Origin of the sequence: Flavobacterium algoritolerans, from assembly GCF_030010385.1 — a bacterium.
Classification (GTDB): domain Bacteria; phylum Bacteroidota; class Bacteroidia; order Flavobacteriales; family Flavobacteriaceae; genus Flavobacterium; species Flavobacterium algoritolerans.
Window position 1 is genome coordinate 230,687 of the sequence record NZ_JASCRZ010000001.1, and the last position, 57,671, is coordinate 288,357.

The 57,671-nt window shown below is 34.4% G+C and carries 45 protein-coding genes and 4 tRNA genes (1 of these 49 cut by a window edge); 9 read left to right on the forward strand and 40 right to left on the reverse strand.

Annotated features, from left to right (window positions below; genetic code table 11):
- From rpoC to QLS65_RS01035, 18 genes are all read right to left on the reverse strand, one after another.
- On the reverse strand, positions 1-2,820 hold the 5' portion of the coding sequence (gene rpoC, locus QLS65_RS00950) for a DNA-directed RNA polymerase subunit beta' (RefSeq protein ID WP_282710496.1). It extends 1,494 nt beyond the left edge of the window; 2,820 of the gene's 4,314 nt are visible here — the first part of the coding sequence; it begins with the start codon at positions 2,818-2,820; its stop codon lies beyond the left edge, outside the window.
- Between the two features lie 305 nt (positions 2,821-3,125).
- Positions 3,126-6,938, reverse strand: a complete 3,813-nt coding sequence (rpoB, locus tag QLS65_RS00955; RefSeq protein ID WP_282710498.1) for a DNA-directed RNA polymerase subunit beta — start codon at positions 6,936-6,938, stop codon at positions 3,126-3,128.
- A 275-nt stretch (positions 6,939-7,213) separates the two neighbouring features.
- Positions 7,214-7,582: a 50S ribosomal protein L7/L12 gene (rplL, locus tag QLS65_RS00960; protein ID WP_114754963.1), complete on the reverse strand. Its 369-nt coding sequence runs from the start codon at positions 7,580-7,582 to the stop codon at positions 7,214-7,216.
- Positions 7,583-7,672: 90 nt separating this feature from the next.
- On the reverse strand, positions 7,673-8,185 hold the full coding sequence (gene rplJ, locus QLS65_RS00965; RefSeq protein WP_282714655.1) for a 50S ribosomal protein L10: 513 nt from the start codon (positions 8,183-8,185) through the stop codon (positions 7,673-7,675).
- 22 nt (positions 8,186-8,207) lie between these two features.
- Positions 8,208-8,897: a 50S ribosomal protein L1 gene (rplA, locus tag QLS65_RS00970; RefSeq protein ID WP_072944426.1), complete on the reverse strand. Its 690-nt coding sequence runs from the start codon at positions 8,895-8,897 to the stop codon at positions 8,208-8,210.
- 13 nt (positions 8,898-8,910) lie between these two features.
- Positions 8,911-9,348 carry a 50S ribosomal protein L11 gene (gene rplK / locus QLS65_RS00975; protein ID WP_035639405.1) on the reverse strand — a complete coding sequence of 146 codons (438 nt, stop codon included), beginning with the start codon at positions 9,346-9,348 and terminating at the stop codon, positions 8,911-8,913.
- Between the two features lie 68 nt (positions 9,349-9,416).
- Positions 9,417-9,968, reverse strand: a complete 552-nt coding sequence (gene nusG / locus QLS65_RS00980) for a transcription termination/antitermination protein NusG (RefSeq protein ID WP_126455879.1) — start codon at positions 9,966-9,968, stop codon at positions 9,417-9,419.
- 10 nt (positions 9,969-9,978) lie between these two features.
- Complete coding sequence (secE, locus tag QLS65_RS00985) at positions 9,979-10,176, reverse strand: preprotein translocase subunit SecE (RefSeq protein WP_039109059.1); 198 nt, start codon at positions 10,174-10,176, stop codon at positions 9,979-9,981.
- A 17-nt stretch (positions 10,177-10,193) separates the two neighbouring features.
- Positions 10,194-10,264 (reverse strand) — tRNA-Trp (locus tag QLS65_RS00990).
- A gap of 59 nt (positions 10,265-10,323) precedes the next feature.
- Positions 10,324-11,511: an elongation factor Tu gene (gene tuf / locus QLS65_RS00995; RefSeq protein ID WP_099714543.1), complete on the reverse strand. Its 1,188-nt coding sequence runs from the start codon at positions 11,509-11,511 to the stop codon at positions 10,324-10,326.
- A gap of 54 nt (positions 11,512-11,565) precedes the next feature.
- Positions 11,566-11,637, reverse strand: a tRNA-Thr gene (locus QLS65_RS01000).
- A gap of 79 nt (positions 11,638-11,716) precedes the next feature.
- Positions 11,717-11,797 (reverse strand) — tRNA-Tyr (locus tag QLS65_RS01005).
- Between the two features lie 33 nt (positions 11,798-11,830).
- Positions 11,831-11,904: transfer RNA gene (locus tag QLS65_RS01010), tRNA-Thr, on the reverse strand.
- Between the two features lie 90 nt (positions 11,905-11,994).
- Positions 11,995-12,297, reverse strand: coding sequence for a ribosome hibernation-promoting factor, HPF/YfiA family (gene hpf, locus QLS65_RS01015; protein ID WP_099716279.1), 303 nt, complete (start codon positions 12,295-12,297; stop codon positions 11,995-11,997).
- 35 nt (positions 12,298-12,332) lie between these two features.
- Positions 12,333-13,229, reverse strand: coding sequence for a tyrosine-type recombinase/integrase (locus tag QLS65_RS01020; RefSeq protein ID WP_282714662.1), 897 nt, complete (start codon positions 13,227-13,229; stop codon positions 12,333-12,335).
- A 70-nt stretch (positions 13,230-13,299) separates the two neighbouring features.
- Complete coding sequence (rpsU, locus tag QLS65_RS01025; RefSeq protein ID WP_035670421.1) at positions 13,300-13,494, reverse strand: 30S ribosomal protein S21; 195 nt, start codon at positions 13,492-13,494, stop codon at positions 13,300-13,302.
- Positions 13,495-13,769: 275 nt separating this feature from the next.
- Positions 13,770-14,939 (reverse strand): acyl-CoA dehydrogenase family protein, encoded by a 1,170-nt coding sequence (locus QLS65_RS01030; RefSeq protein ID WP_282714664.1) that lies wholly within the window; start codon positions 14,937-14,939, stop codon positions 13,770-13,772.
- 165 nt (positions 14,940-15,104) lie between these two features.
- Positions 15,105-15,992: a ComEA family DNA-binding protein gene (locus tag QLS65_RS01035; protein WP_282714666.1), complete on the reverse strand. Its 888-nt coding sequence runs from the start codon at positions 15,990-15,992 to the stop codon at positions 15,105-15,107.
- Positions 15,993-16,274: 282 nt separating this feature from the next.
- Between QLS65_RS01035 and QLS65_RS01040 the strand changes: the two genes are divergently transcribed.
- Entirely contained in the window at positions 16,275-17,726 is a 1,452-nt protein-coding gene (locus tag QLS65_RS01040) for an amino acid permease (protein ID WP_282714667.1), read from the forward strand.
- 74 nt (positions 17,727-17,800) lie between these two features.
- Here the strand turns inward: QLS65_RS01040 and QLS65_RS01045 are convergent, their stop codons facing one another.
- The 9 genes from QLS65_RS01045 to QLS65_RS01085 form a co-directional block, all read right to left on the reverse strand.
- Positions 17,801-18,028 (reverse strand): PspC domain-containing protein, encoded by a 228-nt coding sequence (locus tag QLS65_RS01045; RefSeq protein ID WP_282710518.1) that lies wholly within the window; start codon positions 18,026-18,028, stop codon positions 17,801-17,803.
- Positions 18,029-18,094: 66 nt separating this feature from the next.
- Positions 18,095-19,366 carry a DUF2851 family protein gene (locus tag QLS65_RS01050; protein ID WP_282714669.1) on the reverse strand — a complete coding sequence of 424 codons (1,272 nt, stop codon included), beginning with the start codon at positions 19,364-19,366 and terminating at the stop codon, positions 18,095-18,097.
- Between the two features lie 78 nt (positions 19,367-19,444).
- Positions 19,445-19,927, reverse strand: a complete 483-nt coding sequence (locus QLS65_RS01055; RefSeq protein WP_282714671.1) for a 3'-5' exonuclease — start codon at positions 19,925-19,927, stop codon at positions 19,445-19,447.
- A gap of 99 nt (positions 19,928-20,026) precedes the next feature.
- Positions 20,027-21,388 (reverse strand): pyridoxal-phosphate dependent enzyme, encoded by a 1,362-nt coding sequence (locus tag QLS65_RS01060; protein WP_282710522.1) that lies wholly within the window; start codon positions 21,386-21,388, stop codon positions 20,027-20,029.
- 207 nt (positions 21,389-21,595) lie between these two features.
- A complete protein-coding gene (locus tag QLS65_RS01065; RefSeq protein WP_282714672.1) occupies positions 21,596-23,554 on the reverse strand; it encodes a putative porin in 1,959 nt (652 codons plus the stop codon).
- A gap of 362 nt (positions 23,555-23,916) precedes the next feature.
- Entirely contained in the window at positions 23,917-25,461 is a 1,545-nt protein-coding gene (locus tag QLS65_RS01070; RefSeq protein WP_282714674.1) for a RagB/SusD family nutrient uptake outer membrane protein, read from the reverse strand.
- Positions 25,462-25,472: 11 nt separating this feature from the next.
- Positions 25,473-28,517: a SusC/RagA family TonB-linked outer membrane protein gene (locus tag QLS65_RS01075; RefSeq protein WP_282714676.1), complete on the reverse strand. Its 3,045-nt coding sequence runs from the start codon at positions 28,515-28,517 to the stop codon at positions 25,473-25,475.
- Positions 28,518-29,812: 1,295 nt separating this feature from the next.
- The gene (locus QLS65_RS01080; protein ID WP_282714678.1) at positions 29,813-31,441 is read right to left on the reverse strand and encodes a RagB/SusD family nutrient uptake outer membrane protein; all 1,629 of its coding nucleotides are present in this window, start codon (positions 31,439-31,441) and stop codon (positions 29,813-29,815) included.
- Positions 31,442-31,458: 17 nt separating this feature from the next.
- Positions 31,459-34,521: a SusC/RagA family TonB-linked outer membrane protein gene (locus QLS65_RS01085; protein ID WP_282710546.1), complete on the reverse strand. Its 3,063-nt coding sequence runs from the start codon at positions 34,519-34,521 to the stop codon at positions 31,459-31,461.
- Positions 34,522-34,719: 198 nt separating this feature from the next.
- Here QLS65_RS01085 and QLS65_RS01090 point away from each other — a divergent pair, with 198 nt between their 5' ends.
- Entirely contained in the window at positions 34,720-35,379 is a 660-nt protein-coding gene (locus QLS65_RS01090) for a ribonuclease HII (protein WP_282714680.1), read from the forward strand.
- Positions 35,380-35,386: 7 nt separating this feature from the next.
- Here the strand turns inward: QLS65_RS01090 and lipB are convergent, their stop codons facing one another.
- Positions 35,387-36,106: a lipoyl(octanoyl) transferase LipB gene (gene lipB / locus QLS65_RS01095; RefSeq protein ID WP_282710550.1), complete on the reverse strand. Its 720-nt coding sequence runs from the start codon at positions 36,104-36,106 to the stop codon at positions 35,387-35,389.
- A 107-nt stretch (positions 36,107-36,213) separates the two neighbouring features.
- Positions 36,214-36,939 (reverse strand): hypothetical protein, encoded by a 726-nt coding sequence (locus QLS65_RS01100; RefSeq protein ID WP_282710552.1) that lies wholly within the window; start codon positions 36,937-36,939, stop codon positions 36,214-36,216.
- 292 nt (positions 36,940-37,231) lie between these two features.
- Between QLS65_RS01100 and lysS the strand changes: the two genes are divergently transcribed.
- The gene (gene lysS, locus QLS65_RS01105) at positions 37,232-38,941 is read left to right on the forward strand and encodes a lysine--tRNA ligase (RefSeq protein ID WP_282710553.1); all 1,710 of its coding nucleotides are present in this window, start codon (positions 37,232-37,234) and stop codon (positions 38,939-38,941) included.
- A 158-nt stretch (positions 38,942-39,099) separates the two neighbouring features.
- On the opposite strand, the gene QLS65_RS01110 is transcribed toward lysS, so the two are convergent.
- The 6 genes from QLS65_RS01110 to QLS65_RS01135 form a co-directional block, all read right to left on the reverse strand.
- Positions 39,100-40,626, reverse strand: a complete 1,527-nt coding sequence (locus QLS65_RS01110; protein ID WP_282710555.1) for a DUF4394 domain-containing protein — start codon at positions 40,624-40,626, stop codon at positions 39,100-39,102.
- A gap of 206 nt (positions 40,627-40,832) precedes the next feature.
- On the reverse strand, positions 40,833-41,792 hold the full coding sequence (locus QLS65_RS01115; RefSeq protein ID WP_282710557.1) for a transporter family protein: 960 nt from the start codon (positions 41,790-41,792) through the stop codon (positions 40,833-40,835).
- Positions 41,793-41,952: 160 nt separating this feature from the next.
- Positions 41,953-42,993, reverse strand: a complete 1,041-nt coding sequence (locus QLS65_RS01120; protein ID WP_282714683.1) for a cytochrome-c peroxidase — start codon at positions 42,991-42,993, stop codon at positions 41,953-41,955.
- Between the two features lie 59 nt (positions 42,994-43,052).
- On the reverse strand, positions 43,053-43,835 hold the full coding sequence (locus QLS65_RS01125) for an MbnP family protein (RefSeq protein WP_282714685.1): 783 nt from the start codon (positions 43,833-43,835) through the stop codon (positions 43,053-43,055).
- A gap of 136 nt (positions 43,836-43,971) precedes the next feature.
- Positions 43,972-44,346, reverse strand: coding sequence for a hypothetical protein (locus QLS65_RS01130; RefSeq protein ID WP_282714687.1), 375 nt, complete (start codon positions 44,344-44,346; stop codon positions 43,972-43,974).
- 96 nt (positions 44,347-44,442) lie between these two features.
- Positions 44,443-46,257, reverse strand: coding sequence for a hypothetical protein (locus QLS65_RS01135; RefSeq protein ID WP_282714689.1), 1,815 nt, complete (start codon positions 46,255-46,257; stop codon positions 44,443-44,445).
- A gap of 231 nt (positions 46,258-46,488) precedes the next feature.
- Between QLS65_RS01135 and QLS65_RS01140 the strand changes: the two genes are divergently transcribed.
- The gene (locus QLS65_RS01140) at positions 46,489-46,950 is read left to right on the forward strand and encodes a hypothetical protein (protein ID WP_282710566.1); all 462 of its coding nucleotides are present in this window, start codon (positions 46,489-46,491) and stop codon (positions 46,948-46,950) included.
- A gap of 65 nt (positions 46,951-47,015) precedes the next feature.
- Here the strand turns inward: QLS65_RS01140 and hemL are convergent, their stop codons facing one another.
- The 5 genes from hemL to QLS65_RS01165 form a co-directional block, all read right to left on the reverse strand.
- Entirely contained in the window at positions 47,016-48,302 is a 1,287-nt protein-coding gene (gene hemL / locus QLS65_RS01145) for a glutamate-1-semialdehyde 2,1-aminomutase (protein WP_282714691.1), read from the reverse strand.
- Positions 48,303-48,334: 32 nt separating this feature from the next.
- Positions 48,335-49,243 (reverse strand): glucosaminidase domain-containing protein, encoded by a 909-nt coding sequence (locus QLS65_RS01150; protein ID WP_282714692.1) that lies wholly within the window; start codon positions 49,241-49,243, stop codon positions 48,335-48,337.
- Positions 49,236-50,132 (reverse strand): 1-aminocyclopropane-1-carboxylate deaminase/D-cysteine desulfhydrase, encoded by an 897-nt coding sequence (locus QLS65_RS01155; RefSeq protein WP_282714693.1) that lies wholly within the window; start codon positions 50,130-50,132, stop codon positions 49,236-49,238. The genes QLS65_RS01150 and QLS65_RS01155 overlap by 8 nt, the downstream gene beginning before the upstream one ends.
- 88 nt (positions 50,133-50,220) lie before the next feature.
- Positions 50,221-52,056: a T9SS type A sorting domain-containing protein gene (locus QLS65_RS01160; RefSeq protein ID WP_282714695.1), complete on the reverse strand. Its 1,836-nt coding sequence runs from the start codon at positions 52,054-52,056 to the stop codon at positions 50,221-50,223.
- Positions 52,057-52,500: 444 nt separating this feature from the next.
- Positions 52,501-52,836, reverse strand: a complete 336-nt coding sequence (locus QLS65_RS01165) for a hypothetical protein (RefSeq protein ID WP_282714697.1) — start codon at positions 52,834-52,836, stop codon at positions 52,501-52,503.
- Between the two features lie 123 nt (positions 52,837-52,959).
- Between QLS65_RS01165 and QLS65_RS01170 the strand changes: the two genes are divergently transcribed.
- From QLS65_RS01170 to QLS65_RS01190, 5 genes are all read left to right on the forward strand, one after another.
- Positions 52,960-53,136 carry a C1orf53 family protein gene (locus QLS65_RS01170; protein ID WP_158589746.1) on the forward strand — a complete coding sequence of 59 codons (177 nt, stop codon included), beginning with the start codon at positions 52,960-52,962 and terminating at the stop codon, positions 53,134-53,136.
- A 216-nt stretch (positions 53,137-53,352) separates the two neighbouring features.
- Entirely contained in the window at positions 53,353-55,335 is a 1,983-nt protein-coding gene (hutU, locus tag QLS65_RS01175; RefSeq protein ID WP_282714699.1) for a urocanate hydratase, read from the forward strand.
- Positions 55,336-55,384: 49 nt separating this feature from the next.
- Positions 55,385-55,921, forward strand: a complete 537-nt coding sequence (locus QLS65_RS01180) for a DUF4136 domain-containing protein (RefSeq protein ID WP_282714701.1) — start codon at positions 55,385-55,387, stop codon at positions 55,919-55,921.
- A 60-nt stretch (positions 55,922-55,981) separates the two neighbouring features.
- The gene (locus QLS65_RS01185) at positions 55,982-56,383 is read left to right on the forward strand and encodes a group III truncated hemoglobin (RefSeq protein ID WP_282710581.1); all 402 of its coding nucleotides are present in this window, start codon (positions 55,982-55,984) and stop codon (positions 56,381-56,383) included.
- A 62-nt stretch (positions 56,384-56,445) separates the two neighbouring features.
- Complete coding sequence (locus tag QLS65_RS01190; RefSeq protein ID WP_282714703.1) at positions 56,446-57,579, forward strand: esterase-like activity of phytase family protein; 1,134 nt, start codon at positions 56,446-56,448, stop codon at positions 57,577-57,579.
- Positions 57,580-57,671: the final 92 nt, after the last annotated feature.

The window sequence follows — 57,671 nt, forward strand, 5'->3', positions numbered from 1 at the left end:
TCCAATAGATTGTGCTGCAATAACACCAACTGCTTCTCCTCTTTGTGTCATTTTACCAGTAGCTAAATTTCTACCATAACATTTTGCACAAATACCTTTTAACGCTTCACAAGTTAATGGTGAACGCACTTCTACTTTCTCGATTGGAGAAGCGTCAATTGCTTTCATTATAACTTCAGTAATTTGTTGTCCAGATTGAATTAAAACTTCATTATTCAAAGGATTAATTACGTCTTGTAAAACAACACGTCCTAAAATTCTTTCTCCTAATGATTCAACAATTTCCTCATTTTTCTTCAATGCTGAAACTTCAACACCTCTAAGAGTACCACAATCTTCAATGTTAACAATAACATCTTGAGATACATCATGCAATCTTCTTGTTAAATATCCTGCATCGGCAGTTTTCAATGCCGTATCCGCAAGACCTTTACGCGCACCGTGAGTAGAGATAAAGTACTCAAGGATAGAAAGACCTTCTTTAAAGTTAGAAAGAATTGGATTTTCAATAATTTCACCACCACCAGCAGTCGATTTTTTAGGCTTAGCCATCAAACCACGCATACCAGTTAACTGACGTATTTGTTCTTTGGAACCCCTTGCTCCAGAATCAAGCATCATATACACTGAGTTGAAACCTTGTTGGTCTTCTCTGATGTTTTTCATTGCTAACTCTGTCAATTGAGCATTTGCTGAAGTCCATACATCAATAACTTGGTTATAACGTTCGTTATTGGTAATAAGACCCATATTATAATTTACAGAAATACCTTGAACTTGTTCTCTGGCATCTGCAATTAATTTAGGTTTTTGATCTGGAATTCTAATATCCCCAAGAGAGAATGACAAACCACCCTTGAAGGCAAATTTGTATCCCATGTCTTTCATGTTATCCAAGAAAGCGGCTGTTGTAGGTACATCAGTTGAACTTAAAACGTGTCCGATAATGTCTCTAAGGTTTTTCTTAGTCAATACATCATTGATATATCCAGCTGCTTCCGGTACTACTTCATTAAATAATACACGACCCGCAGTTGTTTGGATAATTTGATACACTAATTCTCCAGCATCATTAAAATCTTTAGCTCTAATTTTCACACGAGCATTCAATTCTAGTCTTCCTTCATTCAAAGCAATATTTACTTCTTCAGCAGAATAAAAAGTGATTCCTTCACCTAGAATTTTAAGCTCTGGAGTTGATAAACGTTCTTTGGTCATATAGTATAGACCCAAAACCATATCCTGAGAAGGTACCGTAATTGGAGCTCCATTTGCAGGATTCAGAATATTGTGAGAACCCAACATTAATAGTTGTGCTTCCAAAATAGCTTCTGGTCCTAAAGGCAAGTGAACTGCCATTTGATCCCCATCAAAATCCGCATTAAATGCAGTACAAACTAAAGGGTGCAATTGGATTGCTTTTCCTTCAATTAATTTTGGTTGGAATGCTTGAATACCTAATCTGTGCAAAGTAGGAGCACGATTCAGTAATATTGGGTGACCTTTGATTACATTTTCAAGGATATCCCAAACTACAGGCTCTTTCTTATCTATTATTTTTTTAGCTGATTTTACAGTTTTTACAATTCCTCTTTCTATCAATTTACGGATAACGAAAGGTTTGTATAATTCTGCTGCCATATCTTTAGGGATACCACATTCAGATAATTTCAATTCAGGTCCAACAACAATTACCGAACGAGCAGAATAATCCACACGTTTTCCAAGTAAATTTTGACGGAAACGTCCTTGTTTACCTTTAAGGGAATCAGATAATGATTTTAATGGTCTGTTTGATTCTGTTTTTACTGCAGATGCTTTACGAGTATTATCGAAAAGTGAATCTACAGATTCCTGCAACATACGTTTTTCGTTTCTTAAGATCACTTCAGGAGCTTTAATCTCCATTAATCTTTTCAAACGATTGTTACGTATAATTACACGACGGTATAAATCATTTAAATCTGAAGTAGCAAAACGACCTCCATCAAGTGGCACAAGTGGACGTAATTCTGGTGGAATAACTGGTACCACTTTCATAATCATCCATTCTGGACGATTCTCACGGTTCAAGTTAGATTCACGGAAAGATTCAACAACTTGTAATCTTTTTAACGCTTCCGTTTTACGTTGTTTAGACGTTTCATTGTTAGCATTGTGTCTCAATTGGTAAGACAAGGCATCAAGATCAATTCTTGCCAATAAATCCATAATACACTCTGCTCCCATTTTGGCAACAAATTTATTAGGATCAAAATCATCAAGATACTGATTGTCAGCAGGAAGTGTATCTAAAATATTTAAATATTCTTCTTCTGTCAAAAAGTCTAGTCTTTGCAATGATTCACCTTCTGCATTTTTAGCGATACCAGCTTGGATTACTACATATCTTTCGTAGTAAATAATCATATCTAATTTCTTAGATGGAAGACCAAGAATATAACCAATTTTGTTTGGAAGAGAACGGAAATACCAGATATGAGCAATTGGCACAACAAGATTGATGTGACCGACTCTGTCTCTACGTACTTTTTTCTCAGTTACTTCTACACCACAACGGTCACAGATGATCCCTTTGTAACGTATTCTTTTATACTTACCACAAGCACATTCAAAATCTTTTACTGGTCCGAAAATACGTTCACAAAAAAGACCATCACGCTCTGGTTTGTGCGTTCTGTAGTTGATAGTTTCCGGCTTTAATACTTCACCTCTTGATTCTTTCAAGATAGATTCAGGAGAAGCAAGCCCTATTGAGATTTTATTAAACCTTTTTACAGGGTTTTTATCTTTATTGTTATTATTTCTATTATTCATCATAGTTTTTACTATTGATTTATTTGCAATTAAAAAAATTGATTCTTGTTTAAGTCGAAAGTTTGAAAGTCGAAAGTCAAAAGTCACACTAGACTTTAAAAACTTTAAGATATTTGACTTTATGACTGTAACATTACCTCGGATTACTTCTCTAAACTTCAACAAATTTTTGAAGTGCTAGTTATAAAATCTTTTGAGATTTTATAAAAAATCGGAACGGTTTACGGGTCTAAATCCTAAAAACTCTTATAAATGAGTAATCAGTTTTCAGGTATTGCTACCTGAAAACTGAATACTGAAAACTTTTTTTATTCTTCTAAACGAATGTCAAGTCCAAGACCTTTCAATTCATGCATCAATACATTGAATGATTCCGGTAATCCTGGTTCTGGCATAGATTCACCTTTAACGATTGCTTCGTAAGTTTTAGCTCTACCGATAACATCATCAGACTTCACAGTCAAGATTTCTCTAAGAGTACTTGATGCTCCATAAGCTTCAAGTGCCCAAACTTCCATCTCTCCAAAACGTTGACCTCCAAATTGAGCTTTACCTCCAAGTGGTTGTTGTGTAATCAACGAGTATGGACCTATAGAACGTGCGTGCATTTTATCGTCAACCATGTGTCCAAGTTTCAACATGTAGATAACTCCTACTGTTGCCGCTTGATGGAAACGTTCTCCTGTACCACCATCATATAAATGTGTATGTCCAAAACGTGGTATTCCAGCTTCATCAGTCAACTCATTGATTTGATCCAAAGTTGCTCCGTCAAAAATTGGTGTAGCAAATTTTCTACCCAAATTTTGTCCAGCCCAACCAAGAACCGTTTCATAAATTTGACCAATATTCATACGTGAAGGTACACCAAGTGGGTTCAACACGATATCAACTGGCGTTCCGTCTTCAAGGAAAGGCATATCTTCATGACGAACGATACGAGCAACAATACCTTTGTTACCGTGACGTCCCGCCATTTTATCCCCAACTTTCAGTTTACGTTTTTTGGCAATATATACTTTCGCTAATTTCAAGATTCCTGCTGGCAATTCATCTCCAACAGTAATAGTGAATTTCTCTCTACGTAATGCACCTTGTAAATCGTTCAATTTAATTTTATAGTTATGAATTAAATCATTCACCATTTTATTAGTCGCATCATCAGCAACCCATTGACCTTTACTTAAGTGAGCAAAATCTTCAACAGCATAAAGCATTTTTTGAGTGTATTTTTTACCTTTTGGTAAAACTTCTTCACCCAAATCATTCATTACACCTTGAGATGTTTTTCCGTTTACGATCAAGAAAAGTTTTTCAACTAATTTGTCTTTTAATTCAACAAATTTAACTTCAAACTCCATTTCAAGTGCTCCTAAAGCATCTTTATCTTGCGTACGTTTACGTTTATCTTTTACTGCTCTTGCAAACAATTTTTTGTCTAAAACAACACCATGTAAAGAAGGAGACGCTTTTAATGAAGCATCTTTTACATCACCCGCTTTGTCCCCGAAGATTGCACGAAGCAATTTCTCTTCTGGAGTAGGATCTGATTCCCCTTTTGGAGTAATTTTTCCGATAAGAATGTCGCCAGGTTTAACTTCAGCTCCAATTCTAATCATACCATTTTCATCTAAATCTTTAGTAGCTTCTTCAGAAACGTTCGGTATGTCGTTCGTTAATTCTTCGTTACCTAATTTAGTATCTCTAACTTCTAATGAATAATCATCAACGTGAATAGAGGTAAAAATATCGTCACGAACTACTTTTTCAGAAATTACAATCGCATCCTCGAAGTTATATCCTTTCCATGGCATAAATGCAACTTTTAGGTTTCTACCTAAAGCTAATTCACCATTTTGAGTCGCATATCCTTCCGATAATACTTGTCCAGGAACCACTCTATCCCCTTTTCTTACGATAGGTTTAAGGTTGATACTTGTACCTTGATTGGTTTTTCTAAATTTAATTAGATTGTATGTTTTTTCATCTGGCTCAAAACTCACCATTCTTTCTTCTTCAGAACGATCGTATTTGATAGTGATGATATTTGCATCTACATATTCTATAACTCCGTCTCCTTCAGCATTAATCAATACTCTAGAATCAGAAGCTACTTGACGCTCTAAACCGGTTCCAACAATTGGAGCTTCAGGACGAATTAATGGTACGGCCTGACGCATCATGTTAGATCCCATCAAGGCTCTATTCGCATCATCATGTTCCAAGAAAGGAATCAAAGAAGCCGAGATAGAAGCAATTTGATTTGGAGCAACATCCGTATAATCAACTTTTGTTGGTTCAATTACTGGGAAATCACCTTCTTGACGTGCAATTACGTCTTCGGCAGTAATTTTTCCAGTAGCATCCATTTGAATATTTGCCTGAGCAATCATCATTCCTTCTTCTTCTTCTGCGCTTAAGTACACTGGAGTAGACACTAAATCTACAGTTCCATTAGTTACTTTACGGTAAGGTGTTTCGATGAAACCCATTCCGTTTACTTTAGCATAAACACCAAGAGATGAAATCAAACCAATGTTTGGTCCCTCTGGAGTTTCAATTGGACATAAACGTCCGTAATGCGTATAGTGAACGTCACGTACCTCAAAACCTGCTCTTTCTCTCGAAAGTCCACCTGGTCCTAGTGCAGATAATCTTCTTTTGTGCGTAATCTCGGCAAGTGGATTCGTTTGATCCATAAACTGAGACAACTGGTTTGTTCCAAAGAAAGAGTTGATAACAGATGATAATGTTTTTGCATTAATCAAATCTATTGGTGTAAACACCTCGTTATCTCTAACGTTCATTCTCTCACGAATAGTTCTAGCCATACGCGCTAAACCAACACCGAATTGTTGAGACAATTGTTCTCCAACTGTTCTTACACGACGGTTTGATAAGTGATCAATATCATCAATCTCTGCTTTAGAGTTGATCAATTCAATCAAATATTTCACAATAGTTATAATATCTTCTTTGGTCAAGACTTGCTTTTCCATTGGAGTATCTAAACCCAATTTTTTATTTATTCTATAACGACCTACTTCACCTAAGTTATAACGTTGATCAGAAAAGAATAATTTATCTATAATACCACGAGCTGTTTCTTCATCAGGCGGTTCAGCGTTACGTAATTGTCTGTAGATATGTTCAACAGCCTCTTTTTCAGAGTTTGTTGGATCTTTTTGCAACGTATTATGAATGATGGCATAATCACCTTGATTAGCATCTTCTTTATGTAACAAAATAGATTTAACGTTAGAATCAATGATTTCTTCTACATTATCTTTGTCGATAATTGTATCTCTATCAAGGATTATTTCGTTACGTTCGATAGAAACTACTTCACCAGTGTCTTCATCTACGAAATCTTCATGCCATGTATTCAATACACGGGCAGCTAATTTTCTACCGATATATTTTTTTAAACCTGTTTTAGAAACCTTAATTTCTTCAGCAAGGTCAAAAATTTCTAGAATATCTTTATCTCTTTCAAAACCAATTGCTCTAAAAAGAGTGGTAACTGGTAATTTTTTCTTTCTGTCGATATAAGCATACATTACGCTATTAATATCTGTAGAAAATTCTATCCAAGAACCTTTAAAAGGAATTACTCTCGCAGAATATAATTTTGTTCCATTTGCATGGAATGATTGACCAAAGAAAACACCTGGAGATCTGTGTAATTGAGAAACAACTACACGCTCAGCACCATTAATAACAAAGGTACCACTCGGTGTCATATAAGGAATTGTACCAAGATAAACATCTTGAACAATAGTTTCAAAATCTTCATGTTCTGGATCTGTACAATATAGTTTTAACCTAGCTTTTAAAGGCACACTATAGGTAAGACCTCTTTCTATACATTCTTGAATGGTGTAACGCGGTGGATCTACAAAATAATCAAGGAATTCTAATACAAAGTTATTTCTTGTATCAGTAATTGGGAAGTTTTCCATGAAGGTATTGTAAAGCCCTTCGTCGCCTCTTTCGTCAGATTTAGTTTCTAATTGAAAAAAATCTTTGAACGATTTAACCTGAACATCAAGAAAATCTGGATAATCAGGAATATTTTTTGTTGAGGCAAAATTCAATCTTTCAGTCTGATTTGTTATCATCAATGGACAAAATTTTGATTAAAAAAGTAATTTTTTTGTACAAATATTGATCTATTTATACTTTTCTTTTACAACCATTACATCTTTAAAAATCAATTTAAGATAACTACTTTCTTATTATCTGTTAATTTTTTTTCCTCGTAATGGGTAAAATGAATTTGTTTAAAAGACTATTATGTAATTCTACAAGGTAGACTTTTGTTATACGAAAAATGGTTTAGGTCATTGGGTGACTAAACCCAGGACCTAAACCTAATTCTTTAAACTGAGTTTAACTATTTAAGCTCAACAACAGCTCCAGCTTCTTCTAAAGATTTTTTAAGCCCTTCAGCTTCTTCTTTAGTTACACCTTCTTTTACGTTACTTGGAGCGCTATCAACTACATCTTTAGCTTCTTTCAAACCTAAACCTGTAAGTTCTTTTACTAATTTCACAACAGCTAATTTAGAAGCACCAGCTTCTTTCAATACAACTGTGAATTCTGTTTGTACTTCTTCAGCAGCAGCTTCTCCACCACCTGAAACTACTACAGCTGCAGCAGCTGGTTCGATTCCGTACTCATCTTTTAATATTGTTGCTAATTCGTTAACTTCTTTTACCGTTAGGTTAACCAATTGTTCTGCGAATTGTTTCAAATCTGCCATTTTTTCTATCGTTTTAAAATGATTTGTAAAAATATAATTTATTTATTGTGCGCTTTTTAAAATAAAACTTAGACTATAAAGTCGGTTTTATTATGCTTCTACTTCTTCTGTAGCCTCTTCGCTTTTTGCGAATTGGTTTTGAAGAGCAGAAATAACTCTTTGAGCTGGTGATTGAAGCAATCCAATGATTTCGCCGATAAGCTCTTCTTTAGATTTAATAGTCGCTAATGCATCTAATTGATCATCTCCAATATAAATTTCAGAGTTAATATAAGCTCCCTTTAATACAGGTTTAGCTGATTTTTTTCTGAAATCTTTAATTATTTTTCCAGGTGCATTTGCAACATCTGAAATAAATATAGCGCTGTTACCCGTCAATACAGACGGTAAGTCACCATAATCATTATCAGAAGCTTCCATTGCTTTTGCAAGCAAAGTGTTTTTTACAACCTCTAATTTTATACCTGCTTTAAAACAAGCTCTTCTCAAGCTTGAAGTAGTATCTGCATTAAGTCCTGAAATATCAGATATATAAATGATATTTGTACCAGCTAACTGTGCAGTTAATTCTTCAATCGCGATTGATTTTTCTTCTCTAGTCATACTAAAAATTATTAACTACCAATTATACTGCTTTTGGATCCAATGCAATTGCAGGACTCATCGTGCTTGTAAGGTGAATACCTTTAATATAGGTACCTTTAGCAGCAGTTGGTTTAAGTTTGATTAATGTTTGAATAATTTCGTGTGCATTGTCATAAATTTGCTCAGCTCCAAAAGAAACTTTACCAATTCCTGCATGTACAATACCAGTTTTATCAACTTTGAAGTCAATTTTACCAGCTTTTACCTCAGCTACAGCTTTTGCAACATCCATAGTCACAGTCCCTGTTTTAGGGTTTGGCATTAAACCTCTAGGTCCTAAAATACGACCTAATGGACCTAATTTACCCATAACAGCAGGCATAGTGATGATAACATCAACATCTGTCCAACCGTCTTTAATTTTTTGAAGGTAATCATCAAGACCTACATAGTCTGCACCAGCTGCTAAAGCTTCCGCTTCTTTATCTGGAGTAACTAATGCTAATACTTTAACATCTTTACCAGTTCCATGAGGTAATGTTACCACACCTCTTACCATTTGATTCGCTTTTCTTGGATCTACACCCAATCGAACTGCGATATCAACAGACTCATCAAATTTTGCAGAAGCAATAACTTTTATCAATGCAGCTGCATCTTTTAAAGAGTATAATTTGTTCTTTTCAATTTTTGAAGCAGCCTCTTTTTGCTTTTTTGTCAATTTTGCCATGTCTTTCTCTTAATTAAAAAGGAGAATCTCCTGATACAGTTATACCCATAGATCTAGCTGTTCCAGCAATCATGCTCATAGCAGATTCGATTGTGAATGCATTTAAATCTACCATTTTATCTTCAGCAATTGCTTTGATAACATCCCAAGTAACGCTAGCTACTTTTTTACGATTTGGTTCACCAGATCCTGACTTTAGCTTTGCAGCTTCCAATAACTGGACTGCCGCTGGAGGAGTTTTTACAACAAAATCAAATGATTTGTCTTTATACACAGTAATTTGTACTGGGCATATTTTGCCGGGTTTATCTTGGGTTCTAGCATTAAATTGCTTACAGAATTCCATGATGTTTACCCCAGCAGCTCCTAAAGCAGGTCCAACCGGTGGCGACGGGTTCGCAGCACCTCCCTTAACTTGTAGTTTAACTACCTTACTAATTTCTTTAGCCATTTTTTAAAAAATTTAACACTACAATCATTGGAAGCGATTGTAATGGATATTATAGATGTAACAAAAAATTATACTTTTTCAACTTGCATAAAACTTAACTCTAATGGAGTTTTTCTTCCGAAAATCTTAACCATTACTTCCAGTTTACGCTTTTCTTCATTAATTTTTTCAACAGTTCCGTTAAAACCATTAAAAGGTCCATCAACAACCTTAATAGTCTCACCAATGTTAAAAGGAATAGAACGAGTATCTGTATTCACAGCTAACTCATCTACTTTACCCAACATTCTGTTTACTTCAGAAATTCTCAATGGCACAGGCTCTCCACCTTTGATCTCACCTAGAAAACCAATAACACTTGTTATAGACTTAATAATATGAGGTATCTCTCCAATAAGATTTGCTTCAATCATAACATAACCAGGAAAATAAACTTTGTCTTTGATTATTTTTTTTCCCTCTTTTACAGTAACTACTTTTTCAGTAGGCACTAAAACTTGCGAAACATAATCTCCCATTCCTAGTCGTGCAATTTCGGTTTCAATATAAGCTTTCACTTTATTTTCTTGCCCGCTTACTGCTCTAACAACATACCACTTCTTAATATTATTATCTGCCATAACAAAAAAATTATGCTTTTATCCAGTTAAAAAATCCAGCCAAAGCTTTTGCGAAAATTTCATCTACTCCCCAAGTTGCCAAAGCGAATAATACTGAAAAAACAGCAACAACAATCGTTAGACGTTGCACCTCAGCCCAGGCTGGCCAAGTAACATTTGACTTTAATTCCTCAAATGCTTCTGATATGTAATTAACAACTTTTGTCATTATGATTTATTTTTTTGCACGGGCGGAGGGATTCGAACCCCCATCAACGGTTTTGGAGACCGCTATTCTACCCTTGAACTACGCCCGTAGAATAAAAAGTAGTGCCATCGTTAAAAGACACTACTTTTTGAATTTATTTTTAGTAGATTATCCTACAATTTCAGTTACTTGACCAGCACCTACTGTTCTACCACCTTCACGAATAGCGAAACGTAAACCAACGCTCATTGCGATTGGGCTTAACAAAGCAACATTAATAGTTAAGTTGTCTCCTGGCATTACCATCTCTACACCTTCTGGTAAAGTAATAACTCCTGTTACGTCAGTTGTACGTACGTAAAACTGTGGACGGTAGTTATTATGGAATGGAGTGTGACGACCACCTTCTTCTTTTTTCAAGATATAAACCTCTGCTTTGAAAGTAGCGTGTGGTTTAACTGAACCTGGCTTAATGATAACCATTCCTCTTTTGATAGATTCTTTATCAACACCACGCAACAATAAACCTACGTTATCTCCTGCTTCACCTCTATCAAGGATTTTACGGAACATCTCAACTCCTGTAATAGTAGAAGTCAATTTTTCAGCTCCCATACCAATGATTTCAACCGCATCTCCTGTATTAGCAATACCAGTTTCGATACGACCTGTAGCAACAGTTCCACGACCAGTAATTGTAAATACATCCTCAACTGGCATCAAGAATGGTTTTTCTGTATCACGAACTGGCTCTTCAATCCAGCTATCAACAGCTTCCATCAATTCAATAATTTTTGGTACCCAAGCTGGATCATTATTCAACCCTCCAAGAGCAGACCCTTGAACAACTGGACAATTATCTCCATCATATTCGTAGAAAGACAATAAGTCTCTAATTTCCATTTCAACAAGTTCTAATAACTCAGCATCATCAACCATATCCACTTTGTTCATGAATACTACCATTCTAGGAATACCAACTTGGCGACCTAAAAGGATATGCTCACGTGTTTGTGGCATTGGTCCATCAGTTGCAGCTACAACAAGGATAGCACCGTCCATTTGAGCAGCACCAGTAACCATGTTTTTTACGTAATCCGCGTGACCAGGACAGTCAACGTGTGCGTAGTGACGGTTAGCAGTTTCATACTCAACGTGTGATGTATTAATTGTAATACCTCTTTCTTTTTCTTCAGGAGCATTATCAATTTGATCAAATGATTTTGCTTGACAGTAACCAGCATCAGATAACACTTTTGTGATTGCTGCTGTTAAAGTAGTTTTACCGTGATCTACGTGTCCGATCGTACCAATATTTAAGTGTGGTTTCGAACGGTTAAAGGTTTCTTTTGCCATTTTACTTAATTTTTAATCTAGTTTATATATTTATTTCAATTTCCTTCTTACTTGAGCCAACTACGGGAATTGAACCCGTGACCTCTTCCTTACCAAGGAAGCACTCTACCTCTGAGCTAAGTCGGCAGAATCCTTGACTAAAGAGCTAAATCCCTAACTTTAAACTTTTCAATCTAAAAATTCGCAATCCAACAATCAATTCTTGTGGGGAGAGCAGGATTCGAACCTGCGAAGTTCACACAGCAGATTTACAGTCTGCCCTCGTTGGCCGCTTGAGTATCTCCCCTACTTTTTCTATCGTCAAACCCTTACAGTCTTGAGCCGGCGGAGGGACTCGAACCCACGACCTGCTGATTACAAATCAGCTGCTCTAGCCAACTGAGCTACGCTGGCGATTCAATAAAAAAAGTCCGCTATTTCTAACGGACTGCAAATGTAGAGATTTTATCTCTCAATCAAAACATTTTTTAAAAAAAATTCATATTAAATGTGCGAACTTATTTTTTCTTTCCTTTTTACTAACATTCTCTCTAAGGATTCTGCAGAAAGCTCAACTGCCTCTTCAAAAGTTTTACATTGCTTTTTTACCAAAAAATCATCTCCTGGAACATTGATTTTTACCTCGGCAATTTTATTTTCTTTATCACTTGTCTTTTCAACCTTCAAAAAAACATCTGCTGATACTACTTTGTCATAATACTTTTCCAACTTGTCCATTCTCTCTTGAACAAAATCTACTAGCTTTTTGTCAACAGTAAAGTTAACAGCATGAACACTTACCTTCATAATCATTTTTTTTAATAGTTAAACATTTCTCAAAATTACTTCCGACCCCGTGGATGCGCTTCTTTATATACACTTTTCAGTTCTGACAAACTACTGTGCGTATATATTTGCGTCGATGCCAGACTAGAATGACCTAATAATTCCTTGACTGAATTTAAATCTGCTCCATTATTTAACAAATGCGTTGCAAAAGTATGTCTCAATATATGGGGACTCTTTTTTACTTTTTCAGAAACAGTACTAAAGTAAGAATTTATTAATCGATACACAAAGGAATCATTTAATTTTAACCCTTTTTTTGTGAGAAATAAATAATCATGATCTTCAACAGACAACAAACTCTCCCGCTCTTTCAAGTACAATGCGAACTGCTCTTTTATTATTGGTAAAACAGGAATAATTCGCTCTTTATTTCGCTTTCCTAACACCTTTATTGTACTGCCAGACAAATCAATATTTGTTATTTTCAAACTTATCAGTTCTGCTCTACGCATCCCTGTAGTGTAAAACAAATCAATGACAAGTTTATTTCTAACTCCTTCAAAGCCGACTGCACTTTGCGCCATATCCAAAACATCAACAACCTCCTTTTCAGAAAAAGGAATCTGCAACAACTTCGTAGCCTTTAATGCCTTGTGCTTCAACAACGGACTCACTTCTATCTGCTTAGTTTTTAATAGAAATTTATAAAATGCTTTTAAGGATGCAATTTTTCTATTAACTGAGGTATTTGATATATCACTATCAACAAGAGACACAATCCAACTTCTAATTTGACTATAATTAACTTGTTCTACGTTCTGTTGATCAAAATGTATCCTATTGAATGATTCGAAAGAAGTAATGTCATTACAATACGCTGTAACGGTATGTGAAGAATATTTTTTCTCCAACTGTAGATAATCCCGAAATGCGCCTTTATTAGTCGTCATAAAAAAACCGTTAGCATCAAAGTTATAAAACTTTTAATGACTAACGGTATTTTATTTTAATAGATATTGACTAACTCTCTAAGTTATCTCTCATATTTTGGATATAAGCCGCTTTTTGAATTTTGATTCTATTTGTAACTGAAGGCTTAATAAAAGCAGTACGCGCTCTTAGTTGACGAACAGTTCCTGTTTTATCAAATTTTCTTTTGTAACGTTTTAACGCTCTATCGATATTTTCTCCGTCTTTAATTGGTATAATTAACATAATATAGACACCCCCTTTCTTTAAGTGTGCAAAAGTAAACATTATTTTTACTTTATCGCTATTTATTGTTATTTATTTTGGGTGTGCCGGCTATGACGTGTTTTGGTTCCTTAAACGTAACCGCTTGCCTTCAGGCTATGCGCTACAATCTTTATTTGCTGCTACGCATCTATAAAGGATTTCCACTTCTATCCTTCACACAAAAAAAAAGAGCCTTAAAAAACAAGACTCTTACTATTATTTACAACTAGTGCTTTAAACATAAGATAACCAAACTATTTTACAGCAGGCTTATAATTTTGATTGTCAATGATCATCTTTCCTAAAATTTCTTTTAAGATTTCTGATGTTCCTCCACCGATAGGCCCTAAACGACTATCTCTAAACAAGCGTGCTAACGGATACTCTTCCATGTAACCGTAGCCTCCTAGCATTTGTAAACAACTATAAATTGTCTCATCGGCTACTTTTGTAGATTTCAATTTTGCCATTGTTGCTTCTTTAACTACATATTCCCCTTTATCAAGACGGGCAACTGCAGCATAATTGAAAATTTTACAGTGCTCTACTTCAGTTGCGTGCTCCACAAGTGTGTGACGCAAGGCCTGAAACTTACTTATTTTTTTTCCAAAAGCCTCACGTTGTGACATATAATCAATAGTATAATCAATAGCATATTCACCTCTAGCGTGTGCATTAATAGCCATAATTAAACGCTCTAAAGCAAAATGCTGCATGATATAAGGAAATCCTTTTCCTTCTTCACCCATTAAATTTTCAGCAGGGATTTCTACATTATCAAAGGCAATCTCTGCTGTATCCGATGCTCTCCAACCTAGTTTATCAAGTTTTGAAGCTGATATCCCTTTCAAACCCGTATCCATCAAAAAAATACTAATTCCCTTGTTACCCAGTTCTGGGTTTGTTTTTGCAGCTACAATGTAATAATCAGCATAAACACCATTAGTTATAAACGTTTTAGAACCATTTATAATATACTTATCTCCTTTTTTTACAGCATTTGTGCGCATTCCCGCAACATCACTACCTCCAAAAGGCTCCGAGATACATAAAGCACCTATTTTCTTTCCAGCGATACTTGACACTAAGTAGTCTTGTTTTATTCTTTCGTCACCTTCGGCATTTAAGTGTGTCATAGCCAAATAAGCATGAGCCCACATGGCTGCGGCAAAACCAGATGATTTTATTTTTTGTAATTCCTCAAGAAAAATAACCGTGTAAAACAAATCTAAATCAAGTCCGCCATAAGCTTCTGGATAGGCAATACCAAAATATCCCATTTCTCCGAATTTTTCCCAAATAAAACGTTCTATTGTACCAGTTTTTTCCCATTTCTCAATATGAGGAACAACTTCTTTTTGCAAAAAATCTTTTAAACTTTCTCTAAACGCTTGGTGTTCTTCAGTGAAATAAATTGAATTCATATATTATATATTTTTTTTAACAAATAGTATTAATTGAAACATAATCATGCAGTAATGTCTCAGATTTCTTTTTTTTAACGTTTAAAATAATTAGTGAATAAAAGTGCTACATCAATTTTAAAATGTCTTAAAACACAATTACCAGGAACTTAAAATTTGATTCTTCTAATTAAAGTCCAAATATAAGCCAATTATTTTTGCTCTATCAACAGGAAATCCCTTAATTTTTGTTAAATCCTCAATATTATTAATATTCCCTCTCATGCTTCTGTAACTAACAATTTCTTTTGCTAAAGCGTATCTAAAATAATAAAACTGGGAAAGCTCTTTTAAAGAAGCATTATTAATGTCTATTTTCTTAATATTCGGAAGTACTGAAACTTTAAAATGAGTATTTAGATTCTCAATCACTTCAGGCGATAATCCCCAAACATCTTTCATTTGTTCCATGGAAACAAATCCTCCTAAACTTTCTTTTTGTTTTAAAATTCGTAAAGAAATCGCCTCACCTATTCCGTAAATTTTTATCAAATCCTCCTTGGATGCCTGATTGATATCGATTAAAACGATTTTTTCTTTTTTGGCGAAAGCCTGATTTGGATATTTTTTAAATTCTTTAAATTCTTTCTTATTATTTACCCAATCAGGAAATTTAAAATAAGGAGCCATCATATTTAACAATGAGTCCGAAATTTTAGTTACGTTTTGAAATTCCTGAGGCGAATTAACATATTTATTTTGTTTTCTAAAAGCCAACAAACGGTCAATTTCTTTCACTGACATTCCTAACTTGTATCCTTTATAATCAGTTATGAAATTAGGATTAAAAAGATACATTTTAGGCAACTTCTTGTTGTTATCTACTTTCATAGAATCAACTTTAGACTGAAGAGAAAGCCATTTTTGCTTATCAGGATATTCTTTTGTTTCAAAACCAAAGTCCACAAAAAAATAAATCATTTGCAAAAGAATTATGATTACGAACAATGTAAAAATACCCGTACGTTGCTCTCGGGTAAAAATAAAGAAACTTCCCAGTGTTTTAAAATTCATTTATAATATCAGGATTAGTAGCTTAAATTAAGGTTCCTAAATTTATAAATTTAATTAAGACCTAATTACTTTCTTAGATGAAATATTTAAAAGAAGTCAAACTTATTTCAAAAACAGAGTGACAATCAGTACAGCAACATTCAAAAAAAGTTTTTTCTCATACTAAACCCCAAATAAAGACAATTAAATTACTTTTTTATAACTTAAAATTAAATTATTGTTTTTATTTTTTATAAAAAACTATACATTTGGAGCTTAATAACAAACAAAACCATATAACCCATGTCAATTTGGAAAACTAAACCACTTTCGGTACTGCTAAATGAAGCATCAGAATCCGAAAAAGGATTAAAAAGGACTTTGTCTTCACGTTCATTAGTAGCACTTGGAGTTGGAGCAATTATTGGAGCAGGATTATTCTCGTTAACAGGAATTGCTGCCGCAGAACATGCCGGTCCAGCAGTTACGCTTTCATTTATTTTAGCCGCCGTAGGATGTGCTTTTGCAGGACTTTGTTATGCTGAGTTCGCATCAATGATACCTGTAGCAGGTAGTGCTTACACGTACTCATACGCAACTATGGGAGAATTTATGGCTTGGATTATCGGTTGGGATTTAGTCCTTGAATACGCATTAGGAGCCGCTACAGTAGGTGTAAGTTGGTCGCGATATTTACTGGAATTATTAAACAAATACGGAATACATCTTCCTCATGATTTGATATGTTCTCCCTGGGAAACATTAAAATTAAGCGACGGAACTGTAATAGAAGGCGGAATCATTAATCTTCCTGCTATTTTTATAGTTTCGATGTTATCTTTATTATTGATAAGAGGTACTAAAGAGTCTGCATCTATAAATAATTTCCTAGTTGTAGTAAAAGTAATAGTAGTTATTATGTTTATTGTTTTAGGCTGGAGCTTTATTGACACTGCAAATTACACACCTTACATTCCTGAAAACACGGGAGTTTTTGGAGAATTTGGATGGTCAGGAATTGCTGCAGGAGCTGGAACTGTATTCTTTGCCTTCATTGGTTTTGATGCTGTTTCTACAGCTGCTCAAGAGGCAAAAAATCCACAAAAAGGGATGCCAATTGGTATTTTAGGATCACTTATCATTTGTACAATTTTATATGTATTATTTGCACATGTAATGACAGGACTTGTTCCTTATAATGAATTTGCAGGAGATGCAAAACCTGCAGCAACTGCATTTGCAAGAACAGGCTATACGTTTTTACAAACAGGTTTAATTGTTGCTATTTTAGCGGGTTATACTTCGGTAATGCTCGTGATGTTAATGGGACAAAGTCGTGTTTTCTATACGATGAGTAAAGATGGTTTATTACCTTCTTTCTTTAGTGATATTCACGCAAAATTCAGAACACCATGGAAAACAAATCTTTTCTTTATGGTATTCGTAAGCCTTTTTGCAGGTTTTGTACCAGTAAGTGATTTAGGTCATATGGTAAGTATTGGAACTTTATTAGCCTTCGTTTTAGTATGTATCGGAGTTTTAGTAATGCGTAAAAAAATGCCAGATGCTCCAAGATCTTTCCGTACGCCTTTAGTACCTTTTGTACCAATTGCAGGAATCCTAATCTGTTTAGCCTTGATGTATTCGTTACCAAATGAAAGCTGGGCGAGACTTGTTATTTGGATGGCATTAGGTGTTGTTATTTACTTTGTTTACGGAAAGAAAAACAGTAAATTAAATAATCCAGACAAATAAAATTTTGTCATAAATAAAAAAAGGGATAATAAAGTATTAAATACTTTATTATCCCTTTTTTTATTTATAGCTATTTACAAATCAAAAACCGAGGTTCGTTTGGCGCGAATTAAATCCTTCAATCGAATCCAAAAAGCCAATGTGAGATAAACCGCAAACCATAAACCTACAGTGACAAAAGACAAATAGATAAAAAACAATCGCACACTACTAGCACGCATTCCTAAAGTATCAGCTAAACGAGAAGAAACATGAAATCCATGTTTCTCAAAAAAAAACTTAAGTCTAATTACTACTGACATCTTGTGAGTTATGAATTATGTCAAAATTACGAATTTTTCGCATAAACAAATAACCAAAACAATAAATCAACTTTTTTTTATTAAATCCATACCTATAGCACATTCTAAACACTTGCTTTTATTACAATATTCATTCTTGAGTTGCAACAAAGATTGTGTTTCAAAAGCAGTTTTTGATAGTATTCCAAAAGAAGTAAATTTTTCTATAATGGCATTTTTCTCTGCTGCAACTTCATTTAAAAGCTGTATTAAATCCTCCGAAATTTCTTTTCCCTGGCTTTTAGCAAAAGCAAATTGAATCGGAATTATAGTATTTATGACAATTAAATCAATAAAAGATTTAGACAGTGTTTTCTTTTTTATCGGACTTTCTTTATCAAACTGATAATGGTTTTGCCAATACTCCGAAGCAGTAACTTGAAACAATTCGTAAGTACTTTTTAATGAATTTAGGCTACTTATTTTCGAAAATAAATTCTGCCGACTGTGGTATAAATTAGCTAATTGCGAGAGTCGTATCGTTGGGAAATTATCCGGTCGGTGCTTAAAAAACTGCACTGGTTCCAAACAAACCTTCTCCATTTGATACTTATGCAACAGGTAGAAATATCTAAATTTTAAGTCTTTGAAATAGTTATCTTCTTTTTCGGATTCCAATAATCCTGCAGTACCAAAAATCAAAGCTTCTAAGTTTTCGACTTCAAAACTTTCCTTCCTAATTGTTGAAAAAGGAAGAGACTGTGCCATTTTATAAAAAATTTCGCCGTTTGTGTTTAATCCAAAATTCTTAGCTAATAAACAGAATAAAACTCCTTCCCAATCTTGATTGGTTTGCTCCAATAAATCAAATATAGGCTGAGATTTTCTTTCCAAACGTTCAAAAAACAACCGTTCTTGCCAGTTTTGCAATGCAAACGCGTTAACATTTTTTAGTTGTTTTTCACAAAAAATCCATGATTTCGGATTCATTAAAGACTGATAGTTTTCCAGAGTCGCTTTTTCTACGTATTTTTTTAATTCTAAAACTGAAATTTCAGAATTATCGCTTCTAAAAACTGCCACATCATGTTCCCAAACCACATGCAAAATTACATTTTCATAACCAATATCTTTTTCGTGATGATGCACATACCAATCCGAAGACTTAATATGAATTTCAACATTACCAGCCCATTTTTGAGTACCAATAACTACCTGAGCATTAAAAAAATCAGGGCCTGCTAATTCAAGATACTGACCTACATAGACAATTGTGATTTCCTCGTTGTTGACAGTCTTTAAATTCAGAACATCAAACTTCTTAAACTTCCAGAGGTAATGTAGAAAATCTTCTTTCATTTTTTTTTCAGATAATAGAGTATATACTTGGAGACAAGAGGCTTCTAAAATAAGAAAAAAAACCAAAATGAAAGAATTTTATTTCAACATATATAATTTGGCACAAGCCCGAGCATCTGATAATGCTTCGTGATGGTTTAAGGCTATATTCATTTCTCGACAACAATCACTTAATTTAGTTGGCTTTAACCCTTTGGCCTTGTAAATTTTCACGGTACATTCCCAACGGGTTGCGATATTCAAATCAGCATAATCCAAACCATAAAGCGCCATAGATTTCGCAAGGACATTTCTGTCGAAACTCTCATTATGGGCCACAACTACTCTATTTTTAAGGCGTTTTTGTATTTCAGGATATACCTGTGCAAATGATTTTGCGTTCACAGTATCTCGCGGATATATCCCATGAACTTGAATCGTAAAAGGCGAATATAGATTGTTTGGTGGCTTAATTAAACTAACAAACTCATCAACAATTATCCCGTTTTCCACGGTAACAATACCAACGGAACATGGATGGAATGCAGATGCAGTTTCAAAATCTATGGCAGTGAAGGTCATATTATAGTTTGTTATAAATTTAAAAAGCCACAAATTTAACGAAATAAACTCGTCAAATTCATGGCTTTAAAAACTTTACTATTTTTGAATTGTAAAATTTTATTTTATTGATCCAATAATATCATATTTGGTAATAATATGGTGATTTCCATTCTCTAATTCAATCAAAACGGCTTCATTTTCTTTTGTAAATAATCGAGAAACTTCTTCTATTGGAGTTCCAAATTTCACTATTGGAAATGGTTTTCCCATAACTTCTTTTATAGGCTTATCAGCAACATTTTTATCGGCAACATAACTTTGGAACAAATCACTTTCATCAACAGAACCTACAAAACCCGTAACATCAATGACCGGAATTTGAGAAATTTTGTATTTACGCATTCTTTCTATAGCGTGCGAAACTAATTCCTCGGTACGAACTACAATCAATGGTTTATCGATATGATCTTTGATAACATCCTCAGCTTTTGTAATTTCTTCGTCTAGAAAACCACGTTCACGCATCCAGTCATCATTGAACATTTTACCTACGTAACGGCTTCCTGAATCATGGAATAAAACAACCACGACATCTTCAGGTTTAAAATGTTCTTTGAGTTGTAACAATCCTTTTATCGCCGCTCCGGCTGAATTCCCTACAAATATTCCTTCTTCAAGTGCAATTTTACGGGTATAAACCGCTGCATCTTTATCCGTTACTTTTGTAAATCCGTCAATCAAAGAAAAATCAACATTTTTTGGGAGAATATCTTCTCCAATCCCTTCAGTGATATACGAATAGATTTCATTTTCATCAAAAATTCCTGTTTCATGGTATTTTTTAAATACAGAACCATAGGTATCAATTCCCCAGATTTTAATGTTTGGATTTTTCTCTTTCAAATATTTAGCTACGCCAGAAATTGTTCCGCCAGTTCCTACTCCAACAACAAAATGAGTGATTTTACCTCCTGTTTGCTCCCAAATTTCCGGACCCGTTTGTTCGTAATGCGCGATAGCATTTGAAGGGTTATCGTATTGATTCACATACCAAGAATTAGCCGTTTCTTTGGCTAATCTTTTGGAAACCGAATAGTAAGAACGCGGATCCGTTGGCTCAACATCTGTAGGACAAACCACTACTTTAGCTCCTACTGCTCGAAGGATGTCCATCTTTTCTTTCGACTGTTTATCTGAAATTACACAAATAAGCTTATATCCTTTTATGATGGCTACTAATGCCAATCCCATTCCTGTATTCCCGGAAGTTCCTTCAATAATAGTTCCACCTGGTTTTAATCTTCCGTCAGCTTCGGCATCTTCAATCATTTTTACTGCCATTCTATCCTTTACGGAATTTCCTGGGTTAAACGTTTCTACCTTAGCAAGTACCAAAGCATCTACTTCTGCAGTCACTTTATTCAGTTTCACTAATGGTGTATTTCCTATTGTTCCTAATATGTTTTCTGCGTAGCGCATTTTTTTTGTGAATTTAAGATTGTAATTTGTTGTAAATACTACCACAAAGATAGTATTTTGTTATAAAAATATCATCGTTTACGGAATTTTGCGTTAGTGATGGTAGCGACATCCTTTACTTGCTTCCTTTAAGCAAGTAAAGATAAAGCGGACAGCACGGGAAACGCCCAAGAAAATAGCATTTAAAGGCAATACAACTATCAGAAATTAATTAAAGAAGTTCCAAATTAATCCGAATCGAATCGTGAAATCACGCGATGGATTATTTGGTGAAGAATAAAAATTATTACCCGTAAGCGAAGAATTAAGATGTTCTGCTTTGAAATAAATACGTGTTCTTTGAATCTTTGCGTTTATAAAAAAGTCAAAGTTTGGATGATTTCCAATTTGTTTATCCTTTTGAACAAAAAACTCTCCTGCCACAGGATTATAATCATTGGCGTAATAGCTCGAAAAGTAATTTAGCGAGATGCCTGTTTGAAAAAATAAGGCTTTTTTAAACAAATGATTCGAGTAATAAAATGTGTTTCTTGTAACTATTTCTGGAACATTTAAAATCGCATCTTGCTGCTCTACTTTTTGATATAAAATAGTATTGTCTAGAGCAAAATTTCCAAATCTCAATTCTCTACTTACTTTTACTGACAAGTAATTTATGGTCCCATCATATTGTGACGGAGCCACTATTTGTGTTTTTGCTAGCGCTTGTTCAGAGCTTGACTTATCATTAAAATACAAATGATCTTTTAAAACTGAAAATTGCACTTCTGCATCTACCCATGGAGTAATTGCATTTGCGCTAATTGAATTTATTTTTTCGTTCTTGAAATCATTTGACCAATTGTACTGAACGTAACTACTTTGATGTAGATTGTAATTACTATTTGGCAGTTTATTTATATTTTGATACTGAAATGAGAATTGTGTTTCATCATTAAAATCATATTCTAATTTAGCATCAAGATTTGACAATGACTGCGCCGTTACTGATCTTGAGTATAAAAATTTACCATTCCATTTATTTTTTCTATATTCATATTGACCACCAACACTATTAATTTCCTGACTGAATGAACTTGGTATCACATTTTGATTATCAAAAATTAATATCTGGTCGTAATAATAATTCGATCTAAAATCATCTGCAAAAAACTGGAATTTACCTAAAATAGCATTCTCATAAACCAGCCCAACTCTATTATACATTTTATTATAACGCGTTTGGTCATTTATCCCGCTATTTTTAAAAGATTCGCCAAATCTATATACAATTGTGTTACCTACTGTTGATGGAACGGTAGCTTGGTTGTATTCGAAAAATTTATTTTCATAATTAAACTGATGGGTTAAATACAGGTTGTTATTCCCTTTTTCTGAATTTATCCTGAAATTATGGTCCAGAAATATTCTTTTACCTTTAAGAAAGGACTTCGCGTCTGAAAAATAAACTTCAAATCTTTGGCGATTATTGTAGTTTGGATCTTCACTTTCGAAATCATCTATTGTTGTTATTCCACCATTTTCCTCATTCAAAATATCTTGAAAAGTATAATGTGCTTTAGCGAAATAGCGTTTATTCTTGGTGTTATAACTAGTGGTGAATCTAAAATTACCTGTACTGGATAACTGATTGATATATTCCCCTTCTGAACGCAAACCTTTGTATGCAATAGAAAAATTAAGATTTTCAGAAGTATTCAAGGTTATAAATGCATCTACAGATTGTCCTTTTCTAACAGTAGTTTTAAAATACAATTCGGTCACAGGAGTAGCTACAGAACTGTACCTTATTTGGTTTACTTCTAAAAAATTGAAATGTTTTGCTTTAAAACCAAATTCCGGATAGGGTGAAAAATCGGTTAAACTATACTGCAGAGTATTATAGGTTTGCCCATCATTTGCAAAAGGCAAAAGTCCAAAAATATCTTTACGCAAATAATTATGACTATATTCCTTTTGAATAGTCAGCGAAGTATCTATGAAAGTTGTATCATTTTCGATTGTAATAAAACGATACATGTCAATGGTGGCGATTTTTTCACTTATCTTTTTAATCGAATCAGAACTATTATATTTATTATCAACTCTCAAGTTTTGAATCTTTTTTTCTTGAGAAAATAATAGTGCCGAAAATGTTAAGAAACAAAACAAAAATAATATTCTCATTTGAAAGAAATGTAATTAGTCGATTAAAAAAATAATCAAACAAAGATATAGTAAATAAATAAAAAAAAGAGCTAGAGTTACGTCAAACTCGTTTTTAGAATTTAGATAAAACTTAATTATCTATTTGTATACAATGACTCCGCTAAAAAATTAATCAATATTATTATCAAATCTTAATTTTTATTTAAATAACAATGAAATAAAAGAGCATAGTCTCTTTAACATCCACAATTAACCTGAATTTAATGAGCTAAATATGAATTTAACAACATAAAAAAAAGTTGCAAGAAATAAATCTTGCAACTTTTATAAATATTCTGATTAAATAATCATTGTTGTCTGCTTAGGACATTAACTTATTATTAGTAACCGTCATTTTGCTGTATATCAGCATTCCCATTTACCTCAACTTGTGGAATTGGCAAAGCAAATTTGAAACTTGTCAAAGGTAAGTTCGATGGATTAGCCGCTGGAAAACTCCAAGCACTTGATGCATACTCAGAAGCATCTCTTTCTAAAGAAGCACCTGCTAGAGTACCAATACGTTTTAAATCAATAAATCTAAAACCTTCAAAAGATAATTCCTTTCTTCTTTCATCCAAGATACCTTTCCATGCAGCTTGCGGATTAGCAAATACAGGAGCTAGTTGTGCCGTTGGGAAACGAGCATCTAATATTGCTTTCAAATTCGTACCAACACCAACTAAATCTCCAGCAGCTGCTCTCGCCTCGGCTCTAATAAAGTACATTTCTGATAGTCTAGACACCATAAAGTCTGGATTAAAACCATTTGTTGCAGTAACAGCAGATTGTCCGCCATGTTTTTGTAAAACAATAATATCAGTATTTCTGACATCTGCAGAAGTAGTGTAATTAGGATCAATTAAAGATGAACTTGTACCATTTAAGAAAACAGTAGTATTTAGCCTGTAATCCCCTGAAACAGCAGTAAGTTTATTATATAATGATCTACTTACTTCATAAAATGGAGAACCATTTCTTCTATTTGCTATAGAAACCCAACCGTTGTTTAAGTTTGTACCTTGCCCATTTTGTTGTACAGTTCTTCTTAATCTGAAAATAACCTCTGTATTCACTGGCTCATTGTGCGTATGGAAAACAGCATCATATTGAGCCTGAGTATTAGCCAATGAAATTCCTGACGTAGTAATCACAGTATTAGCAAAAGTTTCTGCATTAGGATAATCTCCTTTTAGTGCGTAAGCACGTGCTTTTAGCGCTTGAGCTAAAGCTTTTGAAGGATAATACGTTTTGTTAGGATAGGCTGGAGCTGTATTAGCATTAAAAATACCTATAGCAGCATCTAAATCAGCATGAATTAAGGCATAAAAATTAGCATTTGTAGTCCTTTGTGGTTTCTCCGTAGTAAGTATAATTCTATCCGCTAAAACTCCAGCTAACGCAGCATCATCCTTAGGATTAGGAGAAAAATAAGATAATATCTTAATGTGTGCTAATGCTCTTAACACTAAAGCTTCCGCTTTTGACCTATTAATAAGTTGCTGATTAGCAGGACTAGTTGCAACCACTTTATCAGCAAAAGCAATAACACGATTAATTCTTGCTAAAGCAAAGTATTGTGATTGCCAAATAGCAGCGGCTGAACCATTACTAACATTCATTAAAAACACATAATCTGTAGTGATACCTTGACCACCGTTTTGAGATCCAGGAGCAGCTTCATCAGTAAAAATAGAGCTAAAAACGTAATCTGCTCTATTAGTCAATATATTCATTGATGAATTTACCAAATTGACTAAATCACTACTCTTAGTTATAGCCACTTCTTCGGTAAGAGAACCGGGAGTGAAAGGCTCCAACAACTCATCTGAGCACGAAACAAAAAGTGTCAATGATACTATTAATATTCCAAATATTTTCTTCATAATTTTTCTAATTAAAATTTAACATCTACACCGAAAGTGTACAATCTTGGAGTTGGGTATTGATATACATCGTTAGTTCTGCTACTTTCAACATCAAAACCATTCCATTTAGAGAAAGTTAATAAGTTTTCTCCTTGTAAGGAGAATGACACTGCAGTCATAAAAGTACCCTTTAAGAATTTTTGAGGAACATTGTAACCTACTTGTACATTTCTCATACGAATATAAGAAGCATCTTTAAGGAAACGATCTGACTCATCACCTAACCCTAAATTACCAGCATTTAATGAAGGAACATCCGTATTTGTATTTGTTGAAGTCCAAGCATTTAATAAATCATCAGTTACATTAAATTGACCAATATTTCCTACGGAATATAGGTTGTCTAAATCGTAATCAAAACGAGCTACATCATATGCAAATGTAAATAATGTAGAAGCATAAAATCCTTTAATGCTGAAATCAAAACCAAAACCACCTTGGTACTTTGGTAAATTATTCACACCTGCTCTTCTTTTATCTGCTTGAACTGGATTTTCTGTTGGATTCCCAGCTGCATCTTCAAATAATAGGTTTCCATTTACTTGATTTACTCCTAAATATTTGTATACAAAAGGTTCGTTTATTCCACCACCATTCTCACTAACAAAAAGTCCACCACCTGAAAATATCTGTCCAGCACCTCCAATATTAGATACCAGATTTGTGTTACGTGAACCGTTAGCTTTAATCGTTAAAGATATTTCTTTATCTTGATTTCTAATGATATCATAAGCCAAATTTAACTCTATACCTTTGTTGGTAACTGTTACATCAGCATTTTGAGTTAAAGTTGCTGCACCAGAAGTTGAAGTAATCGGATTTTCTAAAAACAATTGAGAAGTTCCTCTATTATAATAATCAGCTGCTCCTCTAAGTCTCCCTTTAAACATTTCAAAATCTAATCCAGCATTCCATTGCGTAGTTGTTTCCCATTGTAATGGTGGAAAACCAAAAGTAATTCCATAACCTGTCCCACCATTATAAGCATTATTTGCAATACTATAAACATCAGTAAAACGAGGTGGCTGAATACCTGCAAAAACAGTACCAGTAACAATTCTTTGATTCCCTACAGTTCCATAAGACCCTCTCAATTTCAATACATCTATAAAAGAAACATTATCCATAAAAGCTTCCTCGTCAAGATTCCATCTACCTCCTACAGAATAAAAAGTACCCCATTGTTTCTCCTCAACAAATCTAGAAGAACCATCTCTTCTTACGGATCCAACAATACCATACTTATCCTTGAAGTCATAATCAAACGAACCAAAATAAGATATCAAATCATTTCTAAGATTAGACGCTGAAACTTGAGGTACATAAAAATCATTAGTACCAGTATCAGCTGCATATCCAGCTCCTGTATTAGGAACAAAGATACCCGCAATTAAACCTCTTTGTCTAATATTGTTAGTATAAGCACGAGAGTGATTGTATTCCATGTTCGCATTAACATTGAATGTATGATCGCCAAGCGTTTTACCGTAATTTATTTGCCATAAATTGTTAAAATACCACTCTTTTCTTGAGTTTATGTCCTCAAAACCGGTAAAAGTTTGTCCTGCAGCTTGGAACAACAATGCGTTGAAAGAGTTTGGAAACTCAGATTGAAAAAATCTAGTTTCTAATAATTGACCATTTAACCTACTACGAAGTACCAAATCCTTGGTAATATCATATGAAAAATCTGTAGCAACATCAACACGTACCTCATCAGTTTGGTTTTTGTATTGTTGCAATTTATCAACTAACATAATAGGAGTTGCCAATAAACCTGGAGTGTTATTATAATAATCCAATGCAGATTGAGGACCGGTATAAATACTTGGAGAAACATAAGGAGCTGATATGAAAGCACCTAAGACATAATTTCTATTAATAGCACCTTCACCTAAAGTAGTTGCTTCATTGTTTTTACTGAAACCAAATGAAGTGTTAACTTGATATTTAAACCTTTCGTTTGAAGATCTACCATTGATATTATTTCTTAGTGTAAATCTCTTTAAACCAGTTGTGGCTAAAATACCTTGTTGCTCAAAATAACCCAAAGAGGTATAAGAACTAATATTTTGACTACTGTTCTCAACAGCTATGTTGTGTGAAGTTGTATTTGATTGATTAAAGAAATAATCAACCCAGTCTGTATTGATGTCATACGCTGCTATTTGAGCATCGGTTAACGTAGCTCCCAAACCAGAACCGAAATTTTGTTCAATCTTTAATAACTGCTTAGAGTTAGCATAACTGTATTTTGGTTTTTGTAATTCTCCAACACCATACTGAGAGCTTGCTCTAAACGTAGTTTTAGACTCTCCAAATTTTGCTCTTCTAGTTCTAATAACAATAACACCATTTGACCCTCTGTTACCATACTCAGCGATTGCCGCAGCATCTTTCAATACAGAAGTAGACTCAATGTCATTAGGGTTGATAGAACGAAAGTTGTCACTGTTTGACGGAAAACCATCAATCACATACAAAGGATCTGAGTTACCTGTAATAGTACCTACCCCTCTAATAACAACCGTTGATTTTGCTCCAGGTTGACCAGTACTAGCTGTAATGTTAACCCCAGCTAACTGACCTTGAAGCGTGTTAATAGCGTTTGCGTTTGGTCTATTTTCAATAGTTTTACTGGATACAGTAGCATCTGAAACAACAGCTTTCTTTTTAGTCACTGTTCTATATCCTTGAACTACTACCTCAGCTAAGACCTTAGCATCACTTTGCATTGATACATTAATGGAATTTGAAGCGCCAACTGTTTTTGACGATTGAGTCATCCCCACGAAAGAGAAAACTAAAACATCACCTGTTTTTGCTTTGATAGCATACTTACCATCAAAGTCAGTTTGTACTCCAGTCTTAATACCTTTAATTAAAACGTTTACACCAGGAATAGGACCTGAAGCATCAGAAACGACACCTGTAATAGTTCTTTCTTGTGCAAATGCAAATTGCATGGACAATGCCAATAGCAATGAAAAAATCCATTTGAATTTTGATCTCATATTAATTTGTTTTGAATTAGTTATTTTACAAAAATCATAATAATTTCTTAAAGAAACAAATTTTTACAAAAATTAACACAATCAACATTTGTTAATTTTTTCACTCAAAACATCAGGTTCCTTCATCATTTTTCATATTCAAACCACATTGTTTACAAATATCATTACAGATGATTATGTTTTTATTAAAATTAATTTAATTCAAAATCACTTTACATTAACATAACATTTAGAAAAAAAAAAACAACCTATACATCAACCGAAAATAGTCATAAATAGAAGCTAAAAACAAATCTACAATATCACCAATTAGCATCGAAAAGAATCATTAAATTAAAAAGGCAGACAACAAATAACAAACTCTTTTTTTTTACAAAGATGTGACTTGAGTAATAATTAAACCGTGAACTTTAGGAGACTCAAAAAATAAATGCATTTGATTAGAGGACATTAAAAAACAGTTGTAAAAAAAATATTGCACCTCTTTAAATGCTAATTAAGTTAATTAAGTTCAGTGTTGACGTGCCGTAACAACTTAATTACATATTCTATAAACTACAAATAATCTCTTAATGAATACGAATTTGTTGAGCACTTAAAGTTTAGAATTGAATTTAAATTGTAGAATAAGTCCAAAAAAAACAAAGTAACCGTAAGTAATTTAATTAACACATAAAGTAACTTCATGCAAAACATCTTATAAATACACCTCTAAAACTTTAAAAACACATGAAAAACCTCCATTATTTGCTTTTGCCACAACATCAACTACCGGAAAAATAGAGTGTTTTTTACTAACTCTGAATATCAGCTCAACAAGTTTCTCCCAAAGAAAATAGACCCAACTTTATTTCAATACAGTACTTAATTATTTAAAAGAAAAACTTGTCACATATAAATCGTTGGACTAGAAGCTATAGAATTATACCTTATATAATTTGCACCTAAAAAAATTAAAATATTTGATTTAACTAAATTCTAGATGCGGTAAAAATTAGTTTCTTATATTGCTTTAACATATATTTCTTACATAAATTACCATGCTAAAATAAAAAAACTACTTCTTTATGTTAAAAAAGAAGTGCTTGCTGATTTGATAAAGTGAACAAACTTCTTATTTAGAAAATTTTTAATTAAAGTCGCCTTAAAAAGATTAAAATTATAAAATAAAAGATGAGCTATTTCCCTTTCTTTTTAACCCAAAAAAAAACAGTAGTAAACATAAGTTCACTACTGTTTTAAAACTGTACTTTATTTATTATTAATCCTCTATCACTTTTTCAGGAATAGACAATTTAATAACCAGGATTTTGCTGTGCTTTTAAAGTTGGGTTTGAATTTGTTTCTAATATCGGTATTGGCCATATAAATTTAAAGTCTGCATAAGGAATCGCATTCACAGTTAATGCTCCAGCATAAGGCGTTCCTAATGCATAAGCAGGTGCTGCAAGAGCTAAACTTGAAAATCCACCATTTGCTACTTTTGCAGGTATACCCACAATTGGAGCTAAGTCATCATTTTGCAACCTGCTAATATCTGGCCATCTACGCCCCTCCATTACAAATTCAATTCTTCTTTCTACTAAAATGGCTCTCAATAATTCTACATTGTTAGCAAATGACGTAGCAGTATAAGATTGAGTTACTGGTGCTGCTAACGAACGATTTCTAACTGAGTTCAATCGTGCTAATCCATTAACCAAATCATTTTGCCTAGCATAAGCTTCAGCCATATTTAATGCAACTTCCGCATATCTTATAATAGGTGAAGCGTCTGTCTTATTTACACCATCTTTATACTTTTTAGTAAATTTAGTTCCAGGATAGTAACCAGTCACTCCAGTTACAATCATTGTTCCTTCTGCTCTACGTTTATCATCAGATAACCAACTTGGATTTCTCCAAATTATTGGACTGATCGCTACTAGACCTCTACCATTTGAGGCAGCTGGAACTGGAGGGTGATACATACTTGCTAATGCACCGTTTGGTCCAGGATTATTTACTGCACTTTGAGCAAGAGAGAAAATTGACTCTGTATTGCTTAAGTTACTCGAAAAAGGAGTATCTGGGTTAGCCGTAATTGTATACAATCCATTTAGTTTAATTCCTTCTGAAATTACCTTATCCCAACGACGCATGTGCAAATATACTCTAGTTTTGTAAGCGATTGCTGCTTCTTTAGTTATTCTCTCAATTTTAGCGGTACCCGCTCTAGCGCTTTTTGACGCAGTTAAAGTTTCCGCATCATCAAGGTCTTTCAAAATTTTAGTATAGCACTCAGCTACGGTATTTCTACCTTGTGTTAAGCTTATGTCAATGTTTGTTTTTGTGTTATTAGGGATTTCTCTGTAAGGAATCCCAGGATTATTACCTCCATTATCTTGGAATGGTCTTGCATGATGAATTAATATTTCATTGTGTGCAATGGCTCTAAAAAACTTGGCCTGTCCTATGTAATCATCAGCAACTGCTTGAGTAATGGTACCCGCTTGTAATGCATTAGTAACTCCTTCAATTATTATGTTAGTTCTGTTGATTAAACGATATCCATCTGCCCAATAGAAAGTATTGTTAGCGGTAGTAGTGTCATAAGTCCCTGTGTAAGTTAATTGGTAAAAAGTAGCTAAGTTCACAGCGTCTTCACCTCTATTATCTCCTTGTTGCACAAATGCAGCACCAAAAATATAGCCTCTCGGATTTCCACCATTAAAGTCTCCTAGTGCAGCCGCATTGTACATACCAGTTACAGACAGCTCAATTAAAGCTGGAGTTGTGAAAGCAGCAGTTTCGGAGATACTGTTAAACGGTTCTAGTTCGATGGTTTTTTCCTCGCTACATGACGTGAATAACGTAGTTGTCAAAAATACTGAAGCTAATAATTTTGAACCCCAACTATTTAAGAATTTATTTTTATTTTTCATCTTATTTATTTTTTGAATTAGAAACTAACATTTAGCCCCATTGTAAATATTGTCGTTCTTGGAGTTCCATTTAAATCTACTCCTCCAATTTCCATTTCTGGATCTAAACCTTTATACTTAGTAATTACAAGTAGATTTTGTCCTTGTACATAAAATCTAAATTTATCGATGTTTAATTTTTCTATAAAGTTTCTACCAAAACTGTAACCAAGCGTTATATTATCAAGCTTTACAAAGTCACCATTTTCTAAGAATCTAGTTGATGCTTGATTTATGTTAATAAAAGTTTCTCTGTCATCTCTAAGCCTTGGTGTCCATCCATCTCCAGGATTTGCAGCACTTTGCCATCTACCAAGAATCTCAGTACTGTTATTGTTAAAGTTTTGTCCTAAACCTTCTCTTCTTGTTGAATTGAAAATTTTATTTCCTCCACTAAAACGAAACATGAAAGTAAAATCTAAATTTTTATATTTCATTGTGTTTATAATGGACCCAAAGTAAGTAGGAAGTACGTTACCTATTATGCTTTTGTCTGCTGCTGTTAACGATGATGCGACAGAGATATCAGTTGGATTGGCTGGATTAAAAACCCTGTAAGCTTGAGTGTCAATATTTCCTTGAACTAAAGATCCGTCGCTTTTGTAGTATACTGGATTTCCGTTTGCAGGATTCACTCCGAAATATTTAAATCCAAAAATAGAGTTCGGCGATTCTCCTTCTCTTAGTAAATTGTCACCAGATAAGATGTCTTGCCCATTAACCAATGTTACGACTTCACTTTTAACAAATGAGACGTTAGCGTTGATGTTCCAAGTAAATTTGTCACCTCTAAAAGCATCAAAATCTAAAGATAATTCATGTCCAGTATTTCTCAAAGCTCCAATATTTTGAGATATTGAGTTACCTGGTACACCTAAAGAAATTGGCTGTGGCACTGCTAAAATTAAACCATTCTGATTATTAATGAAGTAGTCATAAGTTAATTTTAAGCGATTACTAAATAAACTTAAATCAACTCCGTAGTCTGTTTTTAGAGATGTTTCCCATTTTAATTGATCGTTTCCTGCTTGTGAATAAGCGATACCGTTATAATCTGCATATTTTGCATTATTATATAATCCTAGATAAGGATAGTTACCTATGTTCACATTTCCAACTTCAGCATAAGATGCTCTTAATTTAAAGTCAGAAACGATATTTTCTAGACCAGACATGAAGTTTTCCTTACTTACTGTCCAACCTGCAGATACCCCTGGGAAAGTTCCCCATTTGTTTGCAGTTGGTAATGAAGAAATTCCATCTGTACGGATCGAACCTTGTACAAAATATTTCTCTTTGTAATTGTAGTTCAATCTAGCTGCATAAGATATAATTCCATTTTCTGAAAGTGATCCTCCCGAAATTGGTGTCGTGTACGATCCAGAAATTACATTTTGGTTAAAGAATGTTGATGATAAACCATTACCACCAGCAAAGAAGTTACTTACTCTTTGTTGTTGCGCCTCATATATACCCGTCGCTGATACATTGTGTGATTCTCCAAATGTTTTATTATAAGATAAAACGTTTTGAACATTCCAACGCGTTAAGTTAGAAAAGTCATTTCGAATGAGTCCTGCTACACCAACTCCATCTCCATTAATAGGATTTAAGTAAGTAAACCCTTCAGTTCCTATTGCATCGACACTTGCTTGAGTTTTAAAGTTTACGCTGTTAGAAAATTTAATATTCGCGTACAAGCTTGCCAAAGTTCTATCTATTTTAGATCGTAAAACATTATTATCTAAAACATATCTTATGTTTGGTATGTTATTTGCAATTATTGAAAAATTTTCTCCTTGCCCTACAGACGGACCGCTTATGTTATAGCCAGTTGGATTTGTTGGGTCGAATACTGGTGTATTTGGCAGTTGTCTTGCTGCATTAAACATTAATCCAGATAAACTGTTTGTACCAACATTTAATCCTGTGTTTGTAGTTCTAGAAACAGCAATGTTTGTTCCTATTGTTAACCAAGGTCTAATCTTTTGATCAACATTTCCTCTAAGATTGTATCTTGTTTGCTCATTAGCTAGTGCTACACCCTCTTGATTGTTGTAACCCATCGAGAAGTAATAGCTTGTTTTATCTGTTGAACCAGATAAGGATAAATTGTGATCTACTTGTAAAGCACTTGATCTAAGAACAGCTTTTTGCCAATCAGTGTTGAAAGTAGTTCCGTTAGCCCATGCTGAAACTCCTCTGTTGCTTCTTTTCTCGTTCGAAATTGTTATGAAATCAGGTGTTTTTAATAAATCAAGGAATTTTACTGGTTGTAAAACTCCAATGTAAGTATTGTAATTTGCTGTAAATCTACCACCTTTACCTTTTTTCGTTGTAATTAAAATTACTCCGTTTGCCGCTCTAGACCCATAGATAGCTGTTGCTGATCCGTCTTTAAGAACTTCAGTTGATTCAATATCTGCTGGGTTGATATCACCTAACGCGTTTGTGTTAGCGTATCCACCTACATCGCCAGTAAAAATCGGCACACCATCTACCACTACTAATGGAAAAGTACCAGATGAAATAGATCCAACTCCACGGATACGTATTACAGGTGCTTGACCTAATACTCCAGAGTTAGTTGTAACTTGTACTCCGGCAGCTCGACCAGCAAGTTGCGATTCAAAACTAGGTGTAGCTAAATTTGCTATAGCACTACCCTTAATTGATGTAATAGAACCTGTTACGTCTTTTTTCTTTTGAGTTCCATAACCTACAACAACAACCTCTTCTAAGGTATTATCAGCTTGCGACATTTTAACATTAACTGTAGACGAAGCCCCAACATTTGCAGTCATATCTTTCATACCAACAAATGAAAACACTAAAGTTTCTCCACTACTAGCTTTGATGGAATATTTACCATCAAAATCTGTTTGAGCGCTTCTATTTGTTCCTTTAACAATTACATTTGCTCCTGGAATAGGTCCAGTAGCATCTGAAACTGTTCCTGTAACAGTTTTCTCTTGCGCAAATGCAAATTGCATTGACAATGCCAATAGCAATGAAAAAATCCATTTGAATTTTGATCTCATATTAATTTGTTTTGAATTAGTTATTTCACAAAAATCATAATAATTTCTTAAAGTAGCAAGTATTTCCCAGAATTAACACATTTTATTTTTGTTAAAATATCAAACCTAAAAGAAGATATAATATTAAAATTCTACCTGTGTGCATATTTTTTTACGAATAATTATACATAAAACTATATTTTTACCAAAATTGAAATAATGTTAAACACTTTTTTTTTAACACAATATTTAGAAACTGGAACTGACGAAGCGGGTCGTGGTTGCCTTGCAGGGCCAGTTACTGCAGCCGCTGTAATTCTGCCCTCTGATTTTCAAAATAGTACCCTAAATGACAGCAAACAACTGTCTGAAAAAGCGAGAGAAAAATTAAGACCTATTATTGAGCAAGAATGCATTTCATTTGCGGTAACCCATCTAGAGCCTTTGATAATCGATGAAATAAACATTCTGAATGCATCTATAAAAGCAATGCAGGAAAGCATCCTAAAATTAGACCCAAAACCGCTACATATTATAGTAGACGGAAATAGTCCGTTGATTCCTAAAAGCGGAATTAAAAACCGTGGAGGAAAGATTTTTACCGATGCTGAAATTGAAATCCTAAACTCAATCCCCAGCACTAGCATTATTAAAGGCGATTCCAAATACATGAGTATTGCAGCCGCTTCTGTACTGGCAAAAACATATCGTGATGAATATATGAATCGGATTCATGAGGAATACCCAATGTACAACTGGAAACAAAACAAAGGTTACCCTACCAAAGAACACCGAGAAGCAATTCGGATCTACGGAGTTACAAAATACCACCGAATGACATTTCGCTTATTGCCGGAACAGTATACTTTTGATTTTTGATTGTAGATTAATGATTTTTGATTACAGATTTCTCAAACTTAGCTTCAAAAAGAATAGAGAAATGTTTCAGGATTTTTTCTTTGACTTCTTCTTCATTAACTTTTTCTACGCCAAGTTCTACGTTTAATGAAGTTACCGCTTTACCGCGAATACCACACGGAATGATATTGTCAAAGTAACCCAAATCAGCATTTACGTTTAAAGCAAACCCGTGCATGGTTACCCAACGGGAAGCGCGAACACCCATAGCACAAATTTTTCTTGCAAATGGAGTTCCTGCACCTAGCCAAACTCCGGTTTCACCTTCGCTTCTGCCGCAAGCAATTCCATATTCCTCAAGAGTAAGAATAATGGCCTCTTCCAGAAAACGCAAGTATTTATGAATATCAGTAAAAAAATTTTCTAAGTCTATAATTGGATACCCTACAATTTGCCCTGGTCCGTGATAAGTAATATCGCCACCACGATTGATTTTGTAGAAAGTTGCCCCTTTGGCTTCCAATTGCTTTTCAGATAAAAGCAAATTACTTAAATCACCACTTTTCCCCAAAGTATAAACGTGTGGATGCTCCACAAAAAGAAAGTAATTTGGAGTTTCTAAGTCGAGTTCTTCTCTGCGATTTCGAATTTTTAAATCAACAATTCCTTTAAACAATTCCTCTTGGTATTCCCAAGTTTCCTTGTAATCTTTGGTTTCTAAATCTTGAAGTTGGATGGTTTTATTCATTTGTCATTGCTAGGAACGAAGCAATCCTATTTCGTCCACTTATTTTTGAATTGCAAAGGTACAAAGTTTTTAAGAGAAGTTACAGAGAAGAAAAACTTCCAATTAAGTTACTCTAAAACAACTTCCAGATTCGTACTCTCAGGATTTACCAAACAATCCGCTATTAAAAATTGTAATTCCAATGATTTTCTATCTTCACTGATTTTTGCATTCGAATTGGATACTGACTTTATTTTTCTGGGAAAATGATACTTTAAAACATAAGGCTGTGTGATTTTGAATTTAGAAACTTGCGTTTTATAACCTTCAATCTTATCCTGCTGTTTTTTTAGCTCAACTGCATCGGTAACTTTCACTATTCTTTTAAAAAGACTTCCGTCAAAAACATAGTTTACACTATAATAATGTTCTTCGGCAACCAGTGCGTAATTGTTTTCTATATCATCCGCATATTCCTCGGTTTTGTATAAATCGGCAACATTTTCTATTTTACTGAAGTTTTGAGTGATTGTTGTGCGGAATTCTTTCTCGAAAGAACTTTTCTTAATATGTACTTTTACCGAAGTAAATTTTTTAAAAATTGCTTTTTCAAACGCTGGCAATCTGGAAAAAGTTTCGGAATGTTTTGTTATCAAATCCTCAAAAACATAAGTGGTATCTCTAAAAATTTCTTCTTTGGAGTAGTTTTCACCCGCTAATTGCATATAACTGTGTTCATCGCGAAGTGATACCGTTTCTATTTTTCCGGTTCCGTCTTCGTTTAAATATATGGTTTCTGTGACTTGGCAACTTGTTAAAAAGAATACTAAAAGTAGTAAAGCGTATTTTTTCATTTGGTAATTCAGAGTATTTATTGGTTTTCAAATATACATGATTTGTACTATTTTTCATGATGTTTTGAAAAAGAAAAAATAGTTAAATAGCCCCGATAGTCCCGAAGCTTCGGGAGGCATCCTTTTTTTCTTGTTTTTTATTCAACAAGAAAAAAAGATAGAACGAATAGCGGGACAAGTTGTCTTGAAAAACAAAATTATCTGCTTCAAAAAACTAAAACCCTTTATGCATTGCTGTCTTTGCAACTTTAGAACTTATATAGTATCTTTGCGCTCTTAAAATCAGAATATAATGGCATTATCCGAACAAGAAACTCTACGTAGAGAAGCACTTACAGAATTACGCAATTTAGGCATCGAACCTTATCCTGCAGCCGAATTTATCACAACCGCATATTCTAGCGAAATCCTTGCTGATTTCGAGAAGTACGAAGGAAAAGAGGTTGTTTTAGCAGGTCGTTTGATGGGTAAACGTATCATGGGAAAGGCCTCATTTGCAGAATTGAAAGATGCTGAAGGACGTATTCAAGTATATGTTTCCAGAGATGATATTTCGACTGATGAAGAAAAAACAATGTACAATGTAGTTTTCAAAAAACTATTGGATATTGGTGATTTTATTGGGGTTCGTGGGACAGTTTTTAAAACGCAAGTGGGTGAAATCTCGGTTCATATTTATGGATTGACGGTTTTGTCTAAAGCTTTAAAACCACTTCCTGTTGTAAAAACAGACGCCGATGGAAAAACGCATGATGCTTTTGCTGATCCGGAACAAAGATACCGCCGTCGTTATGTGGATTTAACGGTGAACGATCACGTAAAAGAAACATTTATTAAAAGAACAAAATTGTTCAATGCAATGCGTTCTTTCTTTAATGATAAAGGATATTTAGAGGTAGAAACGCCTGTTTTACAACCGATTCCCGGTGGTGCTGCAGCGCGTCCTTTTATCACACACCACAACTCGCTTGACATGCCTTTATACATGCGTATTGCAAATGAGTTGTACTTAAAAAGATTGATTGTTGGTGGTTTTGAAGGAGTTTATGAGTTTTCGAAAAACTTTCGTAATGAAGGAATGGACCGTACGCACAACCCGGAATTTACCGCCATGGAAATATATGTAGCCTACAAAGACTACAACTGGATGATGAAATTTGCCGAAGATCTTTTAGAACATTGCGCTATTGCCGTAAATGGAACTTCAGAAGTGACTTTTGGAGAACATACCATCAATTTCAAAGCGCCTTACGCACGAGTTACAATGACTGATTCTATCAAACATTTTACAGGATTTGATATTTCAGGGAAAAGCGAAACAGAGTTATTTGACGCTGCCAGAGGCATGGGAATTGATGTGGATAAAACCATGGGTAAAGGAAAACTGATTGATGAGATTTTCGGAGCAAAATGTGAAGGAAATTATATTCAACCAACTTACATCACTGATTATCCAAAGGAAATGTCACCATTGTGTAAGCAACACCGTGACAATCCGGAATTGACAGAACGTTTTGAATTAATGGTTTGCGGTAAAGAAGTTGCGAACGCATATTCTGAATTAAACGACCCAATTGATCAAAGAGAACGTTTTGAAGACCAAATGAGATTGTCTGAAAAAGGAGATGATGAAGCCACCGGAATTATCGATGAAGATTTCTTGAGAGCGTTAGAATACGGAATGCCTCCAACATCTGGAATGGGAATTGGAATGGACCGATTGATTATGTATTTGACAAATAATGCTTCTATTCAGGAGGTATTATTGTTCCCGCAAATGCGACCAGAGAAAAAGCAAGTTCAAATTGAATTAGAAGAAGACGAAAAATTAATTATTGATCTTTTGAAAGTCAATGAAAACCAAATGGAATTTGGTCTTTTGAAAATAAAATCAGAATTGAGTGGTAAAAAATGGGACAAAGCCATGAAAAACTTATCTGCTTTAGGAATGACTGAAGTTGTCGTGAATGGCGATAGTAAAGCGTGTCGATTGAAAGAATAATTTATTTTATATCAGAATATTAAAAGGAGCTTCGTTATGGAGTTCCTTTTTTTATAGAATTAACTAAAAAATCACAGACGATACTTAATACGATGTAATCACATAAAAAAGCCGGCTCTAAAAAGAGCCAGCTTACTAATTCAAATAAAATCTTACGATTAAAATCCTAAACCAACAGTCATTGCTGTAGCTTGAATATTTATATCAGAAACTTTAGTTGCAGCACCCGTTACCATGTTAATACTGTATACAGAAGTAACACTGTTTACTTTCAATAAAGCAAAAGCAGTAGTACTATTTCCTCCAATATCAAATCCGCTATCAGCATCAACATTTACTCCTAAATTTCCAATAGCAACTAATGTCCCATTATTAGGTGGATCTTGACGAAATAACATATCCGTTTGTGAGTCAATTACAAATAAAGCTGTTGTAGTTGCGCCAGCAATATTATTTGTATAAGCAGCACCCGTTATAAATGGTGTTCCTGGATTTAAATTACCGTCAACTGCTACTACTGTTCCTAAATCTGGGTGTAAACGCAGGTTTTGACCTGTATTACTTACTAATCTTATTCTGTCCACTGTAGGATTAAAATCAAAACCAAAAGCAGTACCTGATAATCCAGGTATCAATGTAGATCCAACTAATGCTAATGCTCCGCTTGCAGTATTCACAGAAAACAATCTGCTTTGATTGGAGATTGCATACAATGCTCCATTTGCCGGTCTAAAATCTAAACCTACAATACTTTCGCTTGCAGCTAAACCAGTTAATGCTACAGAATTATTATTACCACTTGTAGGATTAAAACGAACCAACATATTTCCAGTAGTTGTTGCATAAGCGATTGGATTAGTCTTAAATGCTAAACTTATTACTGGAGCAGTGAATTTACCAACATCAACGGCTTTTCCTGTCGCTAAATCAATTGTATATAATGTGGATACATTAGCATTGTTTGTTACAGCAAGAGCAGTAGAATTATCCGCTAAAATATCCATGTCTCCTACACCTTGAAAGTTAACTCCTAAATCACCAACAAGTTGAAGCGTTCCGTCGTTAGGTGGCGTTTGCATGTATAATTTATCTTGTTCAAAATCAATATCATACAACATAGTTGCCGTAGCTCCCGCCATACTATTGGTATATGCTACAGCACCAATTTTGGCATTTACACCACCATTAATAAGACCATCAGTTACTACAACTGTTCCTAATTCTGGATGCAATCTTAAATTTTGACCTGAATCTGTTACCAAACGAATTCTATCTACTGTAGGATTAAAATCTAATGAGGCATTACCTCCCGCAAGTACAGGTGAGAAAGATCCTGCGCCTAAGGCTGTTGCAACTCCACTTTTTTCATTGATAAAGTAAAGACGGCTAGAGGAACCTAATGCATACAATTGTCCAGTTGCAGGTCTATAATCAATACTCACAATAGTCTCTGATGCAGCCAAACCAACAATTGGAGTAGTTGAAGTTGGAGTTCCTAAATTTCTCGCATTGAATGTAAGAATGGTATTATTACTCGCTAATGCCGTAAAATTTACATCCGGTGCCAAAACAGTTGGCATCGTCATTTCATTGTTATCGTCATCATTACATGAAATTGCAGTAAAAGATAACAGTGCTAGTCCAAAAATGGTAGCAAATCCTAAATTAAGTTTTTGTTTTTTCATTGTTTGTTTATTTAGTTATGTAATTACATACGAAGCGTGTTTCGTTATGGTTTTAGGATTTTGAAAAAAAATCAAAAAAAAACTAACTTAATCGAAACGGATTATACGAACACAAAAATCTTCAACTCACACGTTATAAAAATATTACGATCATTTTTAAAACATAATAGTGATAATTAAAAATTTATTTAAATTCTTTTTTTACTTTACAAACTATAGTTAAAGTTGACACTCCATCGATAATTTGCTTCAACATTACCACCAGTAAGGTTTTGATTTATAGGCAACATTGCATTAGCTCCAAAAGAAAGTCTTTCCTTCCCTACTTCGAAACCAACTTTCCCAAAAAAAACATCTCCGTTTGTATTTCTTAATTTTTGATTGTGCTGGTAATTGCTTTCATAGACTTCCCCTGCAAAACCTAGTTGCGGAACAATAGAAAAACTATTTTTCTCGTATAAATAGAAAAAAGTTCCTGCATAATTGAACTGATTCCCAAAACGGTAGTTCTTTTGATTTTCAGTTTTTATCACATAATTCAGCATGGAGTTCAAACCAAACTGCTTTCTTTTTACAACATATTCAGTTGCCAAAAGATAATCCCAACTTCCTGTTCCTACCTGAAAACTTGGATTTATACTTCCGGAATTCGCTTCATTGAACTTTCCGGTTGGCGCTTTTATTCCACCTCCCAATTGCAACGTATGTACCAAAAAAGTGCTGTCTTTATGGGTTTGATACAAGCGATACATCGCCAAAACGGTGATGTCACCAATTCCATTGATGCTTTTGTTACCGGTTGCGGTTTCTCTTTCATGAAAATGAAATGGCAATAATGCCGAAACCTGAACTGTTTCGCTAACAGGAATTCGGCCCCAAACCTGAATAGTGTTGAAGTTTTCTTTGTACCAAGGCGAATTGCTGTACAAACCATCCATGGATTTGTATTGTTGATTGAAATACCGAATTCCGACGAAATTAGTATTTAACATCGAGGCAAATCCCATGCTTCCGCCGCTGGCTGAGCAGCCGCAGGCATCACAAAAATCTTCTTCTTCAAGAAAGGAATGGTATTTTGTAAATGGATTTATAGTGTTTAAACTGTCTTTTTCGGTGGCGTTTGCCAATTGAAAAAGCAGTAGCAATAGTAGTGTGTATTTTTTCATGTTTGTTGTTTTTAGCCCTGATAGAAACGGAAAGCCCGGAGCGGAAAAAGCTTGTTTTTATTGTCCTGAAAAAGCGACCAAGGGAAGCTCTTTTTAAGACTTAGAAAAACGGCTTTTTTAGCGAGGACTTGTAGTGTACAGCAGGAAATAGCTTCTAAAATTAATATTCGGAAAAGCGCTTGTCCGTTAGGTATTGTGTGTCTGTCAACGTTTTTAGAAAAGCAATTATTTTTGATTTTTCGGTTGCTGTTAAAGGGATTCCAAGCGACCCGTTTTTATTTAAAATGGGGTCTAAAGTAACTGAATATACAACTCCTGAATTGTAATGTTCCATGACTGCTTCCAGCGTAAATAACCGTCCATCATGCATGTAAGGTGCGGTTTTTTCTATGTTTCTAATACTTGGCACTTTGAATTTATACTTGTCCTGAGGCAACTCAGTAACACGGAAACGACCAACATCATTGTACGCGGGATCTACTGGCAAACCGTTGTTTCTAAAAGAATTATCGGTAAATAAATCCGTGGCGTGACACGAAGCACATTTTTGATTAAAAAGCGCGTATCCCTGTTGCTCGTCCTGAGTGAGCGTCCCAAATGATTCGTTGCGGCGGAACTTGTCAAAACGAGAATTAGAGGAAGTGATCATCACCATGAATTGCCCCAAGGCTTTTAGCATGTTTTCGGAATTAATTTGTCCATCAAAAAAAGCCACTTTGAATAGCTTTTGGTACTCTGAATCACTTTTCATCATCGTGATGGCTTTGGCAAAATCGCCATTCATTTCGATAGGACTTGTAAACGGAATAATGGGTTGCAAATCTAAATGTGTGGTTGCTCCATCGTACATAAAAGTGGTTTGATAGGCCAAATTCTGGATTGGTGGCGTGTTTCGCGTTCCAATAGCGTCATCTACTCCGTGGCTCAAAGTGTGGCCGTGATGCGTAAATGCATCTTCTTGAATGTGACAAAACCCACAGGAAACTATTCCATCTGAAGCTAATCGACCGTCATAGAAAAGCTTTTTTCCGAGTTCAAACCCTTTTTCGGTAGGTGGATTATTCGCTAAATCATATGCCAAAGGCGGAAAATTTGCAGGAACTTGAAAATCCAAAGGAATATCCTGATAATCATTGCCTTCATCAGTAGAACAATACCACAGCAACGGAAAAATGAGCAATATGATATATTTTGCTTTCATTTTTTATATTTTTTTAAAAGCGGTCAGACTTTGATATCCAACCGCTATCAGTTTGAAAATTAGTCGTTATGAACGTGGTCTATTGTAAACATAGAGGAAATATTAGCGGTGACTAACGCTAATTTAGCACCACCCATCACGGTTGCAGATTCTGAAAAATTGATTTTATTAGTCCCATCAATAAGTTGAGATAAATCAGCCATAATGTGAACTTGAGGCGTAATTGTAGTTCTCACCAAAGCATTTTCAGGAAAATCTAAAGTAACTTCAATGTGGTTATAATCCGTTCCCGTCTGTCCGGTATGTACTTTAAATTCTTTGGCTGTTGTTACCGTAGGAGCTGTAAAAGAACCTTCGAAAGCAACAAACTTATAACCCGCACTCCAAGACCACATCATTTCTGCGGTTTGAGCTGTTACCAAAAAATCTCCTTGACCGGTTGCTCCAGCTTCCCACTGCGTTTTATCAACTCCAATTCCGTATTTTACTTTAGTATAATTTCCAGCAGGAATATTGGAAAGATTCAACGTCAAAGTTGCCGGCGTTGCTTCATCTACAATAAAATAACTTTGGCTTTTTGGGTAGGTAAATGTGGTTCCATCTGCTTTTGTCAAGACAATATTACTCACAATGTATTTCACTTTAGAAACTGTTATAACCTCAGCATTAGAATTTGTATAGTTTGTATTAAAAGCAAAATTCGCTGATTTGTATACGTTATCGAATTCTAATTTAAGATTCCCATTACCGGTAATCGTTTCATTATCATCGTCATTTGAGCAAGAAAATAAGGTAACTGCAATGACCACTACAGCCAGTATATTTTTTAATTGAAATTTCATTTCTTTAGGTTTTATTTTAAATATAGGTATTCATTTGCATACCATTTTTGGATTATTTATTTCCAAAAAAACAGCAAACAGAATCTAGTCCGTTGTATAAAACGGAGAAAAAAAAGCACACTACGTGCCTAAAAATTTAAGAAATGAAAGTGGGTGGATGAAAAACAGAAGTGCTATTCAAGTGAAAGTATAAATTAGAATAGTATGGGTTTATTTTTTCTTTGGTACCAAAACAAACGGGTACAATTACAAAAGATTTAATTTCCTCAAAAATGAGTACGTCAAGTATTAGAGAAGTTCCTTTTTTATCCGAAGAAAGAGGCTTTTCAGCATCAGAAGCTTTAGCTAATTCTTTCATCAAATGACATTTTCCGTTACATTGCATTTTAGGTTTATCCTTATTGATACAAAGCACTTTTGAGATATATTCATAATTCACGACATACTCTAAAACCGGCAGAATGGGCTTTACAAGCATGATCAATACAATGATGAATATAATTTTTTTCACGGTGCAAATTTACACAATCATTGAGTGATAAAAAATGTTTTTAAATAGAATAATCAGGTAAAAATCATTCTATTTAAAAACAAATATTTAAAGGCTTTATGCCAATTTTAATTCGGGGATTTCAATCTCCCCTAATTCTAATTTATAGAAATTAAATTGACTAAAAATCTCTTTTTTAGCACTTTCAAAAAAAGGAGTTACTAAAAATAAATCTTCATAATAAGTAATTCCCTGCAGTAAATTATTTTTAAATGAATTCCATTTTTTAATTTGTCCCAAAGTTATTTCTTCAGAAACGGATACAATTTCATTTTTCAGATAATCCAAATACATTTTTAACTCTTTCACAAATAGATTTGGTCGATTAATAACCGTCAGTACAGAAGTGTTTCCATAAATATGCTGCACCATTTTAAAAAGTGAAACTTCTTGGTCAAAATAAGCCATATTGGGTCCTGGACAAATAATTACACCCTGCGCCTGCCCTTTAATTTTAATGTCATTTTCAAGATACGAAGCATTGGCTAAACCCACACAAAGACAAGCTTTCTCCGTAATGCTGTTTTTCTTTTTTTCGAAAACTTCAGCAGTTAAAATATCTTTTTGAAGCAGTAATTCTTCCAGTTTCAAGTCTTGGTATTTCTTGGAAGAGGTACAAGTTCCTTTTGCATCGTATTCTTTGCTCAACGCCAAAAATCGTTTTGGACACGAACTTCCCGCTTTGCTTTCCTCAATTCGTTTCAATTTTAATTTTTCATTCGTCGTCCCTCGCAACGTATTGAAAGGAATTCCCAATGGCGAAATATGACTTAAATACAAATCATCTTCTTTAGCTCCAGCCAATAATGCTCTGGTATGTTTATCTACCGAAGTCGCCTCGGGAACTAATAAAAACGGCGAACCCCAACCCACGGAATCAACTTTATAAGTTTCCAACAGGAAATCATGTTCTTCAGCAGTTCCTACACCGCCTTGAACGGTAATTTTTAACTCCAAAGGCTGTTCCGGAACATGCATTTCTTTTTGTCCTAATGCCTTAACCATCAACTCATGCGCAGATTGAATCAATTGCTCTTTTTTTTGTTTAAATTCTTCTAGAATTGGTCCCAATAAAAAGCCGTCGGTGGCAAAAGCATGTCCCCCACAATTCAATCCGGATTCGATTCGATATTCAGAAACCCAAAGTCCTTTTTTCGCTAAAAAATTACCTTGAATCATCGCCGAACGGAAATCGCTCACTTTCAGCGTAATTTTCTTTTTCAGTTTGTTATTCGAATCTGGAAAGAAAGCCGAAAAACTTTCGAAATAGCTGTATAATCTTGGATTCATCCCAGCCGATAAAACTACCGAAGATTCTAATGTGCTATTGACAAACCCTCGCAGCGCAGCATGTGCATCATTGAAAGCAATGGGTAATTGTTCGTCTTTGATGAAATTATCCTTATCCAATTTGGTCATAATATTAACATCTATGTCGCCCGGATAAAGATTTTTCTCCAGATAATTTTTGATGTTTTCTTTGAAAGCAAAACCGTCTTCCATGACGTTTTGCAACCCTGTTTTAATCTCGGATTTGTTGGGCAGCATGGCGATGTAATTTTCCAAAGCTAATTTACTTTCGGATAATTCCGCTTTGAAATTTTCAAATTTTTCCTTGACGATTTTATCCACCAAATTCAAATAAGAAGTAATGCGTTCTGCGCGATAATCATGTATTTTTTGGGTAATTTCCTGATAAGGCATATCGAATTTCTTGCTGTAAAAAGCATTCATTTTTTCGATAAGCTCATCATCCATAATAGAAATTACAGACGATATTCCATACTTTGCCACTCGTATCGGACTATCAATTGTATAAGCAAGTCCCATAACCGGGATATGAAAAGTATGAAGTGGATTATTTTTTGTCATGCTAAAATGATTTAATAAATAAACCACAAAAGTCAAGAAAGAAAACGGTATAAAAGCTGATAAATATCATGCTTTAGCATTCACAAAATATACTTTTTTGATGTCTTTTACACAAACCATAGCAATTATAAATATTCACTTACGATTAAAATCAAACGATAAACTTTTGTTAACGATTAAACTTTTCTAATCTATCCTCGTCCTATATGCATAAAAATTAAAACAATACATATGAAAAAATTATTTATCGCTGCATTATTAGTTGTCGGAATGACAAGCTTTGCACAAGAAAAAAAAGCAATACCAGAGAGAGCCAAAATGGAGCAAATGACTCCTGAGCAAAGAAACCAATTGCACTTGAAAAAGATGACTTTGGAATTAGATTTAAATGCTTCACAACAAAAAGAAATGAGTAAAATCATTGCGGAACAAAGCGCCAAAAGAGAAGCTAAAATGGCGGAACGAAAAGCAACTAAAGATTCAGTCAAAAAACTTACTTCTGACGAACTTTTTGCTAAAAAAAGCAAAATGTTAGACGAGCAAATTGTGATGAAAGAGAAAATGAAAAAAATTCTTTCAGCTGATCAATTCAACAAATGGGATGAGATGAAAGAGAAAAGACACAACGGAATGAAAAAAAGAATGGCATATCATCAGAATAGAAAACAAGCAAAAATGGGTGAAAAAAAATAATCCATTTAATTAAACTATTTCATCTTACTTCATAAAAAAGCCCCAAATTTGGGGCTTTTTTTCATTTAAAATGTTTTCGATACTTTGTCTATGGCTCGAATGGTAAAATCTAAATCCTCATACGTTAATGCATCGGTAATAAACCACGTTTCATATGCCGATGGCGCAATATAAATTCCTTCTTGCAATAATCCGTGAAAGAATTTCTTGAACGTCTCGTTATCGCCGTTTGCAGCGGTTTGAAAATCAACAACCGGAGCAGCATCAAAATGAACCGAAATCATCGATCCAATACTGTTGATTGTAAATGTAACGCTATTTGCTTTCAACACTTTATCAATTCCTGCAGCCAAATAAGCTGTTTTCTCTTCTAATCTTTGAAAAATAGCACGGTCCGTATCTAAAGCTTGCAACATTGCCAATCCAGCCGCCATTGCCAACGGATTTCCAGACAATGTTCCTGCCTGATAAACGGGACCTAACGGAGCCAGATAATTCATAATTTCTTCGCGGGCAGCAAAAGCACCAACTGGCAATCCTCCACCAATTACTTTCCCGAAGCAAACAATATCAGCTGTTATATTGAATAATTCCTGAACACCACCTCTAGCGAGTCTGAAACCAGTCATAACCTCATCAAAAATCAATAGAATTCCATTATCGGTACACAATTGGCGCAAGCCTTCCAAAAAGCCTTTACTTGGCGGAATACAACCCATATTCCCCGCAACCGGCTCCACAATTATAGCTGCAATTTCATTTTTATTCGCTTCAATTAAAGTCGCTACATTTTCTAAGTCATTGTATTTTGCAAGCAAAGTATCTTTGGCTGTTCCAGCTGTAACTCCGGGACTGTTTGGCGAACCAAAAGTAATTGCTCCACTTCCCGCTTGGATTAAAAACGAATCCGAATGACCGTGATAACAACCTGCAAATTTTATTATTTTATCTCTTTTGGTAAATCCGCGAGCCAATCTTACAGCACTCATACAGGCTTCGGTACCTGAATTTACAAATCTAATTTTATCTATATTTGGAACCATGGAAACAGCCAAAGCTGCAATTTGAGTTTCCAATTCTGTTGGCATCCCAAATGAGGTTCCTAACTTAGCTTTCTCAATCACGGCTTGTACGACCGGTTCGTAAGCGTGTCCTAAAATCATTGGTCCCCAAGAATTGATATAGTCAATCAAACGGTTTCCATCTTCATCGTACAAATAAGCACCTTTGGCACTTTTGACAAAAATTGGAGTTCCACCCACTGCTTTAAAAGCTCTTACTGGCGAATTTACACCTCCCGGAATTACTTTTTCTGCTTCAGCAAAAAGCTGACTGCTTCTTTTATACAACATTTATGAATTATGAATTATAGTTATTTTTTCAATTATTTTACCATTAACCTCTGTCCAATAGAAAGCGTATTGTCAGAAAGATTATTTTTTTGTTTTAAATCATCAACCTTTAAATCGAATTTTTTTGAAATGGAATACAGCGTATCCCCTTTTTGAACAACGTATGAAAATAAGTCTTGATTGATTGTATTTCTCGATTCAATTGTTAATTCTTCAACCATTTGTTTTTCATTAGACACATAATTTACATCTAAAACCTGATTGTCATATTGATGCAAATTGTAGCGCTCAATATAAGAAATCAACTTATCCGGATATTTTGGATCTGTGGCATAACCTGCAGCTCTTAGCCCTTTTGCCCAAGCTTTATAATCGCCTTTTGAGAATTCAAACAGCTTGGAATACCTGCTTCTTCCTGTCAAAAATAACGCGTGATCTTTGAAGGATTCTGAAGGATTGTCATATTTCCTAAAGCACTCCTGATCAGAATCATCGTTATGCTTAACGCTTTCTCCTGTCCATCCTACGTGACATTTTATTCCAAAATGATTATTGGCACTTATTGCTAAATCACCTCTTCCTGCACCTGATTCTAAAATCCCCTGAGCCAAAATAATACTTGCGGGAATACCATAATTTTTCATGTTTCCCATTGCAATTGCTTTAAATTTAGAGATATACGATACGATAACATCATTAGTAACCACTGTTTTTGAAGTTGAAACAATTACTTCTGTTTCTCGATTACCTTGTTCTTTTTTTACCGGTTTTGCAACTGTTGGTCTTGTAGTGGCAGGACTTGACACAGCTGGTTTTTTTATCGTGCGTACTACCTCTGGTTTTGGTTTTATGGGAGCTTTCTTTGTTACAATAACAGGTTTTGCGGCATTACAACCTATCAAAGTAATTATGGTAAGAAGCAGTAGGATTTTTTTAAACATTGATATCGATTGTTGGTAATTGTTTGTTTCTGAATTTCATATTCATTCCTTGAATTCCCTGAATTCCACCTGTATGAATTAGTAAAATTTTTGATTCGGCAGGAAAATAGTTTTTTTGAATTAAATCTATAACGCCAAAAACCATCTTTCCCGTATAAATGGGGTCCAAGGGAATCTGATTTTCCATGTAAAACTGATTAATGAATCCGATTAAGGCTTCATTTACTTTCCCGTAACCCCCAAAATGATACTCCGTAATTAAGTCCCAATTTTCATTTTGGACAAAATTACGAATTTCCTCTTTCAAAAAATCACCTTTTAAAGCGGGAAATCCTAAAACTTTTTGGTGCGATAAAGCACTGTTAATAATTCCAGAAATGGTACCGCCTGTTCCTATTGAGCAACAAATATAATCAAATTCAGCATCTTCCGGAGTTAGAATCTCTTGACAGCCTTTGATGGCTAAAGCATTTGTTCCTCCTTCAGGTATTAGATAAAAATCGCCAAATTGCTGTTTTAATTTCTCTGAAAATGAAGCCTCGCTTTTTAAGCGGTACTCTTCTCTTGAAATAAATTCCAATTGCATTCCGCAATTTTGAGCAAATGTCAATGTGGGATTCTCTGCTATTTTACTCCCTAATTCATCCCCACGAATAATTCCTATGGTTTTAAATCCTTTTTCTTTTCCTGCAAAAGCTACTGCTGCGATATGATTTGAAAAAGCACCTCCAAAAGTAAGTAGCGTTTCAAAATGCTCCGTTTTCGCTTGCAGCAAATTGTATTTCAGCTTTCTGAATTTATTTCCGGAAACAAAAGGGTGAATCAAATCCTCCCGTTTGATGGCTATTGAAATAGAGTTTAGAAAGCGAGATGTTACCTGTTGATTCAAGTGGAGTGATTTGATACAAAGGTAAAATTATATCTAATAAAAATGCAACCTTCACAGATTGCATTTTTTGTTTCATTTATGTTGACTCTTATCTAGTGATAATTATTTTTTGACCAACTTCAATTTTATCTTTAGTTGCAATTTTAACGATATAAATTCCATCACTAAGTCCTGAAGTAGAAAAGGTATAAGACGAATTCGATCCTAAATCCTTTTTATTAAAAATTAATTTCCCGGCTACATCATATAAATTGCAAGTAGCAAGATCCAATAATAATGGATTACTAATGGTTAAGTTCTTAGTTGTGTTATTTTGATAAACCACAAAACTTTGGCGAGCTGTTTCGTCAACTCCTAAAGCAACATTGTTTTTAAAAGTAATTTCAAACTGTGTGTTGTTCACTCCTGCCGGCAATGTCAAATCATAGAAATCGTTTTTGATGTCGTGGTATAAATCGGTTGTTTTATCATGCAAATAAACGGCATTGGTCCCAGTAAAATTCAACATTCCCTTTACTGTAATCTTAAAATTAGCTTGATTTGTATTTTTAAAACCAATTGGAATCTTTTTATCCATATCAAAATTCACTGCGTTTATAAGGTATTCATCATTATCTATCACAAAATAAACATCTGCAGGACTATCATCACTGGAAGATATTGCATCCATCGCACGATCAACCCCATCAGTAGCACCAGGTACAAATGCCAGAACAATTTGACGAACTCCTTGATTGTTCAATAAAGTATTAAATCGGATTTGAGGTGTTGGTAGAACACTTACGGTTTTGTAATCAAACCCAGATACTGATGAAATATCAGCCATATAAGTCGAAGTAGTCTTTATTTTATTTGAATTTACACTTCTTTCAAATTCAGAAAAATTCGATGCACCTTCTTTAACAAAAACCCTGTAGCTATTTTTCATCTCTACTGTTCCGTTAACCAATCCGTCAATCATGAAACCTTGTCCAATAGGAGAAAAACGTCTTTCATAATTTCCTCCTGTTCCAGAAGCCGATCCTTCATTTCCAGAACCATCGTAGGAATAAAAAGTAGCTGGCACGTAAATCCCACTACTACCAATAGTACCAGGAGAAAAAGCACCATATCCACCTTTATAATCGGCAATAAAATGGGAATCAACTGTTTTATCCTGTTCCCAGAAATAAGCAATTCCGGTGCAATTTGTTTGTTCAATTAAAAAAGCAGACAAATCTATCGCTGATGGATAAGGATTTCCTGTCAATGTAAATTGCTCAAATGCTACTGGAACAGAAATAGTTCCATCATTTGGTTTTCCTCTAAAATCGTAACGCTGTTTTCCTCCAGGATTGTTTTGAACTCCATTTACAGTTGTTAAATTAGTCCCTGAACTCCCTTTCATCGTAAATCCTTCTCCTGCATTTATATTTGAAGTTACTCCTACCTGATTCCAATCTGAATAATTGGATGAAGCCGTTAACTTAAAAATCCAATAGGGTGCAATTGCAAATGGGCTGGCAGTTCCATCGTAATTATTCATTGCCAAAGGAGTTGAGTTGGTACTATTTGTCACATCTACAATATTTTTTAGTTGCGTGATTCCAAAAGCAGAATTTCCTGCAATTGCATTACTGCCACCAACTGGAGAACACCAATAATCGAATTGATAATTGTTTGTAGTCCCTTCTTGAAAAACGGACAAGCTTCCAAGTCCTTTATTAGCACTTCCTGATGTAGCACCTTGAACCAACTGAGCATCTGTCCTTAAATAGAAATTACTGCTGGCAGCATTTAACTCCAGTTGCTGTTTCACAAAAACTACTTGGTTATTTGCAAAAACATAACTATTAGGACTTACATACATCTGGGCATTTAGACTGTTCTGTAAAAATAATCCAGTAACAATCAATAGTGTTCGTTTAAGTAATTTTGAGTCCATAAGCCAGCATTTTAAATTAATTTGTATGAAGTAAATTATATTTTTTATGAAGACATTATACCTGAAATAATGCCACTTTAATTTTAAAAAATGAAATCTTCTTTAGCCTTAAAAGGTCTAAAAACACATTCCTAAATCAAGTATTTCAGCTAATAAAAGCTGTTTTGAGTTATTTTTATTTAAAGTTACAAAAAAAATAGAATAGGAATCAGTATAAATACCGATAAAAAGTATAAATAATCGATTAAATACATCTTTTTTTATTTTAAATATATAATTTCTTACAATTAAAAATTTAAACAATAGCAATTAACCATTTAAGGATTTCTAATAAAAAAATATTTAAAACACTGTAAGTTAATACTGTAGAATTGTTTTAACTCAACAAACAAAAAGCGATAAAATACAATCGAATGAAACAAAATGATTCGCCTAAGACTATTCCTATTTTATGTCTAAATATTTTAAGAATCGAAAAGAAAGTCTGTTTTTTAGGTATTCAAAATTTGATTCATTTGTATAAGCTTCTCTTTCAAAACTAATGTTTCTGTAAGCCAGATTTGCATTTTTATACTGAATCAATCGAACACAATATTCTATCAGATACCAAATAAAAAAGGGAAGTATTAATAATTCTAATTGTTGGCGAAGATGAATTTTCTCGTGATTGACAAAAATTCTATTTCCTTTATCTATTTCATATTTTACAAATACAAAAGGAAATACAGCCAATCCACGATATCCTTTAGGAATTAAATATTTAGCAACAATCAGAAACATTCGCTATAAAATTTATAAATTTGTAATGATAAAAGGGTTCTATTTAATGAAAATCTCAATCGTTTGAGTTGATTTTAATGAATTAGTAATCCAAATAAATTTTACAATAGAATAATCCCAAACATGATTGACCAAAGTAATGAAAATAAATTGATAGAAGGGGAAGATTTCTATTACACACCCGAGGGCTATAAATGCTTTACTGAAAAATACCATTTAAAACGTGGTTATTGCTGTAAAAGTGGCTGTCGCCATTGTCCCTATGGTTTTGATAAAAAAACAGGAACCAATAAAAAGTAACCGCATTTTAGAATCAAAATCAACAAAATAAGAAAACGTCAGTTTTAAAAAACATCAAATAAAATGGATATTTGTTCACAGAAATATAGAATCAAAATTCACAAATCCTACCACAGGTCGGATATTCGTTATCCTTAGTTGTTTCATTTTTTTTACACAAAGTTTAAGCTTCTTAAACGAATCAACACAAAAAAATTAACGAATCAACAGCTAAAAATGACTTTTCAAGAACAAATACAACAAGGAATTCCATCGGTTTTACCAAAACCAAAACCATACGAAATTGACATCAATCACGCTCCAAAGCGTAAAGAAATCCTTTCGGTTGAAGAAAAAAAATTGGCACTTCGCAATGCCTTACGTTATTTTGAACCGCAACATCACGCAGAATTAATCAAAGAATTTTCAGAAGAACTGGAAACCTATGGTCGCATTTATATGTACCGTTTGCGTCCAGATTATAAAATGTACGCAAGACCTATTGCTGAATATCCTGGAAAATGTGAGCAGGCCAAAGCAATTATGCTGATGATTCAAAACAATTTGGATTATGCCGTAGCACAACATCCGCATGAGCTGATTACTTACGGTGGAAATGGAGCCGTTTTTCAAAACTGGGCACAATATCTTTTGACGATGCAATATTTGTCTGAAATGACAGAGGAACAAACGCTGACCATGTATTCCGGGCATCCTATGGGATTGTTCCCTTCCCATAAAGAAGCTCCGCGAGTTGTCGTGACTAACGGAATGGTAATTCCTAATTATTCTAAACCGGACGATTGGGAAAAAATGAATGCATTAGGTGTTTCTCAATACGGGCAAATGACGGCAGGAAGTTACATGTACATTGGTCCGCAGGGAATCGTACACGGAACAACCATAACGGTTTTGAACGGTTTTCGTAAAATAAAACGCAGTCCAAAAGGCGGCTTATTCGTCACTTCTGGTTTGGGCGGAATGTCTGGCGCTCAACCAAAGGCCGGAAATATTGCCGGTTGCATCACCGTTTGTGCCGAAGTAAACCCTAAAATAACACACATTCGTCACAGTCAAGGATGGATCAATGAAGTGATAGAAAACGTGGATGAACTCGTAAAAAGAGTCGCTTTGGCGCAAGCCAATAAAGAAGTTGTTTCTATCGGGTATCTTGGAAATGTGGTTGATGTTTGGGAAAAATTTGATAAAGAAAACATTCATATCGATTTAGGATCCGATCAAACTTCCTTACATAATCCTTGGGCGGGCGGCTATTATCCAGCTGATCTTTCCTTTGAAGAAGCCAATGAAATGATGGCTAATAATCCTGATTTATTTAAAACAAAAGTTCAGGAAACATTACGCAGACATACCACGGCAATTAATAAGCACACTGCAAAGGGAACCTATTTCTTTGATTATGGAAATGCTTTTTTACTGGAAGCTTCCCATGCCGGTGCTGATGTTATGTCAGAGAATCATATTGATTTCAGGTATCCGAGTTATGTACAGGATATTATGGGACCAATGTGTTTTGATTATGGTTTTGGTCCTTTTCGATGGGTTTGCGCTTCGGGAAAACCAGAAGATTTAGCCCAAACAGATTTAATTGCTTGTCAGATTTTGGAAGAAATGGCAAAAACAGCTCCCGAAGAAATTCAGCAACAAATGCAGGATAATATCCATTGGATAAAAGGCGCACAGGAAAATAAATTAGTCGTTGGTTCTCAAGCCCGAATCCTTTATGCTGATGCAGAAGGTCGTGTTAAAATTGCCGAAGCATTTAATCAGGCTATTGCCAAAGGCGAAATAGGAACTGTCGTTTTAGGCAGGGATCACCATGATGTTTCCGGTACTGATTCTCCATACAGAGAAACTTCAAATATTTATGACGGCTCAAGATTTACAGCTGATATGGCGATACAAAATGTCATTGGAGACAGCTTTCGAGGTGCTACTTGGGTATCCATACACAATGGCGGTGGCGTGGGCTGGGGCGAGGTAATAAACGGTGGATTTGGTATGGTTCTTGATGGATCTCAAGAAGCTTCAAGACGTTTAGAATCAATGCTTTTCTGGGATGTCAACAATGGAATTTCCAGAAGAAGCTGGGCTAGAAATGACGGAGCATTATTTGCAATAAAAAGAGCGATGGAGACGCAACCTTTATTGAAAGTGACCATCCCTAATATAGTAGCCGACAATTTGTTGGATTTTTAAAAATTTGAACGTAACTTTAGTAAACATATAGTAATCAAATAACTAACCCATGAAAGCAATTAAACTCCTTCCAGTACTCCTACTTTTTGTAGCTGCATCTTGCAGTTCCATAAGAGTGTATTCCGATTATGATAATAACATAAATTTTAGTCAATATAAAACGTATGCTTTCCATAAGAAAGGCATCGATAGAGTTGAAATTTCAGAATTGGATAAAAAAAGAATCCTTAATGCCATAGACCGAGAATTAAGCAAAAAAGGGATGACCAAAAGTGAAAATCCAGATTTGCTGATTAATATTCTTACCAAAGAAAGAGAACGAATAGACGTAAACCAATACAATGCCGGTTGGGGATATGGATGGGGTTACGGATGGAATCCTTACTTATGGGGAGGTCGAAGCACTTATGTTTCCTCTTCAACCGAAGGAACATTGTATATTGATTTAATTGATGCCAAGAAAAAAGAATTGGTTTGGCAAGGTGAAGGTGTTGGTTATCTAACTGAAAACCGCACTGAAAAAGAAAAACAAATCAATGAATTTGTCGCAAAAATTTTAGAGCAATTTCCTCCTAAAGCAAAATAGTTTACCATTACATTTCAACATAAAAGCCTACCTTTGCGTAGGCTTTTTTTATACCCGATCATGGCACAATTTAACGACATTACCACATTCGAAGATATCAAATTACTGGTTGATACTTTTTATTCTAAAGTTCAAAAAGACGAATTTATTGGACCCATATTCAACGAGAAAATAGGCAACCGCTGGCCGGAACATCTGGAAAAAATGTACCGCTTTTGGCAAACTATTTTACTTGAAGTGCATTCTTATTCCGGAAGTCCATTTCCACCACACAAACAATTACCGGTTGCCAAAGAGCATTTTGACCGCTGGATGGAAATTTTCACAGCAACTACCGATACTTTATTTACAGGCCCATTGGCCGAAGAAGCGAAACTTCGCGCCAAAAATATGGCTGAAATGTTCCATTATAAAATTGATTATTTCCGCAATCTTGAAAAAAATCAAACGAACAATTCATAGTTTTTAAAGTGGGTTTTTAATCCAAAATCAGATCCTTTTTGAAAACAGCAACACATTTTTTTATGCGCAAATTATTATTTCTTGTCGTTTTACCCGCTTTTCTTCTTTCTTGTTCCAATTTAAAACAAACCGTTGAAAACAAACCAACTCCAAGTTTAAAGTTAATCAGCTCGATTGAAATTCCATTTGAGGAAACGTTTCAGAATACAAAAGTGGGCGGTTTATCCGGAATCGATTATGATGCAAAAAACGATTTGTATTACCTGATATGTGATGACAGATCGATGTTTAACGATTCGAGATTTTATACTGCAAAAATTCGTTTGCTCGAAAATAAAGTAGAAGGTATCGATTTCCAAAGTGTCAGCACTTTAAAAAACGAAACCGGAACAGCGTATGGCGATTGGAACACCACACCAACTACCTCAGCAGATCCCGAAGATATCCGATTCAATACAAAAACGAATACTTTGATTTGGAGCAGCGAAGGTTCGCGAGTACTAACTGCCGACAAGGAAGTTTTACAAAATCCCTCGTTGAATCTTATGGATTTAAAAGGTGATTTTCTAGGCAATGTTACTTTACCGGAAAATTTAAAAATGCAAAAGCTAGAAAAAGGCCCCAGAAATAATGGAACTTTAGAAGGAATTACATTCGATTTTAAATACAAAAATATTTACACCAATATTGAAGAACCTTTATTTGAAGATGGCGACCAAGCCAATACCAGCAAAGGAAGTTTAATCAGATTGTATCAATTTGATGCCAAAACAAAAAATAACATTGCTCAATTTGGCTACCAACTGGAACCCATTGCTCGTGAACCCAATCCAAAAGGCGCTTTTGGTGTAAATGGCGTTTCGGCAATTCAATATTATGGTAAAAAACAGTTGTTGGTAGTGGAACGCTCCTACTCGACCGGAACACAAGCCTGCACAATAAAAGTATTTTTATGTGATTTGAAAAAAGCAACTAATGTTAAAAATCACCCTTCACTACAGAACCAAAAATTGGAATTAGCTTCTAAAAAACTGATTCTAAATATGGATGACTTGGGAATTTTTATTGATAATATCGAAGGACTTACTTTTGGTCCAAAACTGACAAATGGTAATCCATCTATCATTTTTGTTTCGGATAATAATTTTTCTGATAAACAAAAAACACAGGTTTTGGTGTTTGAGTTGGTGAAGTAGTAAATCCGAAAAACATCTTTTAATCCCCAACTCCCCTAGCCCCGATTGCAATGAAAAGCTTTTTGCGAAAGCCGTTTTGGTTTTTCTTGTTG

Coding starts and splice junctions, on each gene's coding strand:
- QLS65_RS01180 (WP_282714701.1), top strand. CDS start 55,385: ATGAAAGCAATTAAACTCCTTCCAGTACTCCTACTTTTTGTAGCTGCA.
- QLS65_RS01020 (WP_282714662.1), bottom strand. CDS start 13,229: ATGACGACTAATAAAGGCGCATTTCGGGATTATCTACAGTTGGAGAAA.
- hpf (WP_099716279.1), bottom strand. CDS start 12,297: ATGAAGGTAAGTGTTCATGCTGTTAACTTTACTGTTGACAAAAAGCTA.
- QLS65_RS01090 (WP_282714680.1), top strand. CDS start 34,720: ATGTTAAACACTTTTTTTTTAACACAATATTTAGAAACTGGAACTGAC.
- QLS65_RS01050 (WP_282714669.1), bottom strand. CDS start 19,366: ATGAAAGAAGATTTTCTACATTACCTCTGGAAGTTTAAGAAGTTTGAT.
- lysS (WP_282710553.1), top strand. CDS start 37,232: ATGGCATTATCCGAACAAGAAACTCTACGTAGAGAAGCACTTACAGAA.
- rplJ (WP_282714655.1), bottom strand. CDS start 8,185: ATGACTAGAGAAGAAAAATCAATCGCGATTGAAGAATTAACTGCACAG.
- QLS65_RS01185 (WP_282710581.1), top strand. CDS start 55,982: ATGGCACAATTTAACGACATTACCACATTCGAAGATATCAAATTACTG.
- QLS65_RS01065 (WP_282714672.1), bottom strand. CDS start 23,554: ATGAGAATATTATTTTTGTTTTGTTTCTTAACATTTTCGGCACTATTA.
- rpsU (WP_035670421.1), bottom strand. CDS start 13,494: ATGTTAATTATACCAATTAAAGACGGAGAAAATATCGATAGAGCGTTA.
- QLS65_RS01085 (WP_282710546.1), bottom strand. CDS start 34,521: ATGAGATCAAAATTCAAATGGATTTTTTCATTGCTATTGGCATTGTCA.
- QLS65_RS01150 (WP_282714692.1), bottom strand. CDS start 49,243: ATGTTTAAAAAAATCCTACTGCTTCTTACCATAATTACTTTGATAGGT.
- QLS65_RS01070 (WP_282714674.1), bottom strand. CDS start 25,461: ATGAAGAAAATATTTGGAATATTAATAGTATCATTGACACTTTTTGTT.
- QLS65_RS01135 (WP_282714689.1), bottom strand. CDS start 46,257: ATGACAAAAAATAATCCACTTCATACTTTTCATATCCCGGTTATGGGA.
- QLS65_RS01115 (WP_282710557.1), bottom strand. CDS start 41,792: ATGAAAAAATACACACTACTATTGCTACTGCTTTTTCAATTGGCAAAC.
- nusG (WP_126455879.1), bottom strand. CDS start 9,968: ATGGCAGATAATAATATTAAGAAGTGGTATGTTGTTAGAGCAGTAAGC.
- lipB (WP_282710550.1), bottom strand. CDS start 36,106: ATGAATAAAACCATCCAACTTCAAGATTTAGAAACCAAAGATTACAAG.
- hutU (WP_282714699.1), top strand. CDS start 53,353: ATGACTTTTCAAGAACAAATACAACAAGGAATTCCATCGGTTTTACCA.
- QLS65_RS01060 (WP_282710522.1), bottom strand. CDS start 21,388: ATGCGCTACGCAGAAAACATATTAGGAACAATAGGAAATACACCATTA.
- QLS65_RS01055 (WP_282714671.1), bottom strand. CDS start 19,927: ATGACCTTCACTGCCATAGATTTTGAAACTGCATCTGCATTCCATCCA.
- QLS65_RS01140 (WP_282710566.1), top strand. CDS start 46,489: ATGAAAAAATTATTTATCGCTGCATTATTAGTTGTCGGAATGACAAGC.
- QLS65_RS01165 (WP_282714697.1), bottom strand. CDS start 52,836: ATGTTTCTGATTGTTGCTAAATATTTAATTCCTAAAGGATATCGTGGA.
- QLS65_RS01160 (WP_282714695.1), bottom strand. CDS start 52,056: ATGGACTCAAAATTACTTAAACGAACACTATTGATTGTTACTGGATTA.
- rpoB (WP_282710498.1), bottom strand. CDS start 6,938: ATGATAACAAATCAGACTGAAAGATTGAATTTTGCCTCAACAAAAAAT.
- QLS65_RS01045 (WP_282710518.1), bottom strand. CDS start 18,028: ATGTCAGTAGTAATTAGACTTAAGTTTTTTTTTGAGAAACATGGATTT.
- secE (WP_039109059.1), bottom strand. CDS start 10,176: ATGACAAAAGTTGTTAATTACATATCAGAAGCATTTGAGGAATTAAAG.
- QLS65_RS01190 (WP_282714703.1), top strand. CDS start 56,446: ATGCGCAAATTATTATTTCTTGTCGTTTTACCCGCTTTTCTTCTTTCT.
- QLS65_RS01110 (WP_282710555.1), bottom strand. CDS start 40,626: ATGAAAAAACAAAAACTTAATTTAGGATTTGCTACCATTTTTGGACTA.
- QLS65_RS01040 (WP_282714667.1), top strand. CDS start 16,275: ATGTCAATTTGGAAAACTAAACCACTTTCGGTACTGCTAAATGAAGCA.
- QLS65_RS01170 (WP_158589746.1), top strand. CDS start 52,960: ATGATTGACCAAAGTAATGAAAATAAATTGATAGAAGGGGAAGATTTC.
- rplA (WP_072944426.1), bottom strand. CDS start 8,897: ATGGCAAAATTGACAAAAAAGCAAAAAGAGGCTGCTTCAAAAATTGAA.
- QLS65_RS01075 (WP_282714676.1), bottom strand. CDS start 28,517: ATGAGATCAAAATTCAAATGGATTTTTTCATTGCTATTGGCATTGTCC.
- QLS65_RS01125 (WP_282714685.1), bottom strand. CDS start 43,835: ATGAAATTTCAATTAAAAAATATACTGGCTGTAGTGGTCATTGCAGTT.
- rplL (WP_114754963.1), bottom strand. CDS start 7,582: ATGGCAGATTTGAAACAATTCGCAGAACAATTGGTTAACCTAACGGTA.
- rplK (WP_035639405.1), bottom strand. CDS start 9,348: ATGGCTAAAGAAATTAGTAAGGTAGTTAAACTACAAGTTAAGGGAGGT.
- QLS65_RS01035 (WP_282714666.1), bottom strand. CDS start 15,992: ATGAATTTTAAAACACTGGGAAGTTTCTTTATTTTTACCCGAGAGCAA.
- QLS65_RS01080 (WP_282714678.1), bottom strand. CDS start 31,441: ATGAAAAATAAAAATAAATTCTTAAATAGTTGGGGTTCAAAATTATTA.
- QLS65_RS01100 (WP_282710552.1), bottom strand. CDS start 36,939: ATGAAAAAATACGCTTTACTACTTTTAGTATTCTTTTTAACAAGTTGC.
- tuf (WP_099714543.1), bottom strand. CDS start 11,511: ATGGCAAAAGAAACCTTTAACCGTTCGAAACCACACTTAAATATTGGT.
- hemL (WP_282714691.1), bottom strand. CDS start 48,302: ATGTTGTATAAAAGAAGCAGTCAGCTTTTTGCTGAAGCAGAAAAAGTA.
- QLS65_RS01030 (WP_282714664.1), bottom strand. CDS start 14,939: ATGAATTCAATTTATTTCACTGAAGAACACCAAGCGTTTAGAGAAAGT.
- QLS65_RS01120 (WP_282714683.1), bottom strand. CDS start 42,993: ATGAAAGCAAAATATATCATATTGCTCATTTTTCCGTTGCTGTGGTAT.